The organism is Luteimonas panaciterrae (assembly GCF_020511115.1).
In the GTDB taxonomy this organism is placed as follows: Bacteria; Pseudomonadota; Gammaproteobacteria; order Xanthomonadales; family Xanthomonadaceae; genus Luteimonas; species Luteimonas panaciterrae.
The window spans coordinates 115,343-158,647 of the sequence record NZ_JAJAVH010000014.1; the positions used below are offsets into that span (position 1 = coordinate 115,343).

Sequence of the window (43,305 nt, forward strand, 5' to 3'; positions counted from 1 at the left end):
CACAGCCACTTGTCGCCGCCGGTATCGCTGTTGTCGTAGCCGTAGACTTGCTGCGCGAGCGGGTTGTATTCCGGATCGCTGTCGATCTTGAAGCTGTCGCCGCGCACGCCGAAGGTCAAGGTCAGCTTGTCGTTGACGTACCACTTGTCCTGCACGAACAGGCCCAGCGACTTGTAGGTGTAGTCGGCGGCCATGTTGTTGACGTCGCCGCCAACCGGATTGCGGAACTGGCGGTAGCTCCAGGTGCCGTTACGGAAATCGTTGAGGCTGTTGTAGATGTAGGAACCGTCGACGAACGGCGCGTAGAGGTTGAAGATCTCGTTGGTCGCGTAGTCGAAGCCGAACTTCACTTCGTGATCGCCGAGGTTGAAGATACCGGCGCCGTAGTAGTTCCAGGTCTTGGTGAACAGATCGTTGTACTGCGAGTTCGATTCCGTGCCGAGCCACAGTGCCGGGTTCTGGCCGACGCCATCCGCGTTCGGGGCGCCGTAGGCGATCTTGACTTCCGGCGTACCGGAGGTCGGCGTGTTGCGGATCGCCGAATAGTCGCGGTACGAGACCTTGAACTCGGTCGAGAAGGTATCGGTCCAGTCGCTGAACAGCTGGGCGACGTAGCTCTCGACGGTCTTGTCGTGCTGATACCAGTAGGAGCTCAGCGAAGCGGAACCGGTGTTGCCGGCGTTGAAGCCGTTGAGGCGCAGCTTGCTCTGCTCGAGCTTGCTGTAGCGGAAGTCGGCGCGGTGCTGGTCGTTGATGTTCCAGTCCAGCTTGATCGCGTATTCCTCGAGATCGGTATCGCTGTTGCTGCTCAGGCCGCCGGCCTCGAAGCCGCCGAAGTTGCTGTTGCCGGCGCGGGCGATATCCGCCGCTTCGGTCGCATCCGCCGGATCGATCCGGCCAATGCCCAGCGGGCTGTTGGCGATGTCGGCGCCGGGCGCCGCCTGCTTGAACTTCTCGTAGTTGGCGAAGAAGAACAGCTTGTCCTTGACGATCGGGCCGCCGAGGGTGAAACCGTAGGTTTCTTCCTTGGTGAAGCCGTTGAAGGGCTCGCCTTCCGGATCGTCGCCGAACCAGTCGCCGTCACGGTAGGTGCCGTACACCGAACCGTGGAATTCGTTGGTACCGGACTTGGTCACGGCATCGACCACCGCGCCGGTGCCACCGGTGATGGTGACGTCGTAGTTGGCCAGATCGACGTTGATGGCTTCGATCGCTTCCATCGACACCGGCTGACGGCGCGTCGGCATGTTGTTGCCTTCCAGGCCGAAGGTGTCGCTGGCGGAGACGCCGTCGATGCGGATGGCGTTGTAACGCGGGTTCTGACCACCGGCGCTGATGCTGCCCGAGGCGCGGTCGACGAAGGCCACGCGCGGATCGAGGCGCATGTAGTCCTGGATGTTGCCGCCGATCGACGGCAGCGCGTCGATGGTCTGGCGCGTGACGTTGGTGCCGGTGCCCATCTTCGAGGCGCTGAACACTTCCGAGCCGCCGGCGGCGATCGCCTGCACGGTACCCAGCGTGGTGACGTCGTTATTCAGCTGCGCATCGATCGTGCTGATCTGGTTCAGGGTGAGGAAGACGTTCTCTTCCGTATCGGTACCGGACCCCGCCTTGTTGACGGTGATGCTGTACGGACCACCCACGCGCAGACCGCGCGCGGTGTAACGACCGTTGGCGTCGGTGGTGGCACGGCTCACGGTGCCCGACTCGACGTGGGTGATGGTGACTTCAGCCCCCGCAACCGGCTGGCCATCGGCGCCAGTGACCAGGCCGCCGACGCCGGCGGAGGTGCTTTGTGCAAAGGCGGGCGCTGCAGCGAGCGCGGCGATCAGACCGAGCGACAGCTTGGAGAGTCGGACGCGGGATTGCTTCATGGGTGATGGCCTCGAAAGCAGTTTTGGACGATTGGATGAATGACGCGCGCAGACGCGCATCAAAGAAGAAATTTCGAAATGGGATGTCCCCAACCCCTTGCGTCCCTGCACACGGCCGTCACGCGGGGTTAACAACAGGTTAACACGATAGCCGGGCTGCATGACAGTCAAATGACTGTTTTTCGCAACCATCACAGTGTGCCCGATCCACGCCAGAATTTCGTGGAGCCAGGACTCTAAAAAAGACATTCCGGGACTTGAATGTCGACATCCGATGACCGTGATCTATCGGCATTGTCTGCAGGGATGCCTCAGCAATCCCCGCTAAGTACTTGTCGATTCGTTTCGACGTTCAGACAGTCGGCCCAAGCCGCAGATAGGTACTGATGCCGTCGAGGAACATCTGCACGGAAATCGCCACCAGCAGCATGCCCATCAGGCGCTCGATGGCGATCAAGGCACGGCCGCCGAGCAGTTTGTAGAGCATGGTGGCCGAGAGCAGGATCACCGCCGTCGCTCCCCAGGCGATCAGCAAGGCAATGCTCCAGTCGTCCAGACGCGCGGGGTCGTTGCTGCCCATCAGCATGACCGCGGCCATGCCGGAAGGTCCGGCGATCATCGGGATTGCGACTGGCACGATGAAGGGTTCGCCGCCGGGCAACTCGCCCATCAAGCCTTCCGGTGGCGGAAAAATCATGCGGATACCGATCAGGAACAACACGATGCCGCCGGCGATCGACACCGATTCCTGACGCAGATGCATCAGCTCCAGCGCGTACTTGCCGAACCACAGGAACAGCAGCAGCACCACCAGCGCGATGATCAGCTCGCGGATCAGCACCATGCGCTGACGTTTGGGCGTGAGCGGCCGCAGCAGGCTCAAGACCACCGGCACGTTGCCGAGCGGATCGAGAATCAGGAACAGCAGCAGCGCGGCGGACGCGATCGTCATGCGCGCACCGCGGGCGGCGCGGCCCAGATCGTGCCGCGATGTTGCTTTCCGGCAGCCGACAGCAACGTCACGCAGGCATCCGCGTATGCCGCTGGATCCAAGGCGAGCCGGTCGTCTTCTTCCACATACGCTTTCGAACGCAGCGCGGTGCGCATGCCGCCCAACTGCAGACCACTCACGCGCACCGGGGTGCTGGCGAGTTCCGCGTGCAGCATCCCGACCAGGGCCGCACTGCCCTGCTGCGCCAATCCATAGCCGCCCCAGTAGGCGCCACCGCTGCGCGCGGGGTCGTCGAGGGCGAACACCACCGCGCCATCATCCGCACGCTTCAGCAGCGGCAGGCAGGCCTGCGTGAGCCACCAGCGCGCGGTGAGGTTGACGTGGATGGCGCGGGCGAAGTCGGCGGGATCGGTGCGTTCCATCGCCGCCAGTCCCTTGAACTCGGCGGCGCAGTGCAGCAGTCCGTCGAGACGGCCAAGCCCCGATTCGATGCGCGCGGCCAGTTCGGCGTAATCGTCCGGCGCGGCGCCTTCGAGATCGAGCGGATAGTTGGCCGGCTCGGCGGCCGTCGTTTCCTGCCGGATCGCGTCGTAGACACGATTCAACTTCGGCACCTTGCGGCCGAGCAGCACCAGCGTCGCGCCCTCGCGCGCGCAGGCGAGCGCGGCCGCGCGACCGAGGCCGCCGTAGGCGCCCGTCACCAGAATGACCCTGCCTTTCAATGCGGAGCCTTCCTGCATGGAGCCGGCGTGCGCGCCCTGCGATGTGGCTTCGCCGTCGGTCCGCACCGCGCTCACGCCTTTTGCACTTCCGAGATCATGCGCGCGAGTTCGCCGGATTCGTACAACTCCAGCGTGATGTCGCAGCCGCCGATCAACTCGCCGTGGATGAACAGCTGCGGGAAGGTCGGCCAGTTGGAATAGCGCGGCAGGTTGGCGCGGACTTCCGGCTCCTCGAGCACATTGATCGTGTGCAGCTCGGTGGCGCCGGCGGCCTTCAGCGCCTGCACGGTGCGGCTGGAGAAGCCGCACATCGGGAATTGCGGCGTGCCCTTCATGAAGAGAACGATGGGATGGCCTTCGACTTCGGCCTGGATGCGTTCGAGAACGGCCATGGTGAAAAACTCCTGGAGACACGGTCGCGGCATGCGCGAGGGCCGTGGGTCGTGCTTGTGGGGGTGGAATTGCATATTGTAAGCCCGGACGCCCGCATCATCGGGGCTGTCAAACCAGGGGCCAGCCTTTTCAACCCGACCGGAACATGACCCTCGAAATCCCTTCCCTGCCCTACACGACCAGCGCCCTCGAACCGCATCTGTCCGCCGAGACGGTGGAAAGCCATCACAACCTGCAGAAGGCGCATCTGGCGCAGGTGAATGCCGCGATCGAGGGCACCGAGCTCGCCGAAGCGGCCTTGCAGGACATCGTGCGCAAGGCGCAGGGCAACCTGTTCAACCATGCCTCGCAGGCCTGGAACGATGCCTTCTACTGGGCGAGCCTGAAGCCGGCGGCCGGCGGGGGTGGCGGCGAACCAGCGGACAAGCTGGCGGACGCCATCACCCGGACTTTCGGGGATTTCGCGCGCTTCAAGGCGCAATTCGCCGCGATCGCCGAGCGCACGTTCGGCTCGGGCTGGCTTTGGCTCCTGCAGCGCGGAGACGGCACGCTGAGCATCGCCGCCACCGCCAACGCCGCGACACCACTGACCGGCGACGACACGCCGCTGCTGGCGTGCTGCCTGTGGGAGCACGCCTACTATCTCGATTACCGCCACGCGCGCTCGAAGTACGTCGAGGCGTTCTGGAACATCGTGGATTGGCGCACGGTGGCCGATCGCATGAAGTGACGCGCCCCACTTCGCTGGACACGAAAACGCCGGGCATCGCCCGGCGTTTTCGTGTGGATTGTCCGATGCATGCCAACCCGTAATTTTTTCGGACGGTTTGTCGAATTCGGTTTCGGTTGCTCGTCGTGATCGTGAAAGCCGGCAAAGCGACCTGCGGAACCAATCGATCTGACCCATCCCCGGGTCGGACTAACGCGAGGAGAAGGTGATGAGAAAGTTGATCCTGACGATGGCCATGTCGCTCGACGGCTTTGTCAGCGGCCCCGAGGGCGAAATCCAATGGATATTCAGCGGCGATCAGGAAGCCATCGCCTGGAAAGTGGAGAACTTGTGGAACGCCGGCCTGCTCATCATGGGCAGCCGCTCCTTTCAGGCCATGGCCTCCTTTTGGCCAACTTCCACCACGGTGTTCGCCCCGCCGATGAATCAGATTCCCAAGGCGGTCTTTTCAAAACAGGGAACGATGATCCTGCAGGCGGCCGCCACGGCCAAAGGACCTGGAGACTCCCACACCGGCGACACCGAAACCGGGCAGCTTCAACCCGGCGCGGAAAGCTGGGCGGAGGCCTACGTGGCGAGCGGCGACCTGGCCCACGAAATCGCCAAGCTGAAGGCTCAGGATGGCAAGCCGATCATCGCCCTGGGAGGCGCCAGCTTCGCGCGTAGTCTCATCGCCCAGAATCTGGTCGATGAGTACGCCCTGATGGTCTATCCGATCGCGCTGGGCAAAGGCCTGCCGATCTTCTCCGACCTGCCCGCTCCGAGGCCACTCGAGCTGGTCAGCTCGAGGGCCTTTCCGGGCGGCGCGGTGGCGCAGATTTATCGGCCGGCCTGATCTTCAACGGCCAAACGGCGGCACATCGCTCGAAAACGATCAGCCGAGCAGATGCGTCACGCCAGCGCGCTCTTCCTCAAGCTCCGCCAGTGTCTTGTCCATGCGCTCGCGGCTAAAAGCATCGACCTCGAGATTCTGCACGCGGGTGTATTCACCATTGGCCGTGGTCACCGGCACGCCGTAGATCACGCCTTCCGGAATACCGTAGCTGCCGTCGGACGGCACGCCCATCGTCACCCACTTGCCATTGCTGCCCAGCACCCAGTCGCGCACGTGGTCGATGGCGGCGTTGGCGGCCGAAGCGGCCGACGACAGGCCGCGCGCCTCGATGATCGCGGCGCCGCGCTTGCCGACCTGCGGGATGAAGGTGTCGCTGTTCCAGGCCGCGTCGTTGATCTTGTCCTTCAGCGAAGCACCGCCAGCGGTGGCGAAACGGTAGTCCGGATACATGGTCGGGCTGTGGTTGCCCCACACGATCAGCTTCTCGATGTCGCCGACGGCGACGCCGGCCTTGATGGCGAGCTGGCTGAGCGCGCGGTTGTGGTCCAGGCGCAGCATCGCGGTGAAGTTCTTCGCCGGCAGGTCCGGCGCCGACTTCATGGCGATGTAGGCATTGGTGTTGGCCGGATTGCCGACCACCAGCACCTTCACGTTGCGGCTGGCGACTTCGTTCAGCGCCTTGCCCTGTTCGGTGAAGATCTTAGCGTTTTCCAGCAGCAGATCCTTGCGCTCCATGCCCGGGCCGCGCGGCTTGGCGCCGACCAGCAGGGCGACGTCGACGTCCTTGAACGCGACCTTCGGATCATCGGTGCCGATCACGCCGGCCAGCAGCGGGAACGCGCAGTCTTCCAGCTCCATGATCACGCCCTTGAGCGCGGCCTGGGCCTTGTCGATCGGCAGTTCCAGCAGCTGCAGGATCACGGGCTGGTCCTTGCCGAGCATTTCGCCGGAAGCGATGCGGAACAGCAGGGCGTAGCCGATCTGGCCGGCGGCGCCGGTGACGGCAACACGGAGTGGAGTCTTCATGAGGGGGTTCCTTTTGCTGAAGGGTCAAAAGTGAGGGACAAGACCCGCGGCGACGCGGCCGCGGGCCGACGAAATCAGAGGCGATATCCGAGCGGTTCGAGCAGCTGACGGATTTCGCTGGGCTGGTAGCCATGCACGACGTCCTGCCCGACGATCAGCACCGGCACGCCCTGCAGACCCATTGCCTGCATCGCCTGGTCGCCTTCGGGCGTGTCGACGTCGAGCATGCGGTAACGCACGTTCGCCAGTTCGAAATCCTTGCGCAGCTTCGCGCAATAGCCGCACCACTCCGCCATGAGCATCACCACGCCGGTCTCACCGGTACCCATGCGCGGATCGCCGGGTTGCAGCTGCACCTGCGTCTCCGCGCCGGGCAGGAAGGGCAGCTTCCCGCGCGAGTATTGATACAGACCACCCGCCAGCCCGAGCACCAGCAGCAGGATGAGGATGCGCATGCCGATCGCCGTCGTCGTGTTCTAGCGCCGGACTCAGACGAGTTCGGCGAAGAATTCCTGGAAGCGCTGCAACCCGGGCGCCAGCTGCGGCGTCGGGCAGGTGTAGCTGATGCGCAGCGCGCGCGGCTCGCCGAACGCCGAGCCCGGCACGCAGGCCACGCCCTTGCTTTCCAGCAGCGCGTTGCAGAGGTCGAAATCGTTCTCGATCTTCTTGCCGTTGTGCGACTTGCCGAAAGCCACGCTGATGTCCGGAAATGCGTAGAACGCGCCCTGCGGCTTCGGGCAGACCACGCCCGGAATCGCATTGAGCGCGGCGAGCACCTGATCGCGCTTGGCCTGGAACTCGGCGTTTTTCTGCGTCGGCACGTCCTGCGGCCCGGTCAGCGCGGCGACTGCGGCGGCGGTGACGATTTCCGGAATGTTGGTGATGTGGTTGGAGTTGAGCGTGGTGATCGCCTTGGCGATCGATTCCGGCCCGACCATGAAACCGACGCGCCAACCCGGCATGCCGTAGGTCTTCGACAGCGAATCCATGAAGATCAGGCGATCACGCAGTTCCGGGCGGAAATGCAGGAAGTTGTGGTAGCCGATGCCGTCGAACACCATGCGGTTGTAGATGTCGTCGGTGAGGATCCACGTGTCCGGATACTTGGCCACCACGTCGGCCAGCGCCGCGATTTCTTCCTTCGTGTACACCATGCCCGTCGGGTTGGACGGGTTGTTGAACAGGAAGAGCTTGGGCTTCTTCGCCAGCGCGGCGTCGAGTTGTGCCGGCGTGAGCTTGTAATCCTGCTCGGGCGGGCACGGCAGCAGCTGGATGTCGGCGTTGAGGATCTCGGCGATGTCGAGATAGCTGGTCCAGTACGGCGTCGGGAACGCGAAGCCGTCGCCTTCGTCCAGGATCGCGTCGCAGATGTTGTACAGCACGTGCTTGGCGCCGATGCCGGTGGCGCAATTGGCGCGCGTGTAGCCGGTCAGGCCGACCTGTTCGATGTGCTTGAGAAAGGCATCCAGCAGCGCGTCGGCGCCGCGATTGCTGCCGTATTGGCCGGAATCCTTCTCCAGCGCCGCGCGCGCGGCTTCGTACACGTGCGGACCGGGGAGGAAGTTGGGAACGCCGATGGAGAAACTGATGATGTCGCGGCCTTCGGCCTTGAGCTGCTTGGCCTTTTCGGCCACCTGCATGATCGCGCTGGGCTTGGCGCGACCGATGCGCCGGGAAAGTGCGGGGGGCATGGGGGGAGCTTGACCTGGTGGGGACCCCCATCATTGTAACGGCGCGGCCGCCTCCGAGGGGCCTTTCCGCGCCATTTCCCCGCCGGTTGCGGGTCGCGGCGCCGGATGCCGAGGCGTTCAGCGGATCGCCGTGACGCCCGCCGCCTGGTTTGGATTCTGCAATCCCTGCTTCTGCAACAGCTCGATCTGTGCGAGCAACCCTCCCAGCTCGCGCTGCCTGACCTGCTTGACGAGCGCGCCGGCATGCACGGCGGCGTTGTCGCGCTGATCCTCCGCCGTCAGCACGCGCACCTCGCTCATGCGGATGGCCAAGGCTTCCAGCGTGTCGGGATGTGTCTCGGCGAACACCACGGCGTTCTTCAGCGCCACGTGGGCCTCCTCTCCACGATGCAGGGCCGACAAGGCTTCCGCACGCAACGCGTCCACGAGCGCGAGTCCCGATTTCGAATCGTTGTTGCGCAGGATCGGAATGATGCCCTGGAGCAGCGGCAAGGCTTCATCCGGCTTGCTCTCGCGCAGCGACAGAACCGCCAGCTCCATCTCGATGCAGGCGGTGGTGTAATCCAGCTTGTCGCGACGCGACGCCGACAATGCCGCTTGCAGACGTGCCCGCGCGCCCGCGAAATCGCCGCTGTCGCGCAACACCTGCCCAAGACGCATCAGGGCTTCGGCTTCACCACTGCGGTTCTTCAGCCGCACTTCCACCGCCAGCGCTTCTTCCGCCAGACGGCGTGCTTCCGCGTATTCGCCGCGCAGGCGCAGCAGCTCCGCCATTTCGCGCCGCGACCACGCGCCCTGCCCTTCCAGACCGTTGCGTTCAGAGACCGTGATCGCGTCGCGATAGCTGGCCAGCGCCGCTGCGGTCTGCCCCATATCGGCCTGCAAGGTGCCCAGCGCGCTGAGCGTCCAGGCTTCGCGTTCCGGATCGCCGAGCTCGCGCCCGAGCTGCAGAACTATTTCCAGCCGGTTCTTCACTTCGCCGCGCTTGTCCTGCTCCCAGGCGATGTTGGCGAGATTGGACAACGCGGCGATCTCGCCCGATTTCACGCCCGCGCCCTCGAACAGCACCAGCGCCTGCTGATACAGCGGCGCGGCGCGGGCGAAATCGCCATGATTGAAGTAGTAGCTGCCCAGCTCGTTATGGATGCTCGCCTGCCCCAGCGGATCCCTCAGCTGCCGGTACAAGCGGGCCGCCTCGCCGTAGTCGTCCAGAACTGCAGCGTTGTTACCGAGTTTGTCTTGCGCCCATGCGCGATTGCGCAGCGCCAACGCGATCAGGTGCGGCGCCTGCAATTTCTGCGCACTCTTCAAGGCGCTTTCGGCGGCCGCCAGCAGCGCCGGATAGTCGTCGCGCGCTTCGGCAAGATCGGCCGCGCACAGATCCACGCGCGGATCGTTGCCGCTGCCGTTGCGGCGCAGCGCCGCCAAGGTCGCGAGCGCCTGGTTGACGTTGTCACCCTTGGCCTGGGCACGCGCCAGCCCCAGTCCATATTCGATTTCCTCCGGGTAGAAGCGATACAGCGCCTGATAGGTCTCGATCGCCTGCGGCCAGGATTTCTCCGCTTCGTACATCTGCGCTTCCAGCGCCAGGCGCATCTCGCGCGGCGCGCCGCCCGCGCGCGTGAGCGCGGTGCGCGCGACCTCGGCCGCACGCTGACCATAGCCCTGCTCCTGCAAGACGCGCGAAAGCGCCAGCTGCGCTGGCAGGAACTCCGGCGCGCGCGCCACCGCCGCGCTCAGGCGCGTGCGCGCGGCATTGCCATCGCCGCGGCGCGCGGCGAGCACGCCCTCAGCGTAGTTCTCCAGCACTTCGGCATCGTCGCTGGACGTGGCCTTGCGCGTGGCGGCGAACGCGGTGGTCAGGCGTTGCAGACCGAGATCCTGGCGCAAGCGTTCGCCGGCAGCGCTCGCCAGTTCGCCGAGACGGCTGCGATCGCCTTCGACCTCGATGGTGTGCAGAACGGCACCGGTGACGGCATCGAACACCTGCAATTCCACGCCGAGCTTGCCCGGCGCTTGCGCGGAGAGATCGCGGTAGCGCCCGGCGATGGCCAGACCGACACCCACCTGGTTGTGCAGACGTTCCAGCAAATCGCGATCGGGCTCCTTGCCGGCGCCGAGCGGCGCCAGTTCCGACAGACGACGACCCGAAACGATCTGCAGGCTTTCATTCAGCGCAAGCTCGTGATCCAGCAGCTCCGACAACGCCGCGCCCAGCCATGCGCCACCAGTGCCCGGATTGCCAGCATCGGCGGGGCCGACATCGAACAGCGCGACCAAGGTCGAACCGTCGATCGCGGTCCCGGAGACGTTCACCGGCGTGGCCGCGGGGCGCATCCACCACCACGCGCCCGCCAGTGCGACGACCAGCAATGCCGCCAGGGCGGACCATGCCCACGCATGACCACGCCGCTTTGACGCAACGGCCGGAGCCGGCGGCACAGCATCGACGAGCGTGATGTCCGGTGTCTCCCGCGACGAAACCGTCGTTACGCTCGCGACGCCATCGCCGTCTTCATCACTGGCTTCCGCGGCAACGGATTCGCTCTCGGCGATCTTCTGCACGGGCGCGATGAACCGGTACCCCTGCTTGGGCACGGTCTGGATGTAGGCCTCCTCCCCATCGCTCTGCCCGAGCGCGCGACGCACCTGCCAGATGTGGCGGCCGAGGCTCGCATCGGTGACGACCGTGTTCGGCCACAAGGTGGCGAAGAACACATCGCGCCCGACCAGTTCGCCCGCATGGCGCACCAGCAATAGCAAGGTATCGAACACCTTCGGCGGCAGCTCGACGATTTGTTGTTCGCGCCAGAGCCGGCGCTGATCGGCTTCCAGCAGAAAGCCGCCGAATCGATATGCCTCTTTCGCGGCCATGCCTTACCCGAAAACGTGAAGCCGGTCGCCCCTGTGCCGCCATTTTCAGCGATGGCGAAAGAAAAATCACAAAGAAAAGAAATTTTCTTCCGGGCCGGAGCCGATCGCGATCACTACGGTAGCGCCTCGAATCGCGGCGATGAACAAGCATCGTCGCATTCAGCGAATCCAAGACAGTCGTCCAGACATTTTCATTCACGCATCGGCGCTTCCACTCGGAGACACCTCATGACCGGCACACCATCACCCGCACTCGTCCTGCTGTTGGCCGCTGCCGCCGCGGGTGCGGGTTGCAGCCAGCGCGACCAGGATCGCGCACCTGCAACCGGGAACACCGCCACTCACGCATCGCCAGCAGCATCGGCGAAGACCACGCAGGCGCCGAGCCAGGCCAGCGCCACCAAAACCCTGCTCAAACCCGGCCTGTGGCGGGTCGAAGGACCGGAGTTCAACGCGTTGAGCGAGCAAGGCAAGGTCTACCTGTGCATCGACGCCGCCAGTACGGCGCTGATCGATCCACCGACGCCCGCGCAGGCCAAATGCACCACCGACCACGGCTCGCCGAAGCCCGGTCTCTATCTGGGCAATTCTGTCTGTCACTTCGAGGACAAGGTCGTCACCACGCGCGTGCGCATCGACGGCGACGACCTCTACTTCCGCGACGCCACCATCCAGCCGCTCCCGAGTGACGGCGAGAGCGGCGAAAAGATCAGCCACTTCGCCGAACGCGTCGGCGACTGCCAGAAGGATCAGGCACCGGGCACCGCCTACACGCAGGCCTACGGCGAGGACGTCATGCATCCGGTCGAATTGCCGGAATCCCTGCAAGCAAACGGCTGACACCGCGCCGGTTCTGCATCACTTCAGAGCCGCATCACCTCAAAGGAAGCTTCCGGAAGGATTCGGAAGCCGCGGGCCAGGACGGCCCGCGTGCATGTCCTGCGCTTGCGCGGACGTGGAAGCGAGTACCGAAATCCCCCACTCGCACCGCCAGAGCCAACCCAGGAAGGAGAGGCTCGGGCCCTTTCTCCTCACAGCATGCCCCCGCACATCACGTACAGGAGTTTTCGCAGCATGAATTTCCGCCACGCATTGCGCCCCCTTGCGCTTGCCTGCCTCGTCACCGCGCTGTTCTGTTCCATGGCGCAAGCCCAGGAGGCGGCCGAACAGGAAGCGGCCACCGCGTCCGCTCGCGACATCGACGGCGCCAAGGATCACCCGCTGGTCGGTCATTACGAAGGCGCCGGCATCCGCGCCTACAAGCAATCCGAATTCGACGAAGCCGCGCTGCTGCAGGCGCCGGTCGATTATCAATCGATGGTCGATCGCGACGCCGTCGACGACCGTTCCGGCACCGAATGGCTGAAGCTCGAAGGTCGCCACACCAAGATCCGCTACGAAGCGCCCGCCGAGCGTTCTTCGCTGGAGCTGTTCCGCAACTACGAAGCAAAGCTCAAGGCCAACGGTTTCGAGCAGGTGTACGCCTGCAACGACAACGCTTGCCTCGCCGGCGCGCATAAGGACCCGAGCAATCTCGGCGATCTGCTCGACAACTTCGACATCGCCGACAACGGACGCCACTACGCCAACCATGCGCGCTACGGCCTGTACAAATCGGCGCAGCCGCAAGGCATCACCTACGTCGCGCTGCTGGCTGGTGACAGCGACGAAGCCCACATCCTGCCACGCGTGCTGGTGGACGTGGTGGAAACCAAGTCGATGGACTCCGACAAGGTCAAGGCCGTCGCACCCGCGGAGAAAGCGCCGGAAGCGCCTATCGTCGAACGCAAGGAACCGGCGATCCAAGATCGCGAACCGGTCATCCAGGATCGCGAGCCGAAGATCCAGGACCGGACGCCGGCCGTAAAGGAAGCCCCCGTCGAGGAAAAGAAAGCCGCGACCGACTCGCTCGGCGAAGCGACGCCGCCCATCCAAAGCAAGGCGCCGGAAGTGAAAACCTCCAGCGCCACCGAAATGGCGAGCGCCATCGCCAGCACCGGCAACATCTCGGTGTACGGCATCCTCTTCGACTTCGACAAATCCGACATCAAGCCGGAATCCAAACCGCAGCTTGATCAGATCTCCGAACTGCTGAAGAGCGACGGCACGCTGAAAGTCGCGGTAATCGGCCACACCGACAGCATGGGTACGCCAGCCTACAACCTGGCGTTGTCGCAACGCCGCGCCAACGCCGTCGTTCAGGCATTGACTCGCGATTACGGCATCGCCGGCGATCGCCTGCGGCCGCAAGGCAAGGGTGACACCGAGCCGGTCGCCAGCAACGCCACTGATGCTGGACGCGCGAAGAATCGTCGCGTCGAGCTGGCCAGGCTCTAAGTCAAACCGCGCCCACGCATTCCCGCGAAACCCACGAGTAGCCATTCGATGATGCGCTTTCACAACATTCTCCTGATGACGTCCCTGGTCTCGTGCGTCGGCATCGCCGATGCCACCGATCGATATCGTTCTTCATCGAACGACGCCTCCACGACGCGCGTCTCTGAAACCTGCCGCGATTGCGGCACCGTCGAGCGCATCGAACCGGTCGACGCACGCCGGCATCGTCGCGGCAATGCCGTGCTGCGTGCCGTGGGCGGCGCGCTCGGTGACATCGCCCTGGACCACATCAACGACGACGTCGCCACCGTCGCGGATGCCGCGCGCGATGCGGCGACGGAAGACAGCGACGCCGACGAAGACGACGGACAGGACTACGACATCACCGTCCGCATGAACGATGGTCGCCGGCGAGTGATCCGGCAGCACGAGCTTCCCGATCGCATCCGCGAGGGCACGCGCGTGCGCGTGAGCGGCGACCGCATCGTCGTCGCCCGCTGACCGCACGGACATCCAGGCCCTCCAAGGAACCACTTCTTCGTGACACGCCCTCTCAAGATCACCATCGCCGCCGTGGTCGCGATCGTAGTCCTGGCCATTCTCGCGATTGCGATCGTTTCGCTCTCCGCTGCGAGCAAGCAAGAACGCATCATCGACGTGGCGGTCGCGCCGATCGTCCATCCCACCACGTCCGCGGCACTCGCGCATGGCGAATATCTGTATCGCTCGCGCGGCTGCATGGAATGCCACGGCGCCGACGGCCACGGACGCGTCTTCATCGACGATCCCAACGGGCTGTACGTGAAAGCGCCGAACATCACACCCGGCGCCAGCAGTCCGACCGCGAATTACACATCGCGCGACTGGGTGCGCAGCATCCGCCACGGCCTGAATCCGCAAGGACATCCGCTACTGATCATGCCGAGTGAGGACTACAACCGTCTGACCGACGACGATCTCGCCGCATTGATCGCCTACGTGCTCCGCCTGCCACTGGCCCAAGGCGGACAAGCGGAAATCCGGATGCCGCTGATGGTGAAGTTCGCCTACGCCGCGGGCCTGATGCAGGACGCGGCCGAGAAGATCGACCATCGCCTGCCGCCCGCGCGACCGGTGCCTGCCGGCGCGACCGCGATGCATGGCGCCTACGTCGCCAACATGTGCATGGGATGTCATGGCGCGGATCTGTCCGGCGGCAAGATTCCCGGCGTGCCGCCGGATTGGCCCGCCGCTGCCGATCTGCGGCCGAGTGCCAACGGCGCGATGGCGCGTTACCGGCAGTCCGATGCCTTCACCAGGATGATGCGCACCGGCTTGCGCCCCGACGGCAGCCAGGTCAGCAAGGTGATGCCCTTCGCGTCGCTGGCGCAACTCGACGACACCGACCTGGCTGCCCTGCACCTCTATCTGCAAGCCCTGCCGGCGGCAAATCATCGATGACGACGACGCCACGCAAACAGCGGCCTTCCAAGCCCGAGGAAACTCCCGTGCCAAGACACAAACTCGCAATCGCCCTGTTGTTGTCCCTCGTATCGTCGCTGCTTCCCACGGCGGCATGCGCCCAGCAGAATCCGCACTCTGCAACCGGGATCTCTGCGCAAGAGGTTGAAACACTCCAAGCCCGATACGACACGCTGGACAAGCGCGTCAAGGAAATCGAAAAGCGGCTCAGTGGTCTGCAATTGGCCGAGGAGCAAAGCCAGACCGCGGCATTGGCCAAGCGCGTTGCCGCGCTGGAATCGAACGCGCTGGAATCAAAACAGAAAGACAACCAAGTGCAAGCACCATTCACGGTGGTGGACGACAAGGGCGTGCCGATCATGCAGGTCACCGCCGGTTCGGTTCGCGGCCTTTACGTGCTCGATGCCGCGGGCACCACCGTCAAGGGCGTCGCCATCGAAGGCGGCGACAAGCCCGGCATTCGCGTGATGAACTCAAGCAGGCAAGGCTGGTTCGGCGAAATGCACGATGGAACACTCGGCGCCTACATCGCCGGCGACAGCGGCGAGAACGACATCAAGACATTGATGAGCGAGGACAAGGGCTTCGAGGTGCGCAAGAACAATCAGCGCATCGCCAACCTCGGCATCACCGAGAAAGGAAACGTGGCACTGCGGCTGTATTCGAACGCGTCCGGGCCGAAGAATCCGCTCGCCGCCGTCGGCGTGAGCAACAGCGACAACGAAGGCGGTGTCGAGATCCGGGATGCCGGCGGCAAGCTGCTGGCCAAGGTCGGCAGCGATGCGAACCGCAATGGCAACGTCAGTGTCTTCCGCGATTCCGATCGACCGATCGCCTCGTTGCGCGCCGAGAACGACGGTGGCGGACTGGTCGCGGTCTGGAACGATCAGGGCAACGCGATCGCGAGCCTGTCGAAAGGCGCCAACGGCGGCGTGCTGGAACTCACCAGCCTGGGCGGCGAGCCGATGGTGCAAGGCGGCGTAACCGGCGCGCAGATCGGGGTGGTGCGCGCGGGGCCGGCGTCGACGCCGGGCGGGATCATGGGGATGGGGGTGCCTGGCAGCTTCATCATGGGGAAGCGGGAAGGCGGCGGCAGCGGGGAGTGACTGCCGGGAAGCCCCTCTCCCGCTTGGGGAGAGGGGCCGGTGTGTGGGCGTCTCAGGCCGCCAGGATCTTGTTCCACTCGGCCACGCGCTCCGCCTTCGCGGCCAGCGCGGCATCGGCGTCGCCTTCGATGCGGACCGACTTGATCGTATCGCCCTGCTTCACCTTGTCCACGGCCTCCAGGCCTTCGACGACCTTGCCGAACACGGTGTGCTTGCCGTCCAGCCAGGGCGTGGCGACGTGGGTGATGAAGAACTGGCTGCCGTTGGTGTTGGGGCCGGCATTGGCCATCGAGAGCACGCCACGTTCATGTTTCACGCCGTTGCGGGTCTCGTCCTCGAACTTGTAGCCAGGGCCGCCGCGGCCGGAGCCTTCCGGGCAACCGCCCTGGATCATGAAATCGGCGATCACGCGGTGGAAATTCAGCCCGTCGTAGAACCCGCGCTTGGCCAGATTGACGAAATTGGCCACCGTCAGCGGCGCCTTGTCGGGGTACAGCTCGATCTTGATCGGGCCACGGTCGGTGTCGAAAACGGCATGCAGGGACATGCGGGGACCTTCTGTTTGGGATGGGACAGGTCCCGGAGATAAGGGCCGGGGCGGCCCGATTCAATGGATGGCCCCCATCGCCACCTTTGACGCACCGCAACACGCTATAATGATGGGCTACCTTCACTACACCTGTCCGCGCCCCGCTCCACCGCTGTGCGCGCATCTCGTCATGTCCATCGAACGCCTTCGCAACATCGCCATCGTCGCCCACGTCGATCATGGCAAGACCACCCTCGTTGACCAGCTGCTCAAGCAGTCGGGCACGCTCAGCGAGCGCGCCGTGGTCCCCGACCGCGTCATGGACAGCAACGACCTGGAAAAGGAACGTGGCATCACGATCCTGTCCAAGAACACCGCGATCCGCTGGACCGACCCGAAGACCGGCGAAGCCTGGCGCATCAACATCGTCGACACCCCCGGCCACGCCGACTTCGGCGGCGAGGTCGAGCGCGTGCTGTCGATGGTCGACTCGGTGCTGATCCTGGTCGACGCGATGGACGGCCCGATGCCGCAGACGCGCTTCGTCACGCAGAAAGCGTTCGCGATGGGCTTCAAGCCGATCGTGGTGGTGAACAAGGTCGACCGTCCGGGCGCGCGTCCGAGCTGGGTGCTGGACCAGACCTTCGATCTGTTCGACCGCCTCGGCGCCAACGACGATCAGCTCGACTTCCACACCGTCTACGCCTCCGGTCTGCAGGGCTACGCCGGCCTCACCGAGGACGTGCGCGAAGGCGACATGACGCCGCTGTTCGAAGCGATCACGCAGCACGTGCCCGCGCCGCCAGTCGATCCGGACGGCCCGTTCCAGATGCGCGTCACCTCGCTCGACTACAACAACTACGTCGGCATCATCGGCGTCGGCCGCATCCAGCGCGGCAAGGTGAAGACCAACCAGTCCGTCACCGTGATCGATCGCGAAGGCAAGACGCGCAACGCCAAGGTGCTGCAGGTGCTCGGTTTCATGGGCCTGGAGCGCGTGGAAGTCCCCGAAGCGCAGGCCGGCGACATCATCGCCTTCAGCGGTATCGAGGGTCTCGGCATCTCCGACACGCTGTGCGCGCAGGACGCGGTCGAACAGCTGCCCGTGCTCACCGTCGACGAACCCACGATCTCGATGACCTTCCAGGTCAACGATTCGCCGTTCGCGGGCGTGAAGGAGCGCAGTGGCGGCAAGTTCCTCACCTCGCGCCAGCTGCGCGATCGCCTCACTCGCGAGACGCAGCACAACGTCGCGCTGAAGGTCGAGGACACCGCCGACGCCGACAAGTTCAAGGTCAGCGGCCGCGGCGAACTGCACCTGTCGATCCTGATCGAAACCATGCGCCGCGAGGGCTACGAGCTCGCCGTGTCGCGTCCGGAAGTGATCATCCGCGACATCGACGGCGTGAAGCAGGAACCCTACGAGCAACTCGTCGTCGACATGGAAGAACAGTTCCAGGGCGGCGTGATGGGCCGCCTCGGCGAGCGCAAGGCACAGCTGCAGAACATGGAACCGGACGGCAAGGGCCGCGTGCGTCTGGAATTCCTCATCCCCGCGCGTGGACTAATCGGGTTCCAGACCGAATTCCGCACGCTCACCGCCGGCACCGGCCTGCTGTTCCACGTCTTCGATCATTACGCCCCGCGCGCGGAAGGCGACATCGGCCAGCGCATCAACGGCGTGCTGATCTCCAACGGCACCGGCCCCTCACCCGCCTACGCGCAGATCGCGATGCAGGAGCGCGGCCGTCTCTTCATCGAGCCGGGTGAGGAAATCTACGAAGGCCAGATCGTCGGCATCCACTCCAAGGACAACGACCTCACCGTCAATGCCTTGCGCGGCAAGCAGCTGACCAACTTCCGTGCCGCCGGCAAGGACCAGGACGAAGGCCTGATCCCGCCGATCAAGCTGTCGCTGGAACAGGCGCTGGAGTTCATCGACGACGACGAGCTGGTCGAAGTCACGCCCAAGGCGATCCGTCTGCGCAAGAAGCTGCGCACCGAAGTCGACCGCAAGCGCGCCAGCCGCGCCGCGTAATCGTGCCGCACAATCGCGCCGCATAGAAAACACGCATGGAAACCGACGTGCACTACAACCCGGATCCGCACGCGCATCCGGGCCTGCACGCCATCGCGATCTTCGAAGCCGCCAAGGGTTTGCTGGCGATCTTCGTCGCCAGCGGTCTTGAACTGCTCGGTCCCGCGCCACTGGTGCGCTGGCTGCGCGAACTCACCGGCCGCTTCCAGCTCGATCCCAATCACGGTGCCTTGGGCTGGCTGACGCAGGCGATCAATCCCGACTCGGTGCATACCGCGGCCGCGATCGCGTTGATCTATGGCCTGATGCGCATGCTCGAAGCCTGGGGCCTGTGGCGCGCCAAGGCCTGGGCCTCGTGGCTGGGCTGCATCAGCGCGGCCGTGTACCTGCCGCTCGACGTCTACGCCTTGTTCAAGCATCCGGGCTGGCTGTCGGTGGCGGTGCTGGCCCTGAACCTGCTCGTGGTGTGGGTGCTCGGGCGCGATCTCGTCAGGCGGCGGCGCTAAACCTCCAGCCCGTCATCCCAGCGAAAGCTGGAACCCATTTTGTTTTTGCTTCGCTTAAGCACGCACCCGTAATAACAAGAGCAACAGCAAAATGGGTCCCAACTTTCGCTGGGATGACGTCACTCCGCGTTTGCCGCATGGCAGCAAACATTTGAAAGAAGTGCGCTAGGCGAGCGGGTACGAGCAACCGTATCCTTGTCCGACATACCCGCCCCTCTAGTCGTTCCTCGCCAACAGGAGCCCGCGATGTCCTCGCCTCGCCATCCGATGTACGCGTTGTGGCTGTGCGCTTTCGGTTTCACCGCGCAGGCGCAGGACAGCGCTCCCAAGCCGGACTTCAGCACGGCGGCCGCCTCCTTCGCTTATGAAGAAACCGACATCGCCGCCCTCCAATCGCGCATGTCGCGTGGCGAATTCGACAGCGCGACGCTGACCCACGCCTATCTCATCCGCATCGCCGCGATCGACGATGCCGGTCCGGCGTTGAATTCGGTGATCGAACTCAATCCGGATGCATTGAAGGAAGCCGCGGCGCGCGACGAGGAACGCAAAGCCGGGAAGACGCGCGGACCGCTGCACGGAATTCCGATCCTGCTCAAGGACAACATCGATGCGACGCCGATGGTCAATTCGGCCGGATCGCTCGCGCTCGCCGAGCACAAACCCAAGCACGATGCTTTTCTCGTGCAACGCCTGCGTGAAGCCGGCGCCGTGATTCTCGGCAAGACCAATCTCAGCGAATGGGCGAACTTCCGCTCCTCGCGCTCCACCTCCGGCTGGAGCGGACGCGGCGGGCAGACCAAGAATCCATATGCGCTCGATCGCAATCCCTGCGGTTCCAGCTCCGGCACCGGGACCGCGATCGCCGCCAATCTCGCCGTCGCCGGCATCGGCACCGAGACCGACGGCAGCGTGATTTGTCCGTCGTCGGTGGCGGGACTCGTCGGCATCAAGCCGACGGTGGGGTTGGTGAGCCGCCAGGGCATCATCCCGATCTCGCACAGCCAGGACACGGCCGGACCGATGACGCGCAACGTCGCCGATGCGGCGCTCCTGCTCACCGCGATCGCGGCGCGCGACGACGCCGATGCCGCATCGACGCAGGCCTCGCGTCCGGCATCCATCGATTATTCGACGCACCTGAAACCCGATGCATTGAAAGGCGCGCGCATCGGCGTGCTGAAGGAACACGGCGTCAATTCACAACCCGATGTCAACGCGGCATTCGAACGCGCGATCGACACGCTGAAGGCCGCCGGCGCCACGATCGTCGAGACCAAGATCGCCACCGCCGGACAATGGGACGATGCCGAATTCGAAGTGCTGCTATACGAATTCAAGACCGATCTCGAAACGTATCTGCGCCAGAGCGATGCGCCGATCAAGACGCTGGACGAATTGATCGCATTCGACAAGAACCACGCCGCGCTGGAAATGCCGTGGTTCGGACAGGAGCTGTTCGAGCAGGCGCGGAAGAAAGGTCCGCTTACCGACAAGGCCTACCTCGACGCGCGCGACAAGGCGCGTCGCCTGGCCGGCAAGGAAGGCCTCGAGGCCGCGCTCGAGAAAGACAAACTCGATGCGCTGATCGCACCGGCGACCGGGCCGGCCTGGCTGACCGATCCGGTCAACGGCGATCACTTCACCGGTGCCGGCTACGGCGCGGCGGCGGTCGCGGGCACGCCCAGCATCACCGTGCCGATGGGCGACAGCCATGGCCTGCCGTTCGGGCTGATCTTCATGGGCCGCGCCTGGAGCGAGGCACGCCTCATCGAGCTGGCCTACGCCTTCGAGCAGCGCACGCATGCGCGCAAGCCGCCGCGGTTCCTGAAGACTGTCTCGCCATAGCGCCTCGGCTTATTCGGCGGAACTGCTGCCGGCGAACCGCTTCGGGCTGTCGCATGAATTCCTGAGAACAGTGGGTTTATGGTAATTCTCGTTACTCTTTGAGAATTTACAGCATTTCGTCACATTTTCTTCACGCATTGGGTATAGTGGGCGCGTCAATCAGCGGCCACTGCCGGTTCGATGCGATTCGTCGGACGCCAGTGCGGCCAAGGGGAATCGCATGAACAACTCTTCGGGGCACCGCACCAGCGGCAAAGCACGCTGGCTCAGGGCTTTGTGCGTGCGTCTGGGAATCGTGGCGACATTCGTTCTCTCTTTCCCGATCACGGTGCAGGCACAGACCACCGTCTTTCTCGAGAACTTCGAGAACGCCATCAACAACACCGCCACCGGCGCCCAAGGCTTCTCGGTGGCCGGCGCCAGCTACGTCGGCACCACGCCTCCGGGGCAGACATACACGGCCGCGACCGACTGGCTCAACGGCGCTTTCTGTAATGGCGTCATCCTGAGCGCGAACAATTCCACCGCGCCGGGCTGGGCCACGGCGCAGAACAGGTGCCGCCCGGATTCGGGCGCGCAGTCCTACAACGCCATTCGCACCCTGGCCCGCGGCATGGGCAATCGCTTCGGCGGCGGCGACAACAACCACGTCCTCAGCGCCTACACCGAATGCCCGAACGGCACCTGCACCACGATCGGGTCCGGCGCCACCAACGGCGTGATGTTTCGCACCAACAGCCTGATTCCGGTTCCGGCCAATCACTTCTACACATTCTCGGTCGACATCGCCGCCAGAAGCTGCGGCGCATCGGGCGGCGATCCGCTGCTGCAGTTCCAGCTGATCGACGGCTCGGGCGGCTCCACCAACATCGGCGGTCCGCTCAACGCCTGCGGCGCCGGCGGAACATCGTCGAGTGTCGCCAATTTGCAGACGTCGCCGTTCCCCGCCACCGTCACTGTCTACACGCAAACCCTGACCACGACGGCCGCGCTCAAGTACACAGGCACTTCGCTCGGCGTGCGGCTGTACAACAACAACGGCGCGACGCTCGGCAACGATCTCTCCGTCGACAACATCCGCGTGCTCGACGCCACGCCGACTCTCAGCAAGTCGTTCTCGCCCAACCCGGTGACGGCCGGCGGCACTTCCGTACTGACGTTCACCATCACCAATACCAGTGACAATCTGGCCAAGCCCGCCTGGAGCTTCACCGACAACCTGCCCACCGGCATGACGCTCGCCAACACCACGGTCGGTGGCACCTGCACGACGGTGACCACCAACGCCACCACCGGCGCCTCGTCGATCACCATCAACGGCAGTCTGCCGGCGGTCGCCTCATGCACGGTGACGGTGAACGTGCGCGTCGCCAGCAATGTCACCACTGCGTTGCAGAACTGTCCGGCCAACATCACCGGTCTCAACTTCATCATCGCGCCCACCAGTTGCGCCGTCTTGAACGTCAACCTGCCCGTGAGCCTGGGCAAGACCTGGGTCAGCGCGGTCGCCGGCAACGCCGTCAACCTGACGATCAGCGGTAGCGGCGTGATCGACGCCACCGCGGGCACGTCCACGGCGCCGTCGACGACGACCAATGCCACCGCCGGCGCCGCTGCGGGCAGCACGGTGACGCTCGCCGAATCCTTCAGCAACGGCAACGCATCCAGCTATGCCACGACCCTGGCCTGCGCCAAGACGAGCGACGGCAGCGCGGTCGCGGTAAGCGGTTCGGGTTTGAGCAGAACGATCGTCATGCCGACCGACAGCGGCGTCACCTGCACGTACACCAATCAGCTGCAGACCAACCTGACGATCACCAAGACCAACACGCCGGCCAGTGGGGCGACCGACCAGCCATCCGATACCGTGATCAGAGGCGTGGCGACCGCCTATTCGATCGTCGCGACCAACAGTGGCTCGGGGCCATTGACGGGCGCCGTCGTGCGAGATCCCGCGAATGCAAGCCTGGTCTGCAATACACCAGTGCCATGCACCGGCGCGGCCTGCCCGTCGGCGACCGTGCCGCTGGCAACGCTGCAAGGAAGCGGCGTCACGTTGGGAACCCTAGCCGCAGGCGGCAGCGTCACCTTCACTTTGACCTGCGTGCCGCAGTAAGCAAAAGACGAGACATCCGGGCGAACTCTCTTCGCATTCGGGACATCACGAAGCGCGGCCACGCATCTCGCGCGGCCGCACTAGGGCATCGTCACGCCGGCCGAGGCGCCGCGAGCTGTGACTGCTTGCGCACGATCAGCATCGCCGTTTCCAGCGCCTGCTCGTAGTTCAGGCGCGGATCGACGGTGGAGCGATAGGCGCGTTCGAGATCGACGTCGGTCAGATCGCGCGCGCCACCCGTGCATTCGGTGACGTCCTCGCCCGTCAGTTCCAGATGCACGCCGCCCAGGCGTGTACCCGCCGCTGCGTGCACGTCGAAAGATTGCTCGATATCGCCGCGAATCTTGTCGAAGCGGCGTGTCTTGAAACCGTTGCTGGTCGATTCGGTGTTGCCGTGCATCGGATCGCAGATCCACAGCACGCGGCGACCGTCGCGCTTCACCGCTTCCAGCAGCGGCGGCAGCTTCTCCGCCACCTGCGATGCACCCATGCGATGGATCAGGCTCAGCCGTCCCGGTTCGTCATCCGGATTGAGCACGTCCATGAGCTCGAGCAATTGATCCGGCGTGACCGACGGCCCGACCTTCACCGCGATCGGATTGCGGATGCCGCGGAAGTATTCGCTGTGCGCGCCATCGACCGCCGCGGTGCGCATGCCGATCCACGGGAAGTGCGTGCTGAGATTGAACCAGCCCCACTGCCGCGGCACCTCGCGCGTTTGCGCTTCCTCGTAGGGCAGCAGCAGCGCTTCGTGCGAGGTGTAGAAGTCGACGCGGTTGAGGTTGTACACCTGCGAGCCGGACAGCGTCTCCATGAACTTCACCGCATCGCCGATGTTGGACACCATGCGGTGATATTCGTCCGCGAGCGGCGAATGCTTCACCCAGCGCAGGTCCCAGTATTCGGGATGGTGCAGGTCGGCGAAACCGCCGTCGATCAGCGAACGCACGAAATTCATCGTCATCGCCGAACGCGCATGCGCCTTGACCATGCGGCGCGGATCGGGCGTGCGCGCTTCCGGCGTGAACTCAGGGCCGTTGATCACGTCGCCGCGATAGCTCGGCAGCGACACGTCGCCGCGCGTTTCCAAATCGGCCGAACGCGGCTTGGCGTACTGGCCGGCGAAGCGACCCACGCGCACCACCGGCAGGCGCAGGCCGTGCACGAGCACCAGGCTCATCTGCAGCAGCACCTTGAGGCGGTTTGAGATCACATCGGACGTGCAGTCGCTGAAGCTCTCCGCGCAATCGCCGCCCTGCAGCAGGAAGCGCTTGCCTTCCTGCGCCTCGGCGAGCTGCTGCTTGAGCGCAAGGATTTCCCACGAGGTCACCAGCGGCGGCAGCGCGCGCAATTCGTCCTGCACGCCGGCGAGCGCCACGGCGTCTGGATAAGCCGGCAGCTGCAGGGCCTTGCGCGAGCGCCAGCTATCGGGCGCCCAGTCGGCGGGAAGATTCACGGTGCGGAGAGTGCGATCGGAGGACGGCATATTCGTATTCGAAAAATCCGCACAGGCAAGTGCGGGGAGTGGGAAAGCAGCGCATTGTTGCGGCGCAGCGAAAGCATCATCTGCCTGAAAAACGCCGTCTGCAACCCTTGCTTTCGCAACTATTTAGTTCGCCTCGATCGAAAAGCCCAGCCCGCTCACCGTGCTGACGGCATGGCGAGCTTAGCCAGACTTTCCAATGCCCAGCCGCTCAGCGGCGACGGAAGGCGGCCGTCAGGACCAGCAAGGTCAGCAGCACGAACCAGAGCAGGCTCCAGGCCGGCATCGACAGGCCCAGGAAGGTCCAGTCGACCTTGGCACACTCGCCGGAACCGGTGAGCACCTTCTTGATCACCTCGGTCAGCGGATTGGCTTCCATCATGAACGACAGCGGCGGGCCGCATTCGGGCACCTGGTCCGCCGGCAGGTGCGTGATCCAGACATGGCGGGCGGCGATGCCGATGCCGACCAGCGCCGGAATCAGAGCGAGCACGCCGTAGATCGCGCGTCCCTTGCCGCCGCGCGGCGCATGCAAGCCGGCGATCAGCAGCACCACGCCGAGCGCCGCGAAGGCGATGCGCTGGAAGATGCACAGCGGGCACGGCTGCAGGCCCCACTGGAACTGCGAGAAGAGCGCGAAACCGATCAGCGCGGCGCAGATCGCGAAGCCGAGCAGGCATTGCGCACGGAAAGACCAGCGGGAAATATTCAACGGCATCGGGAACGACCTGGAGTAATCGGGCCGGGTTCGTCTTCCTCGCGGGAAGGGAATCCGGGGCGCGTCAACATAGCAAAACCCAGGATGGGTGCGGGGGATCACCATGGCCCGCATCGCACCGGCGGATCACGTCGGCGCGGCACCGAGAGACAAGCTCAGCACCGAGGGGACGTGCCACGGATCGGCGAGACGCAGACATCCGTAAGCAATACCAGCCAAACCGACCATCAATCCCAACGGAAGTTCCGCGATCGAGCGTCCGCCGCAGCGCCAACCCGCACCCTGCGACTGCTCGATCAGCCCACGTCCGAGATCGCGGCAGCGCGCCAGCATCGCGGCATTGTGTGCCTGGACAGCCCATTGCAGCGGCAATTCCAGATTGCCGAACTGGCCGTGGCACAGGCAGTGTCCGCTGGCGAAACCCTCCGCCAGTGTCTTCTCGACGCAGCGAAGCGTTTCCCCGTGCCATGCGGTATCGCGCGAGGATTGCGGCCACAGCAGCCGCGCCAGACCGACACCCGGCGCGCCGTGGCACCAGGAATAGGTATCGCCCTGCCCGTCTTCGTCAGCACCTTCATCGAGGTCGTACCAGCGCCCACCCCGCGCTTCGTATGCCGCGCGTTCGTAGCGCAACACATCCAGGGCAAGCGCGAGACATTCGGCATCACCTTGCGCATGCGCGTAACGCGCGAGCGCCGCGCCGATGCCCGCGCTACCGTGCGCGAAGCCGCTCAGACGGCGCCCCAATGCCGCGGGACAAGGCCAGTGGACGCCATCGGCATCGCGTTGCGCCGTTTCAACCAGTCGCGTCGCGCATGCGGCCATCGCGGCCGTGATGTCCGCGCCTGGCCTACAGCGTTGCATCTCCGATAGCACCAGCAGGCAGCCGCCCGCACCGCCGATGAGATCGAGTGCGTCGTCGTCCGCGATCCGTTCGGCGATGCGCGGCAGCCAATCCTCTGCTTCATCGATCAGATCCGGACGCCGCCAGCGCAGGCCCGCCGCGAGCAGGACGTAGAGCCACCCGCTCAGGCCGGTGTAAGGACCGATCGCGGTCATCGCCTTGGGATCGTCGCGCAGCATGCGCTGGCTGGATTCGAGCGCGGCTTCCGCCGCCCGCGTGAAGCGCGTCAATCCGCTCTGCACGCCGAGCTCGCCGAACAACAACATCATGCCCGTCGAACCTTCGTAGAGCGTGGCGCCCATCGGGGCAATCACCGGCTGCGGACTGTCGTGGTACTCCGGCTGGAAGAAGACGATCTCGCCGCGATCGCGGAACGACAGACGCAGCAGTTCATCCCCGAGCGCGATCGCCGTATCGAGGAAGATCCCGTCATCAACATGGGAGACATCGACTCGGCGCGACTTCGCCGCATTCTTTTCCGTTACAACTGCCGGACGGATGCTTTCCAGCGATTGCCGTAGCGCGTAGCGCTGCCGTTCCAGATCGCGCGGCGACAGTCCGCGCAACCGGCGCCGCGTTTCCTTCCAACCAGAGCGGACGAACAGCCGCGGAACGACGTGCCCCTCACCATCCCGCACGTCGGTGCCGTCGACGCGTATGCGGAATCTCGGCACATCCCCACGCAGCAGTGTCTCGCGCTCGATGGCCTGCGTTCGCGTCAGGAACGGCCACTCTCGACTGCCGACTTCCAGCCGCGACAACACCGCGTCCCGCTCGGCTTCCGAACGCAAGTACTGCGGGTGCGACATCGCGTTCAACAGGCGCGCGTAGATGTGGGTGGAGCGCACCAGCGCGCGCGTTTCCAGGCGCGCGAACGGAGCCAGCGGGCCGTCTTCCTCGCACAGGCGCGGCTTCAGCACGAGCAGGCCACGATAGGTGTCCTCGAATCCCGAGACCATCGCGTCGGCATGCTCATGTGGCGCGATCCTGGCTCCGTCTGTGAGGAACGGTAGATTCGCACTCGGCTGCGTCATCGTTTCCATGGGCGAGAGACGCAGCTGATCTGTCCCCTCGCCCGTTGCCTGCCGCACCGTGCGGCGATGTTCGCCCCAGGCGAGGCCACTCATGTCGTGGGCATCGGGATCGTTGCGCTCGAATGGCAGCAGGCCGGAAAACAGGATCGAGGGCGCATGCGGTGGATGACGGCCGGTCACCGGCCCGCGCCGGCTGAGCCAAGGCTGGAATACGGTTTCCAGATCGATCAGCACCGGATGTTCACCGCAGGCGATGACGTTCTCCAGATGCAGATCGGTGCAGCTCAGCAGATAGGCGATCGCGACCAATCCGCCGTAACGACGATAGTAGGCGGCCGCCGCACCGGCATCGATCAGTGGCGCGTGCTCGATCCATTGCGCGTAACCGTATTCGCCGCGATCGAGTGTCGCCGCCGCCCTCTGCAACGGTTCGATACCCCGCTCCGCCAGTTCGGCGAGGAAACGCGCATACGCCACATCCATCGCCAATGAGCGCGGTTTGTAGAGCATGCGTCCCGCCTCGAAGCGGAGCCGCACGACGCTGCCGCCGTGATCGTGGCGATCGCCCAAGCCCGCCGCGAATGCGCACAGCCGTCCCGGCGTCTCCGCATCGGCGAGCAGCGGCGCCAATCGTGGATAGTCGTCGGCCAGATGTTGCAGGAGACGGCCAAGGAAGTGTTCGGCCTGCGTCGCCTGCCGAGCGATATCCGCCTGCAGCAGCGGATACCGGGTATCGAGTGCGCGACGGCCAGCCGCACTGTCGATCCATTCGAGGAAGTGTTCGAAACGCTCTTCTGGCGTTTCACCTTGTAGCGCTTGCTGGTGCCGCGCGACCGCCAGTTCCAGCAACAGCGTGCGGCAGCTCCACGAAAGCGCCGGTTCCGCGAAAGCATCCGCGATCGCGTGCCGCAATTGTTCGAAATCGAAGCGATCCGGCCAACGTCGCGCCGCCGAGGCCCACCGCGCCAGTGCGCGTTCGCGCATGGGGGCGAGCATCGGCTCCGCCCAGCGCAGCAACGGCTTCAGCGCCGTGTCGTCAGCCATGCTTTATCAGGGGCTCTACGAAGCGGGGCTTCTCCCATTGCGGGAGAAGGGCCGCCAGATCCCGCATCGCGAATCTCAATCGCAGAAGATGCAGGTGCGCCAGCAGGTGTTGGCCGTGGCCATGTTGCCGGCCTTGTCCACCAGCTTGTCGTCGCTGAGATCGGCAGCGCCGATGCTCTCGCTCAGCAGCTGGTCGAAGACCTCCTGGGAGATTTCGGAATTCGTAAGCATGTTAAAGACTCTCCAATTGATTGCGTCGTAACGCGTAAGGGCGGTCTTCTCGATTGCTCCTTGTCGCGCATCCGCCTGCATGCGCCAACCCGGTCCGAAGGCGGCGTTCTATCACGGCTGCGGTTAGGGAACGGTAATGCCTGCGTGGCGGGCGTCACAAACGAAAACCCCGGCACAGGGCCGGGGTTTTGTTTTTGCTCTTTTGGAAAGTCCGACCATCGAGCCGCGCCGTCAGCGTGGCGAGGTGGCCAGGTTCCTACGGAGGAACCCGCATTACGCCTGCGGACGATCCACCAACTCGACGTAGGCCATCGGCGCATTGTCGCCGTCGCGGAAGCCGCACTTGAGGATGCGCAGGTAACCACCGGGACGCTCGGCATAACGCGGACCGAGCTTGGTGAACAGGTTGCCGACGGCTTCCTTGTCGCGCAGACGCGAGAAGGCCAGACGACGGTTGGCGACGCCGTCACGCTTCGCGAGCGTGATCAGCGGCTCGGCGACGCGGCGGAGTTCCTTCGCCTTGGGCAGCGTGGTGCGGATCAGCTCGTGCTTGAACAGCGAAGCGGCCATGTTGGTGAACATCGCATCGCGGTGCGCGCTGGTGCGGCTGAATTTGCGTCCGGATTTCTGGTGGCGCATGGTCGTGATTCCTGATGAATTTTTTTACTTAGCCGAGCATGCCGTGAGCGGAAACGCCCGCCGGCGGCCAGTTCTCGAGCTTCATGCCGAGCGAAAGGCCACGCTGGGCGAGGACTTCCTTGATTTCGGTCAGCGACTTCTTGCCGAGGTTCGGCGTCTTGAGCAGTTCCACTTCGGTCTTCTGGATCAGATCGCCGATGTAGTAGATGCTCTCGGCCTTGAGGCAGTTGGCCGAACGCACGGTCAGTTCGAGGTCGTCGATCGGGCGGAGCAGGATCGGGTCGACGCCGGCGGTGGCGGGCTTGGCGGCGCCGCGATCGCGGTGCGTGAAGTCGCCGAACACCGACAGCTGGTCGGTGAGGATGTCGGCGGCGGTGCGCACGGCTTCCTCGGCGTCGATCGTGCCGTTGGTTTCGATGTCGAGCACGAGCTTGTCGAGGTCGGTGCGCTGTTCCACGCGCGCGGCTTCGACTTCATAGGCAACGCGGCGCACGGGCGAGAACGAGGCGTCCAGCATCAGACGGCCGATCGCGCGGGTTTCTTCGTCCGGACGACGACGGGCGGCGGCCGGCTGGTAGCCGAAGCCGCGCTCGATCTTCAGGCGCATGTTGATCGACGCATCCTTGGTGAGATGGCAGATCACATGCTCGCCGTTGAGGATCTCGACGTTGTGGTCGGTCTTGATGTCGGCGGCGGTCACCACGCCCGGACCCGACTTGCTCAGGGTCAGCGTGGAGCTGTCGCCGGTGCCCATGCGGATTGCGATGTCCTTCAGGTTGAGCAGGACCTCGAGCACGTCCTCCTGCAGGCCTTCGATGGTGCTGTATTCGTGCAGGACGCCGTCGATCTCGACCTCGGTGATCGCGAAGCCGGGGATGGACGACAGCAGCACGCGCCGCAGCGCGTTGCCGAGGGTGTGACCGTAGCCGCGCTCGAGCGGTTCGATCACGACCTTCGCACGGTTGCCGGCGAGACGTTCGATCTGGGGGCCGCGGGGGCGCAGGACCTGGTTGGCATTAGCCGTCATGTTTGTGATTTCTCCTGCGGTGAACCATCGGGCTGGGGGTGCCGATGGCTTGGCATTACGCTTTTTGGCGCTCCCTCCGGAAGGGAGCGGCCGACGCGCATCGCACGTCGGCCTGGTCCGTGGGCGGTTCCGTCGTTACCGGGGCGGAACGCCCTCAACACCGATTACTTCGAGTACAGCTCGACGATCAGCGCTTCGTTGATGTCGGCCGGCAGGTCGCCGCGATCCGGCACCGCCTTGAACACGCCGCTGAACTTCTTCGCGTCGACCTCGACCCACGACGGCGTCAGGTCCATCGTGGAGGAGACCGTCAGGGATTCCTGCACGCGAAGCTGCTTCTGCGCGCGCTCGGACAGCGCGATCGCGTCGCCGGCCTTGACCTGGTACGACGGCAGGTTGACGAACTTGCCGTTGACCGTGACGCCGCGGTGCGAGACCAGCTGGCGCGCCGCCGGACGCGTGACCGCGAAGCCCATGCGATAGACGACGTTGTCCAGACGGGTTTCCAGCATCTGCAGCAGGGTTTCGCCGGTGTTGCCCTTCTTCGTCGAAGCCTTCTTGTAGTAGTTGCGGAACTGGCGTTCCAGCAGACCGTAGATGCGCTTGACCTTCTGCTTTTCGCGCAGCTGGGTGGCGTAGTCGGACAGCTTGCCCTTGCGGGCGGTGGCGCCGTGCTGGCCGGGTTTCTGCTCGAGCTTGCACTTGGAGTCCAGCGCGCGGGCTGGGCTCTTCAGCGAGAGGTCAGTGCCTTCGCGGCGAGCGAGCTTACAGGTGGGACCGATATAACGAGCCATTCTTCTTCAGCTCCTCAGACGCGACGCTTCTTCGGCGGACGGCACCCGTTGTGCGGGATTGGCGTCACGTCGATGATGTTGGTGATCTTGTAGCCGACGTTGTTCAACGAACGTACGGCCGATTCGCGGCCCGGACCCGGGCCCTTGATGCGCACTTCCAGCGACTTCACGCCGTAATCGAGCGCGGCCTTGCCGGCCTTCTCGGCGGCGACCTGGGCGGCGAACGGGGTGGACTTGCGCGAGCCGCGGAAACCCGCGCCGCCCGAGGTCGCCCACGACAGCGCATTGCCCTGGCGGTCGGTGATCGTGACGATGGTGTTGTTGAAAGAAGCGTGGACGTGGGCGACGCCGTCGGTGACGACGCGCTTGATCTTCTTCTTGGTCTTGGCTGCTGCCGGCTTGGCCATGTTTGTCTACCCCTTACTTCTTGATGGCCTTGCGCGGACCCTTGCGGGTACGGGCATTGGTCCGGGTGCGCTGGCCGCGCAGCGGCAGGCCGCGGCGGTGACGGAGGCCGCGGTAGCAGGCCAGGTCCATCAGACGCTTGATGGCGATGCCGACCTCACGGCGGAGGTCGCCCTCGACCACGAACTTGCCGACTTCGGCGCGCAGGCGCTCGACTTCCGGCTCGGACAGGTCGCGGATCTTGGTGTTCGAGGACACGCCTGCGGATTCGCAGACCTGCTTCGAACGGGTACGGCCGATGCCGTAGATGCTTTGCAGCCCGACCCAGACGTGCTTCTGGGCAGGCAGGTTGACACCTGCAATACGCGCCATGCGCGGATCTCCAACTGGTTTGGCGGTCGGGTATCCGGGGGAATCCGGAATCCGACGCAGTGAACACGAAATTCTAACAGGGTCTCGGCTTCTTAGGAAGCCCCGGGCGGCAAGCCACCCATGGACTCCGGCATGGGGAGTGTGCCCATGCTCCGGCGACGGACCCTTGCTGGACGAGGCCCCCGGTTACCCGGGTTTCCCGCCCGCCCCTCGCCACTCAAGCGCGGGGACTGGCATCGGCCCACCCGCGCACGAGACCGCCGCGCGAGTCGCCCATCTGGTTCTCCCCGAGGTTGTGGGAGAAACCGTTGTTCTTCACGTCGTCGCCCCATTCATGCGGGCGCCGGCGGTTCAATCTTTCAGCTGCGCGAGAGTCCTCGCGTGCCGCCCTTCAGGTTCGCCTTCTTCAGCAGGCTTTCGTACTGATGCGACATCAGATGTGCTTGGATCTGGGCGATGAAGTCCATCACCACCACCACCACGATCAGCAGCGAGGTGCCGCCGAAGGAGAACGAGGTGCCGAGCTTGGTGCGCATCACTTCCGGCAGCAGACAGACCAGCACCAGGTAGACCGCGCCGGCGGCCGTTAGCCGCGTCAGCACGCCATCGATGTAGTCGGCCGTGGCCTTGCCCGGACGGATGCCCGGAATCAGCGCGCCGGATTTCTTCAGGTTGTCCGCGGTTTCCTGCGAGTTGAACACCAGCGCGGTGTAGAAGAACGCGAAACCCGCGATCAGCACCGCGAACAGGATCATGTGCAGCGGCTCGCCCGGGGCCAGCATCTGGCTGATCTTCTGGAGGGTCAGCTGCAGACCGCCGGTGGCGCTCTGGCTGCCGAACCAGGTGGTTATCGTCGACGGGAACATGATGATCGACGAAGCGAAGATCGCCGGGATCACACCCGCCATGTTGAGCTTCAGCGGCAGGAACGAGCTCTGGTTCATGTACGCGCTGCGGCCACCCTGGCGGCGCGCGTAGTTCACCGTAATGCGGCGCTGGCCGCGTTCGACGAACACCACGAAGAAGGTGAACGCCAAGACGATGGCCACGATCATGATCACCGAGATCGGGCTCATGTCGCCGTTGCGCGCCTGCTCGATGGTGTTGAGTACCGCGCCCGGCAAGCCAGCCACGATGCCGGCGAAGATGATCAGCGACACGCCGTTGCCGACGCCGCGCTCGGTCACCTGCTCGCCCAGCCACATCAGGAACATGGTGCCCGCGGTCAGCGCGACCACGGCGGTCAGCACGAAGCCGATGCCGGGCGTGTAGACCGCCTGCACGCCGGTGCCGGCGCCGCTCTGCAGCGCGGTGGCGATGCCGGCCGCCTGGAAGACCGCCAGCGGGATCGCGCCGATGCGCGACCACTGGGTGATGCGACGGCGTCCGGATTCGCCTTCCTTCTGGATCGCCTTCAGGCTCGGCACGATCTGCACCAGCAGCTGCACGATGATCGAGGCCGAGATGTACGGCACCACGTTCAACGCGAACAGGCTGAAACGCTGCAGAGCGCCACCGGAGAACATGTTGAACATGTCCACGATGGTGCCCTTCTGCGCTTCCATCAGCTGCAGCATGGCGTCCGGGTTCACACCCGGGACCGGGATGTAGCAGCCGATGCGATAGACGATCAGCGCACCCAGCACGAACAGCAAGCGCTGACGCAGCTCGGTGAATTTGCCCAAGCCGCCGCCGATTCCGGCCATCGCACTGCTGCTGCGTGACATGCCCTGCTTACTCCTCGATCTTGCCGCCGGCCGCTTCGATCGCCGCGCGCGCGCCAGCCGTGGCCAGCACGCCCTTCAGCACGAGCTTCTTGGAAACGTCGCCCTTCTTGACGATCTTGGCGCGCTTGGCCGTCGTCGGCACCAGCTTGGCCGCACGCAGGGCGGCGAAATCGACCGTGCCCTCGAGCGAATCGAGCTGATACAGCATGACCTGCGCGGTGTCGTTCTTCAGCTTCGAGCGGAAGCCGACCTTCGGCAGGCGCTTGCGCAGCGGCATCTGGCCGCCTTCGAAGCCGGCCTTGATCTTGCCCTTGCCCGCGCGCGCGAACGAACCCTTGTGACCGCGACCCGCGGTCTTGCCGAGGCCGGAGCCGATACCGCGGCCGACGCGGACGCGTTCGGTGCGGGCGCCTTCGGCAGGCTTGAGAGTGTTGAGCTTCATGTGATTACTCCTCGACCCGCACCAGGTAGTGCACCTTGTTGATCAGGCCGCGCACCTGCGGGCTGTCTTTCAGCTCGCGGACGTCGTTCAGTTTGTTGAGGCCGAGCGCCTTCACCGACAGGCGATGCTTCGCCTGCGAACCGCGCATGCCCTTGACCAGACGCACCTTGACGGTGCCGCCGTTGTTGGTTTCGTTCTTCTTAGCCATGGAGGATGTCCTCCACCTTCTTGCCGCGCTTGGCCGCGATCTTGCTCGGCGAATGCATCGCCTCAAGACCCTTGACCGTCGCACGAACGAGGTTGATGGGATTGCGCGAACCGACCGCCTTGGCCAGCACGTTCTTCACGCCGACCGCTTCCAGCACGGCGCGCATCGCGCCGCCGGCGATCACGCCGGTACCTTCGGAAGCCGGCTGCATGAACACGCGGGCCGCGCCGTGGCCGGCCTTCACCTGATGCCACAGGGTGCCGTTGTTCAGCTCGACCGAGGTCATGTTCTTGCGCGCGTATTCCATCGACTTCTGGATCGCGACCGGCACTTCGCGCGCCTTGCCGTAACCGAAGCCGATCTTGCCGTCGCCGTCGCCCACCACCGTCAGTGCGGTGAAGGTGAACTGGCGGCCGCCCTTGACGGTCTTGCTGACGCGGTTGACCGCGATCAGCTTCTCGATCATGCCGTCGTCGATTTCCTCGCGGTCGCGGTTGCGATCACGATCGCGGCCCCGCGGTGCACGTTCTTCTGCCATTTCGATATCTCGGTTGTTGAGGAATTTGCGGCTTCGCCGCTTATGGTTGGGATATGTCGCGGATGTTTCACGGGACGGAGAACTCCGTACCGCGCCCGGCGCAGCCCGCGCCGGCAGGTGACACTAGGCGTGGGGACGATGCCCCACACCTTCAAGCCTTAGAACTGCAGACCGCCCTCGCGAGCGGCGTCGGCCAGCGCCTTGATGCGGCCGTGATAACGGTAACCCGAGCGGTCGAAGGCGACCTTCTCGATGCCGGCGGCCTTGGCCTTCTCGGCGATGATGCGACCGACCTTGGCGGCGGCTTCAGCGTTCTTGCCGTTCTTCAGACCGTCGCGGACGTCGGCCTGCGTGGTGCTGGCGGCGGCCAGAACCTTGGAGCCGTCGGCGTTGAACAGCTGCGCGTAGACGTGCTGGCCGGTGCGCAGCACCGACAGGCGCGGCACGCCGAGGTTACGGATGTGCGCGCGGGTCGACTTGGCGCGGCGCAGGCGGGCGATTTTCTTTTCCATTGCTCTTATCCTCGAAAGCTGAAAGCGCGGGGCTCTTGTCGAGCGTTACGCCTTCTTGGCTTCCTTACGAATGATGTTTTCGCCGGCGTACTTCACACCCTTGCCCTTGTAGGGCTCCGGCGGACGGAACCCGCGAATCTTGGCGGCGACTTCACCGACGCGCTGCTTGTCGGCGCCGCTGACCACGATTTCGGTCTGGGTCGGCGTGGCGATGGTGATGCCTTCCGGGGCCTTGAACAGCACCGGGTGCGAGAAACCCAGCGACAGGTTCAGGTCCTTGCCCTGCATGGAGGCGCGGTAACCCACGCCCACCAGCTCGAGCTTGCGCTCGAAGCCTTCCGAGACACCCTTCGCCATGTTGGCGAGGATGGCGCGCAGGGTGCCGGTGATAGCGTCATGCGACAGGTCGACCGGCGACAGGTTGGCAACGCCGTTTTCCAGCTTGATTTCGACACCGGCCGGCTTGGCGATCGACAGCGTGCCTTTCGGGCCCTTGACGCTGATGTTGTCGCCCTGGACGTTCAGTTCGACGCCCTTCGGCAGGGCGATCGGCTTCTTGGCTACACGAGACATTGTTCTGGGCTCCTCGTTACGCCACGAAGCACAGGACTTCGCCACCGACGCCGTGCTGGCGCGCCTGCGCGTCGGTCATGATGCCCTTCGACGTGGAAATGATGGCGATACCGAGGCCGTTGAGCACCTTCGGCAGCGCGTCCTTGCCGCGGTAGTTGCGCAGACCCGAGCGCGAAACGCGCTGCAGGCGCTCGATCACCGGGCGGCCTTCGAAATACTTCAGCTCGATCTCGAGTTCGGCCTTGGCGCCGTTCTCGGTCACGCGCAGGTTGCCGATGTAGCCTTCGTCCTTGAGGACGTTGGCGATGGCCACCTTGGTCTTGGACGACGGCATCTTCACCGTCGGCTTGCCGACCGCGGCCGCATTCTTGATGCGGACCAGCATGTCGGCGATGGGATCAGTCATGCTCATTGAATATCACCTTTGAGTAGCACCGATATCCGCTTTCGCGAAAATCTTGGGGTTGAAAAACTTTTACCAGGAAGCCTTGCGCAGGCCGGGCACATCACCACGCATGGTGGCTTCGCGCAGCTTGTTGCGGCCCAGGCCGAACTTGCTATAGACGGCGCGCGGGCGACCGGTCAGGACGCAACGCGTGGTCTGGCGCGACGGCGAGGAATCGCGCGGCAGCTTCTGCAGCTTGGTCGCGGCTTCCATCTTGTCTTCGTAGCTCGCCGTCTGGCTGTTGACGATCTTCTTCAGTGCGTCACGCTTGGCGGCGTACTTCTTTGCCAGCTTGGTCCGCTTCGTCTCGCGGTTGACCATGGAGGTCTTAGCCATTATTCAATCCTCGAGTATCAGTTGCGGAACGGGAAGCGGAAGGCTTCGAGCAGCGCCTTGGCTTCTTCGTTGCTGCGGGCCGTGGTCGTGATGGCGATATCCATGCCGCGGATCGCGTCGACCTGGTCGAAGTCGATTTCCGGGAAGATGATCTGTTCCTTCACGCCCATGTTGTAGTTGCCGCGACCGTCGAACGAACGACCGGACACACCACGGAAGTCGCGCACGCGCGGCAGCGAGATGTTGATCAGGCGATCCAGGAACTCGTACATCTTGGCACGGCGCAGGGTGACCTTGCAGCCGATCGGCCAGCCGTCGCGAATCTTGAACGAGGCCACCGAGACGCGCGACTTGGTCACCACCGGCTTCTGGCCGGCGATCTTGGTCATGTCGGCAACGGCGTTCTCGAGGATCTTCTTGTTCGCGGCAGCCTCGCCCACGCCCATATTGAGCGTGATCTTGGTCAGGCGCGGCACCTGCATCGGATTGGTGTAGCCGAACTTCTCCATGAGCTTCGGCGCCACTTCTTCCTTGTAGAACTTTTCCAGACGGGTCGTCATTTTTGCATTCCTCAGGCGTCAATCGCCTCACCGCTCGAGCGGAACACGCGCAGGCGGCGTCCATCCTCAAGCACCTTGGTACCAATGCGCTCGCCCTTGCCCGTGGCAGGATTGAACAGCATCACGTTGGAAACATGGATCGGCGACTCGCGCTCGATCACGCCACCCGGCTGGTTGATCTGCGGGTTCGGCTTGGTGTGGCGCTTGACGATGTTGATGTTCGACACGACGACCTTGTCGCCGAGCACGCGCACCACGTCGCCCTTCTTGCCCTTGTCCTTGCCGGCGGTGACGATCACGTGATCGCCTTTCTTGATTCGATTAGCCATTGTCTTGTCCTCCGCTCACAGCACTTCGGGTGCGAGCGAGACGATCTTCATGAACTTCTCGGAACGCAGCTCGCGGGTCACAGGCCCGAAGATGCGCGTGCCGATCGGCTCGTGCTTGTTGTTGAGCAGCACGGCGGCGTTGCCGTCGAAGCGGATCAGCGAACCGTCGGCACGACGCACGCCCTTGCGGGTGCGCACGACCACGGCGTCATAAACCTCGCCCTTCTTGACCTTGCCGCGCGGGATAGCGTCTTTGATCGACACCTTGATGATGTCGCCGATCGCGGCGTAACGGCGCTTGGAGCCGCCGAGCACCTTGATGCACATCACTTCCTTGGCGCCGGAGTTGTCGGCCACATCGAGGTGGCTTTGCATCTGGATCATGGTCTGCCCTCCTCTTATTCGGCCGCGCGGGCGACGATCTCGACCACGCGCCAGTTCTTGGTCTTGGACATCGGCGCGATCTCGACCACGCGCACCGTGTCGCCTTCATTGCAGGCGTTGTCGGCGTCGTGGGCGTGGAGCTTGGTCGAGCGACGGATGTACTTGCCGTACAGCGCGTGCTTGACCTGACGCTCAACGAGCACCGTCACGGTCTTGTCCATCTTGTTGCTGACGACGCGGCCTTCGACCGTGCGCAGCTTCTTTTCAGTATTTTCTGTCATGTCAGCCGTTCCTTATTTCTGCGTGCCAGATTTGGACTGGCCGAGCAGGAAATTCACCCGCGCGATTTCGCGGCGCACCCGGCGCACGTCGTGGGGCTTGTTCAGCTGACCGGTCACCTTCTGCATGCGCAGCGAGAACTGCTCTTTCTGCAGATCCAGCAGGTGGCCCTGCAGGTCGGCGGCGGATTTGCCGCGGAGTTCTTTGATCGTGCTCATCAGCGCACCGTCCGGGTGACGAATTGGGTGGTCACCGAGAGCTTGGCGGCGGCCAGGCGGAACGCCTCGCGCGCGGTTGCCTCATCGACGCCCTCGATTTCATAGATCATGCGGCCGGGCTGGATCTGCGCGACCCAGAACTCGACGTTGCCCTTACCGGAGCCCATTCGGACTTCGATCGGCTTCTTGGTGATCGGCTTGTCCGGGAACACGCGGATCCACATCTTGCCGCCGCGCTTGACGTAGCGGCTGATCGAACGGCGCGCGGCCTCGATCTGGCGCGCGGTCAGCTGACCGGTCTGCGTGGCCTTCAGGCCGTACTCGCCGAAGCTGACGGCGTTGCCGTTCCATGCCAGGCCGTCGTTGCGGCCCTTGTGCATTTTGCGGAATTTGGTTCGCTTGGGTTGCAGCATGATTAGTCCCTCGCCTCGTCGCGACCGCCACGATCCGCACGGTCACCGCGCTCACGGCGCGGACCACGCGGACGCTCGCGATCACGATCACCGCGCTCGTTGCCGCGCGGCGTGTCGTCCTGCTTCTCCTGGCCAACCTGGGAGAAATCGAAGATTTCGCCCTTGTAGATCCAGGTCTTGATGCCGATGATGCCGTAGGTGGTCTTGGCTTCGGCGAAGCCGTAATCGACGTCGGCGCGCAGCGTATGCAGCGGCACGCGGCCTTCGCGGTACCACTCGGAACGGGCGATTTCCGCACCGTTCAAGCGGCCGGCGACGTTGACCTTGATGCCCAGCGCGCCCAGGCGCATCGCGTTGCCCACAGCGCGCTTCATCGCGCGGCGGAACATGATGCGGCGCTCGAGCTGCTGCGCGATCGACTCGGCGACCAGCTGTGCATCGAGCTCGGGCTTGCGCACTTCGGTCACGTTGATGTGCGCCGGAACGCCCATCAGATCGCTGACGTCCTTACGCAGCTTCTCGATGTCCTCGCCACGCTTGCCGATCACCACGCCCGGACGGGCGGTGTGGATCGTGACGCGCGCGGTCTTGGCCGGGCGCTCGATCAGGATCTTGCTGATCCCGGCGGCAGCCAGCTTCTTGCGCAGCATCTCGCGGACCTTGAGGTCGGCGGCGAGGTAGCCAGCGTATTCCTTCTTGCCGGCGTACCACTTGGAATTCCAGTCTTTGGAGATACCCAGACGGATGCCGGTCGGATGAACTTTATGACCCATGACTTATTTGCCCTCGCCGACGACGACGGTGATGTGGCTGGTGCGCTTGAGGATGCGAGTACCGCGACCCTTGGCACGCGCCATGAAACGCTTCAGCGCCGGACCTTCGTCGACCGTGATCGTGGTGATCTTCAGTTCGTCGATGTCCGCACCAGCGTTGTTCTCGGCGTTGGCGATCGCCGACTCCACCACCTTCTTGATCAGGTGGGCGGCTTTCTTGTCCGAGAACTTCAGCAGGTTGACGGCGCGCTCGGCCGGCAGACCGCGTACCTGGTCAGCGACCAGACGGGCCTTCTGCGGCGAGATGCGCGCGGTCTTGAGGATCGACGTGCGCTTGTTGATCTCGGTGCGCGCCCGCTTCTGCTCTTCGTATTTTTCGCGAGTTGCCTTATCCACGGTGCGCTCCTTACTTGCCGGCTTTCTTGTCGCCGCCATGACCCTTGAAGGTCCTGGTCATGGCGAACTCGCCGAGCTTGTGGCCGACCATGTTCTCGTTGACGAGCACCGGAACGTGGTTCTTGCCGTTATGTACGGCGATGGTGAAACCCACCATCTCCGGCAGGATCATCGAACGCCGCGACCAGGTCTTGATCGGTCGCTTGCTGCTACCGGCCGCTTCCACCTTCTTGATCAAGTGGTGGTCGACGAACGGGCCCTTTTTCAGTGAACGTGCCATGGTCGATTAGCTCCTACGGTCGCGCACGATGAACTGCTGCGTCCGCTTGTTCTTGCGGGTCTTGTAGCCCTTGGTCGGCACGCCCCACGGCGTGACCGGATGCGGATTGCCCTGGCCGGCCTTGGCCTCACCACCGCCGTGCGGATGGTCAACCGGGTTCATGGCCGCACCGCGAACGGTCGGGCGCACACCGCGCCAACGCTTGGCGCCGGCCTTGCCGAGCTTCTCCAGATTGTGCTCGTCGTTGCCGACTTCGCCGATGGTGGCGCGGCACTCGGCCGGCACCTTGCGCATTTCGCCCGAACGCAGGCGGAGCAGCGCGTACACGCCTTCACGCGCGACCAGCTGCACCGCGGCGCCGGCGGCGCGCGCCAGCTGGGCGCCCTTGCCCGGCTTCATCTCGATGCAATGCACCGTGGAACCGACCGGGATGTTGCGCAGCGGCAGGGTGTTGCCGGCGCGGATCGGAGCATCGTTGCCCGCGATCACCTGGTCGCCGGCCTTCAGGCCCTTCGGCGCGATGATGTAGCGGCGCTCGCCGTCGACGTAGCACAGCAGCGCGATGTGCGCGGTGCGGTTGGGATCGTATTCGATCCGCTCCACGCGCGCCGGAATGCCTTCCTTATCGCGCTTGAAGTCGACGATGCGGTAATGCTGCTTGTGACCGCCGCCGATGTGGCGGGTGGTGATGCGGCCGTGGTGGTTGCGGCCGCCCGTCTTGCCCTGCTTCTCGAGCAGCGGCGCGTGCGGAGCACCCTTGTGCAAATTCGGCGTCACCACGCGGACCGCCGAACGGCGACCTGGAGAGGTGGGCTTGAATGTCATCAATGCCATGGATTAATTCCTCAGACCTTGGCCGTCATCACGTCGATCGACTGACCATCGGCCAGCTTCACGTAGGCCTTGCGCCAGTCGCCGCGGCTGCCCTGGCGTTGACGGAAGGACTTGTTCTTGCCCTTCACGTTGACCACGTTGACCGCTTCGACCTTGACGTCGAACAGCTTCTCGATCGCAGTCTTGATGTCGGCCTTGGTGGCCGTCTTCGCGACTTCGAAGGCGTATTGGTTGGATTCCTGCATGCGTGCGGTCTTTTCGGACACGCGCGGCGCACGGATCACGCTGTAGAGATTGGCGCTCATGCCAGCCACTCCTCGATTTTCTTCACCGCGTCGGTGGTGATCAGGACGCTGTCGGCGCCGACGAGGCTGACCGGATCCAGGCCCTGCACGTCGCGCACTTCCACATACGGCAGATTGCGCGCGGACAGGTACAGGTGCTCGGAAGCCTCCTCGGTCACGATCAGCGGACGCTGGCCGAGCTCGAGTTCCTTCAGCTTGCTCACCAGACCGCTGGTCTTGGTCTCGCTGATGTCGAACGCATCGACAACCTTCAGACGGCCCTGGCGGTTGAGTTCCGACAGGATCGCCGCGATCGCGGCGCGGTACTGCTTGCGGTTGACCTTCTGCTCGAAGCTGCGCGGCTTCGCAGCGAAGGTGACGCCGCCGCCGACGAAGATCGGCGCGGTCAGCGCACCGTGACGAGCACCGCCGCCCTTCTGCTTCTTGGACTTCTTGGTGGTGCCGTTGACTTCGGCGCGCGTCTTCTGTGCCTTGGTGCCGGCGCGGCCCGCATTGCGGTAGGCGACGACGACCTGATGCACGAGGTCTTCGCTGAATTCACGGCCGAACACGGCGTCGGATACCGACAGCGTTTTCGAACTGTTGTTAATGGCGAGTTCCATCATCAAACTCCCTTGCTCGACGGACGCACGATCACGTCGCCGCCCGGAGCACCCGGAACCGCGCCCTTGATCGCGATCAGGCCGCGCTCGACATCGATCTTGACCACTTCCAGGCCCTGCGTGCTCTGCTGCACGGCACCCATGTGACCGGACATCTTCTTGCCCGGGAACACGCGGCCCGGCGTCTGGCGCTGACCGATCGAGCCCGGTGCGCGATGCGACAACGAGTTACCGTGCGTCGCGTCGCCCATCTTGAAGTTCCAGCGCTTGATCGTGCCCTGGAAGCCCTTGCCCTTGGTGACGCCCTGGACGTCGACGATCTGGCCGACTTCGAAGATGTCGGCCTTGATCTCGCCGCCGATCTGGAAGTCGCCGATCTTGTCGGCTTCCACGCGCAGTTCCCACAGGCCACGACCGGCTTCGACCTTCGCCTTGGCGAGGTGACCGGCTTCCGGCTTGTTGACGAGCGCAGCGCGGCGCACGCCGACCGACACCTGCACGGCGCTGTAGCCGTCGGTATCGAGGGTCTTGATCTGGGTGATGCGGTTCGGGGTGGCCTCGATCAGCGTCACCGGCACGGACTTGCCGTCCTCGGTGAAGACGCGGCTCATGCCGGCCTTGCGACCGACCAACCCCAACGAATATTTCTTCGCGGACATGGTGGCGGCCTCAGGTGAGCTTGATCTGCACGTCGACGCCAGCCGCGAGTTCGAGCTTCATCAGCGCGTCCACGGTCTTGTCGTTGGGGTCGACGATGTCGAGCACGCGCTTGTGCGTGCGGGTTTCGTACTGGTCGCGCGCGTCCTTATCGACGTGCGGGGACACCAGGACGGTGTAGCGTTCGATCTTGGTAGGCAGCGGGATCGGGCCGCGCACTTGCGCGCCGGTCCGCTTGGCCGTTTCGACGATCTCACTGGCCGAACGGTCGATCAGACGATGATCGAACGCTTTGAGCCGGATCCGGATCTTTTGGTCCGCCATGACGGAATTCCTAGGTTGAAAGAGCGACAGGCTTTGCGGCTGGGTGCGCAAAACCCCATGAAATCAATGACTTTCCGAGACATAAGGCCCGCGCCTCGGGAGTATCCCTTCAAAAAACGAGGCAGGTTGGTCGCCCAACCCGCCCAGACGGAGAATCACAGACGCGACGACTGGCTCCTCCCTATATGCTCCGAACATGCTTCGGAACGGGTGGAGCCTTGCCTCGCGACATTTCCCTGTCTGGCGAAAACGAGGCGCATCCGGCGCCTCATTTCGCGGTTTCCCGGGCCGCCAAAGGCGAATCGGGAAGTGGTCGAACATTATAAAAGGGTTAGAGACGCTATTGCAAGCGTTCGCCCCCAATTTCCTGCCGGACCTGCTGTAGGCCCTGGCCGGAAATAGAGAGGCCCCGGCCGAAGCCGGAGCCCACTCGGACTTACTTGATGATCTTGGCCACCACGCCCGCGCCGACCGTACGGCC

General features: G+C 64.5%; 51 protein-coding genes (1 of these 51 running past the window's edge). 11 read left to right on the plus strand and 40 right to left on the minus strand.

From position 1 onward, the window contains the following. The 4 genes from LG367_RS15365 to grxD all read right to left on the minus strand — a co-directional run. Window positions 1–1,874 carry the 5' portion of a TonB-dependent receptor gene (locus LG367_RS15365; RefSeq protein WP_226470145.1) on the minus strand. 1,300 nt of this gene lie to the left of the window's left edge, so only the first 1,874 of its 3,174 coding nucleotides appear in the window; its start codon is at window positions 1,872–1,874; its stop codon lies off the left edge, out of view. A 352-nt stretch (window positions 1,875–2,226) separates the two neighbouring features. Further along, window positions 2,227–2,826 carry a YhgN family NAAT transporter gene (locus LG367_RS15370; protein WP_226470146.1) on the minus strand — a complete coding sequence of 200 codons (600 nt, stop codon included), beginning with the start codon at window positions 2,824–2,826 and terminating at the stop codon, window positions 2,227–2,229. Further along, window positions 2,823–3,566: an SDR family NAD(P)-dependent oxidoreductase gene (locus LG367_RS15375; protein ID WP_226470193.1), complete on the minus strand. Its 744-nt coding sequence runs from the start codon at window positions 3,564–3,566 to the stop codon at window positions 2,823–2,825. Before LG367_RS15375 ends, LG367_RS15370 begins: the two co-directional genes overlap by 4 nt. A 53-nt stretch (window positions 3,567–3,619) precedes the next feature. Continuing rightward, window positions 3,620–3,940, minus strand: a complete 321-nt coding sequence (gene grxD, locus LG367_RS15380) for a Grx4 family monothiol glutaredoxin (protein ID WP_226470147.1) — start codon at window positions 3,938–3,940, stop codon at window positions 3,620–3,622. A gap of 146 nt (window positions 3,941–4,086) precedes the next feature. On the opposite strand from grxD, the gene LG367_RS15385 reads away from it, so the two are divergent. Together LG367_RS15385 and LG367_RS15390 are read left to right on the plus strand one after the other, a co-directional pair. Beyond that, window positions 4,087–4,671 (plus strand): superoxide dismutase, encoded by a 585-nt coding sequence (locus LG367_RS15385; protein WP_226470148.1) that lies wholly within the window; start codon window positions 4,087–4,089, stop codon window positions 4,669–4,671. A 208-nt stretch (window positions 4,672–4,879) separates the two neighbouring features. Continuing rightward, window positions 4,880–5,506 (plus strand): dihydrofolate reductase family protein, encoded by a 627-nt coding sequence (locus tag LG367_RS15390; protein WP_226470149.1) that lies wholly within the window; start codon window positions 4,880–4,882, stop codon window positions 5,504–5,506. Window positions 5,507–5,545: 39 nt separating this feature from the next. Here LG367_RS15390 and LG367_RS15395 read toward each other — a convergent pair whose 3' ends face one another. The 4 genes from LG367_RS15395 to LG367_RS15410 all read right to left on the minus strand — a co-directional run bounded on the left by LG367_RS15395 (window position 5,546) and on the right by LG367_RS15410 (window position 11,097). Beyond that, the gene (locus LG367_RS15395; protein WP_226470150.1) at window positions 5,546–6,532 is read right to left on the minus strand and encodes a malate dehydrogenase; all 987 of its coding nucleotides are present in this window, start codon (window positions 6,530–6,532) and stop codon (window positions 5,546–5,548) included. A gap of 74 nt (window positions 6,533–6,606) precedes the next feature. Further along, window positions 6,607–6,987 carry a glutaredoxin family protein gene (locus tag LG367_RS15400; RefSeq protein ID WP_226470151.1) on the minus strand — a complete coding sequence of 127 codons (381 nt, stop codon included), beginning with the start codon at window positions 6,985–6,987 and terminating at the stop codon, window positions 6,607–6,609. Window positions 6,988–7,020: 33 nt separating this feature from the next. Next, window positions 7,021–8,223 carry a pyridoxal phosphate-dependent aminotransferase gene (locus LG367_RS15405; protein WP_226470152.1) on the minus strand — a complete coding sequence of 401 codons (1,203 nt, stop codon included), beginning with the start codon at window positions 8,221–8,223 and terminating at the stop codon, window positions 7,021–7,023. A 117-nt stretch (window positions 8,224–8,340) separates the two neighbouring features. Then, complete coding sequence (locus tag LG367_RS15410) at window positions 8,341–11,097, minus strand: tetratricopeptide repeat protein (protein WP_226470153.1); 2,757 nt, start codon at window positions 11,095–11,097, stop codon at window positions 8,341–8,343. A 228-nt stretch (window positions 11,098–11,325) separates the two neighbouring features. Here LG367_RS15410 and LG367_RS15415 point away from each other — a divergent pair, with 228 nt between their 5' ends. The 5 genes from LG367_RS15415 (at window position 11,326) to LG367_RS15435 (ending at window position 16,001) form a co-directional block, all read left to right on the plus strand. Continuing rightward, complete coding sequence (locus LG367_RS15415; protein WP_226470154.1) at window positions 11,326–11,937, plus strand: DUF3617 domain-containing protein; 612 nt, start codon at window positions 11,326–11,328, stop codon at window positions 11,935–11,937. Between the two features lie 234 nt (window positions 11,938–12,171). Beyond that, window positions 12,172–13,434: an OmpA family protein gene (locus LG367_RS15420; RefSeq protein WP_226470155.1), complete on the plus strand. Its 1,263-nt coding sequence runs from the start codon at window positions 12,172–12,174 to the stop codon at window positions 13,432–13,434. A gap of 75 nt (window positions 13,435–13,509) precedes the next feature. Continuing rightward, the gene (locus LG367_RS15425; RefSeq protein WP_226470156.1) at window positions 13,510–13,935 is read left to right on the plus strand and encodes a hypothetical protein; all 426 of its coding nucleotides are present in this window, start codon (window positions 13,510–13,512) and stop codon (window positions 13,933–13,935) included. Window positions 13,936–13,974: 39 nt separating this feature from the next. Next, the gene (locus tag LG367_RS15430) at window positions 13,975–14,874 is read left to right on the plus strand and encodes a c-type cytochrome (protein WP_226470157.1); all 900 of its coding nucleotides are present in this window, start codon (window positions 13,975–13,977) and stop codon (window positions 14,872–14,874) included. A gap of 47 nt (window positions 14,875–14,921) precedes the next feature. Next, window positions 14,922–16,001, plus strand: coding sequence for a hypothetical protein (locus LG367_RS15435; protein ID WP_226470158.1), 1,080 nt, complete (start codon window positions 14,922–14,924; stop codon window positions 15,999–16,001). A 52-nt stretch (window positions 16,002–16,053) separates the two neighbouring features. Here the strand turns inward: LG367_RS15435 and LG367_RS15440 are convergent, their stop codons facing one another. Further along, complete coding sequence (locus LG367_RS15440) at window positions 16,054–16,548, minus strand: peptidylprolyl isomerase (RefSeq protein ID WP_226470159.1); 495 nt, start codon at window positions 16,546–16,548, stop codon at window positions 16,054–16,056. Window positions 16,549–16,720: 172 nt separating this feature from the next. On the opposite strand from LG367_RS15440, the gene typA reads away from it, so the two are divergent. From typA to LG367_RS15460, 4 genes are all read left to right on the plus strand, one after another. Continuing rightward, on the plus strand, window positions 16,721–18,568 hold the full coding sequence (gene typA / locus LG367_RS15445; protein ID WP_226470160.1) for a translational GTPase TypA: 1,848 nt from the start codon (window positions 16,721–16,723) through the stop codon (window positions 18,566–18,568). A 35-nt stretch (window positions 18,569–18,603) separates the two neighbouring features. Continuing rightward, on the plus strand, window positions 18,604–19,074 hold the full coding sequence (locus LG367_RS15450; protein ID WP_226470161.1) for a DUF2127 domain-containing protein: 471 nt from the start codon (window positions 18,604–18,606) through the stop codon (window positions 19,072–19,074). A gap of 246 nt (window positions 19,075–19,320) precedes the next feature. Then, window positions 19,321–20,922, plus strand: a complete 1,602-nt coding sequence (locus tag LG367_RS15455) for an amidase (protein WP_226470162.1) — start codon at window positions 19,321–19,323, stop codon at window positions 20,920–20,922. A gap of 220 nt (window positions 20,923–21,142) precedes the next feature. After that, on the plus strand, window positions 21,143–23,038 hold the full coding sequence (locus LG367_RS15460; protein ID WP_226470163.1) for a DUF7933 domain-containing protein: 1,896 nt from the start codon (window positions 21,143–21,145) through the stop codon (window positions 23,036–23,038). Between the two features lie 91 nt (window positions 23,039–23,129). Here the strand turns inward: LG367_RS15460 and LG367_RS15465 are convergent, their stop codons facing one another. The 31 genes from LG367_RS15465 to rpsJ all read right to left on the minus strand — a co-directional run bounded on the left by LG367_RS15465 (window position 23,130) and on the right by rpsJ (window position 42,824). Then, entirely contained in the window at window positions 23,130–24,524 is a 1,395-nt protein-coding gene (locus tag LG367_RS15465; protein WP_226470164.1) for a class II 3-deoxy-7-phosphoheptulonate synthase, read from the minus strand. A gap of 208 nt (window positions 24,525–24,732) precedes the next feature. Continuing rightward, window positions 24,733–25,233: a disulfide bond formation protein B gene (locus LG367_RS15470; protein WP_226470194.1), complete on the minus strand. Its 501-nt coding sequence runs from the start codon at window positions 25,231–25,233 to the stop codon at window positions 24,733–24,735. A gap of 132 nt (window positions 25,234–25,365) precedes the next feature. Then, window positions 25,366–28,221, minus strand: coding sequence for a type 2 lanthipeptide synthetase LanM family protein (locus LG367_RS15475; protein WP_226470165.1), 2,856 nt, complete (start codon window positions 28,219–28,221; stop codon window positions 25,366–25,368). Window positions 28,222–28,296: 75 nt separating this feature from the next. Further along, complete coding sequence (locus tag LG367_RS15480; protein WP_226470166.1) at window positions 28,297–28,452, minus strand: hypothetical protein; 156 nt, start codon at window positions 28,450–28,452, stop codon at window positions 28,297–28,299. Window positions 28,453–28,725: 273 nt separating this feature from the next. Then, a complete protein-coding gene (gene rplQ, locus LG367_RS15485; protein WP_226470167.1) occupies window positions 28,726–29,091 on the minus strand; it encodes a 50S ribosomal protein L17 in 366 nt (121 codons plus the stop codon). A 28-nt stretch (window positions 29,092–29,119) separates the two neighbouring features. Further along, a complete protein-coding gene (locus LG367_RS15490; RefSeq protein WP_226470168.1) occupies window positions 29,120–30,118 on the minus strand; it encodes a DNA-directed RNA polymerase subunit alpha in 999 nt (332 codons plus the stop codon). A gap of 164 nt (window positions 30,119–30,282) precedes the next feature. Further along, entirely contained in the window at window positions 30,283–30,912 is a 630-nt protein-coding gene (rpsD, locus tag LG367_RS15495) for a 30S ribosomal protein S4 (RefSeq protein WP_226470169.1), read from the minus strand. 14 nt (window positions 30,913–30,926) lie between these two features. After that, on the minus strand, window positions 30,927–31,319 hold the full coding sequence (gene rpsK / locus LG367_RS15500) for a 30S ribosomal protein S11 (protein WP_226470170.1): 393 nt from the start codon (window positions 31,317–31,319) through the stop codon (window positions 30,927–30,929). A gap of 13 nt (window positions 31,320–31,332) precedes the next feature. After that, window positions 31,333–31,689, minus strand: coding sequence for a 30S ribosomal protein S13 (rpsM, locus tag LG367_RS15505; protein ID WP_226470171.1), 357 nt, complete (start codon window positions 31,687–31,689; stop codon window positions 31,333–31,335). A gap of 359 nt (window positions 31,690–32,048) precedes the next feature. Beyond that, on the minus strand, window positions 32,049–33,416 hold the full coding sequence (gene secY, locus LG367_RS15510; RefSeq protein WP_425490987.1) for a preprotein translocase subunit SecY: 1,368 nt from the start codon (window positions 33,414–33,416) through the stop codon (window positions 32,049–32,051). Between the two features lie 7 nt (window positions 33,417–33,423). Next, complete coding sequence (gene rplO / locus LG367_RS15515; protein WP_226470172.1) at window positions 33,424–33,858, minus strand: 50S ribosomal protein L15; 435 nt, start codon at window positions 33,856–33,858, stop codon at window positions 33,424–33,426. Window positions 33,859–33,862: 4 nt separating this feature from the next. Then, window positions 33,863–34,066, minus strand: coding sequence for a 50S ribosomal protein L30 (rpmD, locus tag LG367_RS15520; RefSeq protein WP_226470173.1), 204 nt, complete (start codon window positions 34,064–34,066; stop codon window positions 33,863–33,865). Then, window positions 34,059–34,604: a 30S ribosomal protein S5 gene (gene rpsE / locus LG367_RS15525; protein WP_226470174.1), complete on the minus strand. Its 546-nt coding sequence runs from the start codon at window positions 34,602–34,604 to the stop codon at window positions 34,059–34,061. Before rpsE ends, rpmD begins: the two co-directional genes overlap by 8 nt. A 158-nt stretch (window positions 34,605–34,762) precedes the next feature. Then, window positions 34,763–35,116 carry a 50S ribosomal protein L18 gene (rplR, locus tag LG367_RS15530; RefSeq protein ID WP_226470175.1) on the minus strand — a complete coding sequence of 118 codons (354 nt, stop codon included), beginning with the start codon at window positions 35,114–35,116 and terminating at the stop codon, window positions 34,763–34,765. A 45-nt stretch (window positions 35,117–35,161) separates the two neighbouring features. Beyond that, the gene (rplF, locus tag LG367_RS15535) at window positions 35,162–35,689 is read right to left on the minus strand and encodes a 50S ribosomal protein L6 (protein ID WP_226470176.1); all 528 of its coding nucleotides are present in this window, start codon (window positions 35,687–35,689) and stop codon (window positions 35,162–35,164) included. Window positions 35,690–35,705: 16 nt separating this feature from the next. Further along, window positions 35,706–36,101 carry a 30S ribosomal protein S8 gene (gene rpsH / locus LG367_RS15540; protein WP_226470177.1) on the minus strand — a complete coding sequence of 132 codons (396 nt, stop codon included), beginning with the start codon at window positions 36,099–36,101 and terminating at the stop codon, window positions 35,706–35,708. 63 nt (window positions 36,102–36,164) lie between these two features. Next, window positions 36,165–36,470 carry a 30S ribosomal protein S14 gene (rpsN, locus tag LG367_RS15545; RefSeq protein WP_226470178.1) on the minus strand — a complete coding sequence of 102 codons (306 nt, stop codon included), beginning with the start codon at window positions 36,468–36,470 and terminating at the stop codon, window positions 36,165–36,167. A gap of 17 nt (window positions 36,471–36,487) precedes the next feature. After that, window positions 36,488–37,030 carry a 50S ribosomal protein L5 gene (gene rplE, locus LG367_RS15550; protein WP_226470179.1) on the minus strand — a complete coding sequence of 181 codons (543 nt, stop codon included), beginning with the start codon at window positions 37,028–37,030 and terminating at the stop codon, window positions 36,488–36,490. A gap of 11 nt (window positions 37,031–37,041) precedes the next feature. Further along, window positions 37,042–37,359, minus strand: coding sequence for a 50S ribosomal protein L24 (gene rplX / locus LG367_RS15555; protein ID WP_226470180.1), 318 nt, complete (start codon window positions 37,357–37,359; stop codon window positions 37,042–37,044). 15 nt (window positions 37,360–37,374) lie between these two features. Beyond that, the gene (gene rplN / locus LG367_RS15560) at window positions 37,375–37,743 is read right to left on the minus strand and encodes a 50S ribosomal protein L14 (RefSeq protein ID WP_202840115.1); all 369 of its coding nucleotides are present in this window, start codon (window positions 37,741–37,743) and stop codon (window positions 37,375–37,377) included. 14 nt (window positions 37,744–37,757) lie between these two features. After that, window positions 37,758–38,024 carry a 30S ribosomal protein S17 gene (rpsQ, locus tag LG367_RS15565; RefSeq protein WP_226470181.1) on the minus strand — a complete coding sequence of 89 codons (267 nt, stop codon included), beginning with the start codon at window positions 38,022–38,024 and terminating at the stop codon, window positions 37,758–37,760. A gap of 12 nt (window positions 38,025–38,036) precedes the next feature. Beyond that, window positions 38,037–38,240, minus strand: a complete 204-nt coding sequence (gene rpmC / locus LG367_RS15570) for a 50S ribosomal protein L29 (RefSeq protein ID WP_226470182.1) — start codon at window positions 38,238–38,240, stop codon at window positions 38,037–38,039. After that, window positions 38,240–38,653, minus strand: coding sequence for a 50S ribosomal protein L16 (gene rplP / locus LG367_RS15575; RefSeq protein ID WP_226470183.1), 414 nt, complete (start codon window positions 38,651–38,653; stop codon window positions 38,240–38,242). Before rplP ends, rpmC begins: the two co-directional genes overlap by 1 nt. A 2-nt stretch (window positions 38,654–38,655) precedes the next feature. After that, a complete protein-coding gene (gene rpsC / locus LG367_RS15580; RefSeq protein WP_226470184.1) occupies window positions 38,656–39,426 on the minus strand; it encodes a 30S ribosomal protein S3 in 771 nt (256 codons plus the stop codon). A 3-nt stretch (window positions 39,427–39,429) separates the two neighbouring features. After that, the gene (gene rplV, locus LG367_RS15585) at window positions 39,430–39,768 is read right to left on the minus strand and encodes a 50S ribosomal protein L22 (protein ID WP_226470196.1); all 339 of its coding nucleotides are present in this window, start codon (window positions 39,766–39,768) and stop codon (window positions 39,430–39,432) included. A 64-nt stretch (window positions 39,769–39,832) separates the two neighbouring features. After that, window positions 39,833–40,102 carry a 30S ribosomal protein S19 gene (gene rpsS / locus LG367_RS15590; protein ID WP_226470185.1) on the minus strand — a complete coding sequence of 90 codons (270 nt, stop codon included), beginning with the start codon at window positions 40,100–40,102 and terminating at the stop codon, window positions 39,833–39,835. A gap of 6 nt (window positions 40,103–40,108) precedes the next feature. Next, entirely contained in the window at window positions 40,109–40,936 is an 828-nt protein-coding gene (gene rplB / locus LG367_RS15595; RefSeq protein WP_226470186.1) for a 50S ribosomal protein L2, read from the minus strand. 11 nt (window positions 40,937–40,947) lie between these two features. Beyond that, window positions 40,948–41,241, minus strand: a complete 294-nt coding sequence (gene rplW, locus LG367_RS15600) for a 50S ribosomal protein L23 (RefSeq protein WP_226470187.1) — start codon at window positions 41,239–41,241, stop codon at window positions 40,948–40,950. After that, the gene (gene rplD, locus LG367_RS15605) at window positions 41,238–41,843 is read right to left on the minus strand and encodes a 50S ribosomal protein L4 (RefSeq protein WP_226470188.1); all 606 of its coding nucleotides are present in this window, start codon (window positions 41,841–41,843) and stop codon (window positions 41,238–41,240) included. Before rplD ends, rplW begins: the two co-directional genes overlap by 4 nt. A 2-nt stretch (window positions 41,844–41,845) precedes the next feature. Then, window positions 41,846–42,502: a 50S ribosomal protein L3 gene (rplC, locus tag LG367_RS15610; RefSeq protein WP_226470189.1), complete on the minus strand. Its 657-nt coding sequence runs from the start codon at window positions 42,500–42,502 to the stop codon at window positions 41,846–41,848. Window positions 42,503–42,512: 10 nt separating this feature from the next. Then, window positions 42,513–42,824 carry a 30S ribosomal protein S10 gene (gene rpsJ / locus LG367_RS15615; RefSeq protein ID WP_005408208.1) on the minus strand — a complete coding sequence of 104 codons (312 nt, stop codon included), beginning with the start codon at window positions 42,822–42,824 and terminating at the stop codon, window positions 42,513–42,515. Between the last annotated feature and the right edge of the window lie 481 nt (window positions 42,825–43,305).

Bases quoted from the DNA above. Each gene is read 5' to 3' on its own strand.
- LG367_RS15370 (WP_226470146.1), bottom strand. From the start codon at position 2,826: ATGACGATCGCGTCCGCCGCGCTGCTGCTGTTCCTGATTCTCGATCCG.
- LG367_RS15375 (WP_226470193.1), bottom strand. From the start codon at position 3,566: ATGCAGGAAGGCTCCGCATTGAAAGGCAGGGTCATTCTGGTGACGGGC.
- grxD (WP_226470147.1), bottom strand. From the start codon at position 3,940: ATGGCCGTTCTCGAACGCATCCAGGCCGAAGTCGAAGGCCATCCCATC.
- LG367_RS15385 (WP_226470148.1), top strand. From the start codon at position 4,087: ATGACCCTCGAAATCCCTTCCCTGCCCTACACGACCAGCGCCCTCGAA.
- LG367_RS15390 (WP_226470149.1), top strand. From the start codon at position 4,880: ATGAGAAAGTTGATCCTGACGATGGCCATGTCGCTCGACGGCTTTGTC.
- LG367_RS15395 (WP_226470150.1), bottom strand. From the start codon at position 6,532: ATGAAGACTCCACTCCGTGTTGCCGTCACCGGCGCCGCCGGCCAGATC.
- LG367_RS15400 (WP_226470151.1), bottom strand. From the start codon at position 6,987: ATGCGCATCCTCATCCTGCTGCTGGTGCTCGGGCTGGCGGGTGGTCTG.
- LG367_RS15405 (WP_226470152.1), bottom strand. From the start codon at position 8,223: ATGCCCCCCGCACTTTCCCGGCGCATCGGTCGCGCCAAGCCCAGCGCG.
- LG367_RS15410 (WP_226470153.1), bottom strand. From the start codon at position 11,097: ATGGCCGCGAAAGAGGCATATCGATTCGGCGGCTTTCTGCTGGAAGCC.
- LG367_RS15415 (WP_226470154.1), top strand. From the start codon at position 11,326: ATGACCGGCACACCATCACCCGCACTCGTCCTGCTGTTGGCCGCTGCC.
- LG367_RS15420 (WP_226470155.1), top strand. From the start codon at position 12,172: ATGAATTTCCGCCACGCATTGCGCCCCCTTGCGCTTGCCTGCCTCGTC.
- LG367_RS15425 (WP_226470156.1), top strand. From the start codon at position 13,510: ATGACGTCCCTGGTCTCGTGCGTCGGCATCGCCGATGCCACCGATCGA.
- LG367_RS15440 (WP_226470159.1), bottom strand. From the start codon at position 16,548: ATGTCCCTGCATGCCGTTTTCGACACCGACCGTGGCCCGATCAAGATC.
- typA (WP_226470160.1), top strand. From the start codon at position 16,721: ATGTCCATCGAACGCCTTCGCAACATCGCCATCGTCGCCCACGTCGAT.
- LG367_RS15450 (WP_226470161.1), top strand. From the start codon at position 18,604: ATGGAAACCGACGTGCACTACAACCCGGATCCGCACGCGCATCCGGGC.
- LG367_RS15455 (WP_226470162.1), top strand. From the start codon at position 19,321: ATGTCCTCGCCTCGCCATCCGATGTACGCGTTGTGGCTGTGCGCTTTC.
- LG367_RS15460 (WP_226470163.1), top strand. From the start codon at position 21,143: ATGAACAACTCTTCGGGGCACCGCACCAGCGGCAAAGCACGCTGGCTC.
- LG367_RS15465 (WP_226470164.1), bottom strand. From the start codon at position 24,524: ATGCCGTCCTCCGATCGCACTCTCCGCACCGTGAATCTTCCCGCCGAC.
- LG367_RS15475 (WP_226470165.1), bottom strand. From the start codon at position 28,221: ATGGCTGACGACACGGCGCTGAAGCCGTTGCTGCGCTGGGCGGAGCCG.
- LG367_RS15480 (WP_226470166.1), bottom strand. From the start codon at position 28,452: ATGCTTACGAATTCCGAAATCTCCCAGGAGGTCTTCGACCAGCTGCTG.
- rplQ (WP_226470167.1), bottom strand. From the start codon at position 29,091: ATGCGCCACCAGAAATCCGGACGCAAATTCAGCCGCACCAGCGCGCAC.
- LG367_RS15490 (WP_226470168.1), bottom strand. From the start codon at position 30,118: ATGACGGCTAATGCCAACCAGGTCCTGCGCCCCCGCGGCCCCCAGATC.
- rpsD (WP_226470169.1), bottom strand. From the start codon at position 30,912: ATGGCTCGTTATATCGGTCCCACCTGTAAGCTCGCTCGCCGCGAAGGC.
- rpsK (WP_226470170.1), bottom strand. From the start codon at position 31,319: ATGGCCAAGCCGGCAGCAGCCAAGACCAAGAAGAAGATCAAGCGCGTC.
- rpsM (WP_226470171.1), bottom strand. From the start codon at position 31,689: ATGGCGCGTATTGCAGGTGTCAACCTGCCTGCCCAGAAGCACGTCTGG.
- secY (WP_425490987.1), bottom strand. From the start codon at position 33,416: ATGTCACGCAGCAGCAGTGCGATGGCCGGAATCGGCGGCGGCTTGGGC.
- rplO (WP_226470172.1), bottom strand. From the start codon at position 33,858: ATGAAGCTCAACACTCTCAAGCCTGCCGAAGGCGCCCGCACCGAACGC.
- rpmD (WP_226470173.1), bottom strand. From the start codon at position 34,066: ATGGCTAAGAAGAACGAAACCAACAACGGCGGCACCGTCAAGGTGCGT.
- rpsE (WP_226470174.1), bottom strand. From the start codon at position 34,604: ATGGCAGAAGAACGTGCACCGCGGGGCCGCGATCGTGATCGCAACCGC.
- rplR (WP_226470175.1), bottom strand. From the start codon at position 35,116: ATGGAAAAGAAAATCGCCCGCCTGCGCCGCGCCAAGTCGACCCGCGCG.
- rplF (WP_226470176.1), bottom strand. From the start codon at position 35,689: ATGTCTCGTGTAGCCAAGAAGCCGATCGCCCTGCCGAAGGGCGTCGAA.
- rpsH (WP_226470177.1), bottom strand. From the start codon at position 36,101: ATGAGCATGACTGATCCCATCGCCGACATGCTGGTCCGCATCAAGAAT.
- rpsN (WP_226470178.1), bottom strand. From the start codon at position 36,470: ATGGCTAAGACCTCCATGGTCAACCGCGAGACGAAGCGGACCAAGCTG.
- rplE (WP_226470179.1), bottom strand. From the start codon at position 37,030: ATGACGACCCGTCTGGAAAAGTTCTACAAGGAAGAAGTGGCGCCGAAG.
- rplX (WP_226470180.1), bottom strand. From the start codon at position 37,359: ATGGCTAATCGAATCAAGAAAGGCGATCACGTGATCGTCACCGCCGGC.
- rplN (WP_202840115.1), bottom strand. From the start codon at position 37,743: ATGATCCAGATGCAAAGCCACCTCGATGTGGCCGACAACTCCGGCGCC.
- rpsQ (WP_226470181.1), bottom strand. From the start codon at position 38,024: ATGACAGAAAATACTGAAAAGAAGCTGCGCACGGTCGAAGGCCGCGTC.
- rpmC (WP_226470182.1), bottom strand. From the start codon at position 38,240: ATGAGCACGATCAAAGAACTCCGCGGCAAATCCGCCGCCGACCTGCAG.
- rplP (WP_226470183.1), bottom strand. From the start codon at position 38,653: ATGCTGCAACCCAAGCGAACCAAATTCCGCAAAATGCACAAGGGCCGC.
- rpsC (WP_226470184.1), bottom strand. From the start codon at position 39,426: ATGGGTCATAAAGTTCATCCGACCGGCATCCGTCTGGGTATCTCCAAA.
- rpsS (WP_226470185.1), bottom strand. From the start codon at position 40,102: ATGGCACGTTCACTGAAAAAGGGCCCGTTCGTCGACCACCACTTGATC.
- rplB (WP_226470186.1), bottom strand. From the start codon at position 40,936: ATGGCATTGATGACATTCAAGCCCACCTCTCCAGGTCGCCGTTCGGCG.
- rplW (WP_226470187.1), bottom strand. From the start codon at position 41,241: ATGAGCGCCAATCTCTACAGCGTGATCCGTGCGCCGCGCGTGTCCGAA.
- rplD (WP_226470188.1), bottom strand. From the start codon at position 41,843: ATGGAACTCGCCATTAACAACAGTTCGAAAACGCTGTCGGTATCCGAC.
- rplC (WP_226470189.1), bottom strand. From the start codon at position 42,502: ATGTCCGCGAAGAAATATTCGTTGGGGTTGGTCGGTCGCAAGGCCGGC.
- rpsJ (WP_005408208.1), bottom strand. From the start codon at position 42,824: ATGGCGGACCAAAAGATCCGGATCCGGCTCAAAGCGTTCGATCATCGT.